The organism is Flavobacterium sp. (assembly GCF_027490375.1).
Lineage (GTDB): Bacteria > Bacteroidota > Bacteroidia > Flavobacteriales > Flavobacteriaceae > Flavobacterium.
In genome coordinates this window covers 1-57,671 of record NZ_JAIXYH010000008.1, presented here as the reverse complement: position 1 = coordinate 57,671, position 57,671 = coordinate 1, and the positions used below count along the sequence as shown (strand labels likewise).

The following is a 57,671-nucleotide window of genomic DNA, read 5'->3' as shown; positions in this document are numbered from 1 at the left end:
AAGTAACTAGCACCTATGCTCGATAATTCTATCAATTTTCCAGATTCGCTGCCATTAAAGCTTAGTGGTTTAGAGCCGTTTGTGATTTCCGATACTACCAATTTCGTAAATATCGGAGAGCGTACAAACGTAGCTGGTTCCAAAAAGTTTTTAAATCTGATAAAAAACGGCGATTATGCTGAAGCTGTTGAAATTGCACGTAAACAAGTACTCGAAGGAGCGCAGATTTTAGATATCAATATGGACGAGGCTTTGCTCGATGGGGTAGAAGCTATGGTTACGTTTATCAACCTAATTGCCTCCGAACCCGATATTGCACGAGTTCCGATAATGGTCGACAGTTCCGACTGGGATGTTCTTGAAGCCGGATTAAAATGCTTGCAAGGAAAAGGAATCGTGAATTCGATATCCTTAAAGGAAGGTGCAGAAAAGTTTATCGAGCAAGCCAAAATCATCAGAAAGTACGGAGCCGCGGTTTTAGTTATGGCTTTTGATGAAAAAGGTCAGGCCGACACGCTCGAACGCCGCATCGAAATTTGCAGTCGGTCGTATCAGATTTTGACTGAAATCGTTCGTTTTCCGCCGCAAGACATCATATTCGATCCGAACATTTTCCCTGTCGCAACAGGAATGGAAGAGCATCGGAACAATGCAACTGATTTCTTCAAAGCCACACTTTGGATTCGTCAGAACCTGCCACACGCTAAAGTTAGTGGAGGAGTAAGTAACGTTTCTTTTTCGTTTCGAGGAAACAATACCGTTCGTGAAGCCATGCACGCAGTTTTTCTCTATCACGCCATCAAACACGGTTTAACGATGGGAATTGTGAATCCGGAAATGCTGGTAATTTACGAAGATATCGAAGCCGAACTCAAGGAAGCTGTGGAAGATGTTATCTTGAACAGACGTGCCGATGCGACCGAACGCTTACTCGATATTGCACCCAATTATGCCGCGTCTAAAAAGCAAGAAACCAAAACTGCCGATTGGAGAAATTCAGACCTTCAAAGTCGGATTACTTACAGCTTGGTGCACGGTGTCGATGCATTTATCGAAGAAGATACCGAAGAAGCCCGCAAATTAGCCGAATTACCTTTACAAGTCATCGAGAATCAGTTGATGAATGGCATGGGTGAGGTAGGTGAACTCTTTGGAGCTGGAAAAATGTTTCTTCCACAAGTTGTTAAATCGGCTCGTGTTATGAAGAAGGCGGTTGCTTATTTGTTGCCCTATATCGAAGCATCTAAAAGCGGAAAAAGCTCCAGTGCAGGAAAAATTGTCATGGCAACGGTTAAAGGGGATGTGCACGATATTGGGAAGAACATTGTGGGCGTTGTGCTGGCATGCAATAATTTTGAGATTGTCGATTTAGGTGTGATGGTACCCACGCACCAGATTATCGATACAGCAATCGCTCAAAATGCCGACGCCATTGGCTTAAGCGGATTAATTACGCCTTCGCTGGAAGAAATGGTGCAAGTTGCAAAAGAACTTCAACGACGTAAACTTAAAATTCCTTTGATTATTGGTGGGGCAACAACTTCGCGCGTGCACACAGCCGTTAAAATTGATCCGGAGTACGACGGTTTAGTGATTCATGTGAACGACGCATCGAAAGCCGTACACGTTTGCGCTCAAAGTATAGGAAAAGATGCTGAAACGTATCAAAGCGACATCAAATCGGAATACAAACAGTTGCGCGAAGGCTATTTGAGTAGACAATCGGAAAAGAAGCTACTTTCTTTAGAAGACGCACGTAAAAATGCCTTGCAGCTGAATTTTACGAACGAAACCGTTGTTCAGCCCAAGTTTTTAGGAACGAAGCAAATTGATTTTAACGTAGAAACCTTACTCGATTATATTGACTGGACGCCCTTTTTCCGTTCATGGCAGTTGTTCGGAAAGTTTCCGGAAATACTCGAAGATCCGATTGTTGGTAAAGAAGCAACTGCCTTGTTTAATGACGCTAAAGCAACGATAAATCGGTTGATCGATGAAAAGCAAATTACAGGAAAAGGTATTTTTGGATTGTTTGAAGCCAATCGAATTGACGACGATATAGAAATTACCACAACGGAAAAACAGAAGTTTAAGTTGCTCACTTTGCGTCAACAATCTCAAAAAACGGCCACAGCACCCAATTTAGCCTTGGCCGATTTTATTGCACCAAAATCAGCGAACATTACCGACTACATAGGCTTATTTGCAGTGTGTACCGGTTACAATGTAGAAGAAAAAGCAGCGGCATTGCGTGCCTCGAATAACGACTACGAAGCGATTATGCTGCAAGCGTTAGCCGATCGTTTGGCTGAAGCCGCTGCCGAGTATTTACATCAACTGGTTCGAAAGGAATTTTGGGGATATGTGGAAACAGAAGCACTAAGTAACGACGATTTAATCGCAGAACGATACGTGGGTATACGACCTGCTCCCGGTTATCCCGCTTGTCCGGATCATCTTGAAAAGCAAACCATTTGGGAAGTTCTAAATGTGGAACATGAAATTGGTGTGTCTTTAACTGAAAGCATGGCCATGTTTCCAACGGCTGCCGTTTCCGGCTATTATTTCGCACATCCGAATAGCCGTTATTTTGGTTTGGGAAAAATTGGAAAAGACCAACTGGCAGATTATGCCAACCGAAGAAATATTAGTATCAATGAAGCCGAAAAATGGCTTGCTCCCATCTTAACATCATTATGAAAATAACTGAGCACATACAAAACGCACAAGCAACTTTATTCTCATTCGAGATTTTGCCGCCGCTTAAAGGCGAAAACATCGATTCGATTTTTCAAAGTATCGAACCTTTGATAGAATTTAAACCGCCGTTTATCGACGTAACGTACCATCGGGAAGAAGTGGCCTATACCGAATTACCCGGCGGCTTGTTGAAGAAGCGCATTGTAAAAAAGCGACCCGGAACCGTGGGTATTTGTGCGGCAATTCAGAATAAATACGGTGTCGATGCTGTTCCGCACATTCTTTGTGGCGGATTTTCGAAGGAAGATACCGAGAACTTTTTGATTGATATCGATTTTTTGGGAATTGAAAATGTAGTTGCCTTACGCGGCGATGCAGTAAAGAACGAAATTTATTTTAGGCCAGAACCTGATGGGCACAAATACGCATCGGAATTGGTAACTCAGATTGTAGCATTAAACAACGGTATTTATCTCGACGAAGAGTTGGAGAACAAAAGCAAAACCAACTTTTGTATTGGTGTTGCTGGCTATCCGGAAAAACACATGGAAGCTCCTAATTTGGATACCGATATTGCATTTTTAAAGCAGAAAATCGATGCCGGTGCGCATTATGTAGTCACACAAATGTTTTTTGACAACCAGAAGTTTTTTGCTTTTGTGGAAAAATGTCGTGCCGCAGGAATTACGGTTCCGATTATTCCTGGATTGAAGCCGCTAACGTCGTTAAAACAGTTAAGCATGATTCCGCAGCGTTTTCGTGTTGATTTGCCCGACGAGCTCATTTCGGAACTGTACAAAACAAAATCGGCCGATGCAGCCAAACAAGCCGGAATCGAATGGTGTATCAGCCAAAGCTTAGAACTCAAAAAAGCAGGTGTGGAAGTCTTGCACTACTATTCGATGGGTAAATCTGAATCGATCTCAAAGATTGCCAAGGCGGTGTTTTAGGGGGATTGCGAGATTTAAAGATTTCGAGATTTAAAGATTTCGAGATTTCGAGATTAAAAGATTAAAAGATTAAAAGATTAAAAGATTGAAAGATTGAAAGATTGAAAGATTTTAGATTGAATGGTTTCGAGAATGTATAATTTTTTGTATTTCGGGGTGCCGGCGCTTCTTCTATCGTGCACGGCTACGCCAAACGGTCGCTGAGCTTGTCGAAGCGCCGTCGCGCTATCCGCTATATCTTTTTGGCATCACAATGGTGGAAAATCATAACGCCAAAAAGGATGTCGCTTCTATCGCTCACCCGGCAATCGTAGCAATAATAATGAAAGATTAAAAGATTGAAAGATTTCGAGATTGAAAGATTTTTTAAAAGTTATATAAACGTTATTTTTTAAACTTAATCTCTTTAAATGTTAAATCTCATTTAATCAATGAATTGTATTGGGTAATATTGCAATATTACGTATGTTAAAAAATTGTCTTGAATATACTGTTTTAACAACGATTGTTCGGTAACGATTTTGCGGCCCGGATGGCAGCGGAAAGCCTTGCCTAAACTGGGGCGTACAAAAGCAAAAAGCGCACAGCGACCAAAGGAAGCTCGTGCGCTTTTTAGCTTTTGCCGACCTGAGTAGGCAAGCTTGTAGCGAACAGCCGGAACTGCCGCCCAAAAAATTATGAATTCGGATTCGAAGTTAGTTCGCGGAAAATCTTTTCCAGATTCTTGTTTTGCTGTGCTAATTGCAGTGTTTTCAATCCGTTATCGTGAGCAAAATCGAAAACCGTTGGGCGCATATCTTTCGTAGCTTCGAAAGTAAGCTCCCATTCGAAACCGTTGTAGGTGCGGTACGACTTAAGATGCGGCATTTGCGAAACGGCTTCTTCCTCGATTTTATAATCGAATTCCACAAAAATAATCTGCGTACCGCCATTTTCAGTTAATTCGCGCAGTTTTTGATCGGCGACGATACTGCCTTTATTGATGATGATAACTCGATCGCACATCGATTCGACCTCCTGCATGATGTGCGTGCTCAAGAAAACCGTTTTGTTTTTGCCAACTTCCTTGATCAGATTGCGGATTTCGACCAACTGATTCGGATCCAGACCCGTGGTAGGTTCGTCTAAAATAAGCACTTCAGGGTCGTGCAACAGCGCATTTGCCAAGCCCACGCGTTGGCGGTATCCTTTTGAAAGTTGCGAAATTTTCTTGTGTGATTCTGATTGCAAACCGGTAAGATCGATAACTTCTTGAATGCGATTTTTAGCAACGCGAAATACTTCGGCGCTAAACTCCAAGAACTCGCGCACGTATAAATCGGTGTACAGCGGGTTGTGTTCGGGCAAATACCCAACCGATTTACGCACATCTTGAACTTGAGTTTTAATGTCGAAACCGTTTAAGGTGGCCTCGCCGCCATCGGGATGCACATAAGTTGTTAGAATTTTCATCAAAGTTGATTTTCCAGCGCCGTTTGGTCCTAAAAAACCGACAATTTCTCCTTTACGCACTTCAAAACTTACGCCTTTAAGCGCCTGTTCTGTTCCGTACGACTTTGTAATTCCTGTTACTTGTAACGACATGACTCAAAAGATTTGCCTGCAAAAGTAACCACTTTCTAAACGATTCTTTATCTCTTGTTAACATCGAATTAGCGATTTGTGTAATTAGAGTACTTTTGTATCCAATTTATTCGGCATGTCACAATCAGATTGGTTTCAAGCATACAAATCGGCAGCACAATTTTTAATCGCGGGTCCGTGTAGTGCCGAAACTTTTGAACAAGTATTGGAAACCGGTTTGGCATTGCGCCAACAATCGGTTGATTTTTTTAGAGCAGGAGTTTGGAAACCTAGAACGCGGCCCGGAGGTTTTGAAGGTGTAGGCGAGGTAGCCTTACCTTGGTTGGCTGAGGTTAAGAAGCAAACCGGTTTAAAAATTGCCATTGAAGTGGCTTCGCCGGCACATGTAGAGGCTGCGGAAAAATTCGACATTGATATGTATTGGATTGGTGCACGAACTACTGCAAATCCGTTTGCCGTGCAAGAATTAGCTAATGCTTTACAAGGAAGCAATAAGATTGTTTTGTTGAAGAATCCGGTGAATCCCGATTTGTCGTTATGGATTGGAGGCTACGAGCGTTTGCAGAATGCAGCTATTCAAAGTTTAGGTGTTATTCATCGCGGCTTTTCTACGTATCCGAAATCAAAATATCGAAACAGTCCGGAATGGCAAATTGCAATTGATTTTCGTCGAGAATTGCCGGATGTTCCGATGATTTGTGATCCGTCGCACATGGCTGGGAAACGCGAGTATTTGGCAGAACTCACCGATATTGCGCTGAATTTGCATTACGATGGTTTTATGATTGAATCGCATCCAAATCCTGATGCTGCTTGGTCGGATGCGGCACAACAACTAACGCCCGCCGCTCTGGAAGCTTTTATGCGAAACCGAAAGAAAGCAGTTGCCGAAACGACAAATACCGAGTATTTAGAAGCGATTCGCTTGTGGCGAAGTCAGATCGATGTTACCGACGCACTCTTACTGGAATTACTCGGTAAGCGTATGGCGATTAGCGAAAAAATTGGCATTCTGAAAAAGAATTACGGTATTTCGGTATTGCAAAACGATCGTTGGATGAAGGTTTTGGAACACATGCAAAGCCAAGGACAGCAAAACAACTTAAGCGATTCGTTTATTCGTATTTTCTTTAAAGCCATTCACGAAGAGAGTATTCGCAAGCAAGTAAACGCGAAGTCGGAAGACTAATAGTAAACATTTACATTTTTACATCTAAAAACTTAGCTGATTTATATCGACGCATCCTTTCATTTCTGCTAATTTTGAGCCGATGATTGGACGTGTATATAAATCGACCGGCAGTTGGTATTCGGTAAAAACCGAAGACGGTACTCTTGTTGAATGCCGAATCAAAGGGAAATTCCGAATTAAAGGAATAAAAAGTACTAATCCGGTTGCGGTTGGCGACGAAGTGACTTTGGAAATCGATTCCGACGGACTCGGAGTAATCACCGCTATCGCGCCACGACGTAATTACATTATTCGGAAGTCGGTTAATCTCTCCAAACAAGTTCACATTATTGCCTCGAACATCGATCAGGTTTTTTTATTGGTTACGATTGGAAATCCGCCTACAACTACAACGTTTATAGACCGTTTTTTGGTGACCGCTGAAGCTTACGACATTCGTGCTGCTTTGCTTTTTAATAAAATAGATGCGCTGTCGGAAGAAGAGCTCGACGAGCAGTTGTACTTGCAACATATTTATCAAGAAATTGGTTATCCGTGTTATCGAATTGCGGCTTTGGCAGGAAAAGGAACCGATGTATTGAAGGAGCTCATGATTGGCAAAACAGTAATGATCAGCGGGCATTCGGGTGTTGGGAAGTCGACTTTGGTAAACGCGCTTGAACCAGGTTTGAATTTGCGAACAAAAGAAGTGTCGGAGCAAAGTAAACAAGGTCAGCATACCACCACTTTTGCTGAAATGTACGATTTGAGTTTTGGCGCAACCATCATTGATACGCCGGGAATTAAAGGTTTTGGTGTTGTGGAGATTGAACCTAACGAATTGAGCGACTACTTTCCCGAATTTTTCAAGTTGAAAGATCAGTGTAAGTTTAATAATTGCTTACACAAAGACGAACCCGGTTGTGCAGTAAAAGCGGCTTTAGATGCCGATGAAATAGCATGGTCGCGGTACAAGAGTTATTTGCAGATTTTAGAAGGCGACGAAGACGGTTATCGAGCGGATGTGCACCAAGCTGATCGGATAAATAGCGATAAAACCAGACAATAATGCGTGCGGTTCTACAACGGGTTAGCGAAGCATCGGTAACCATAAACGGTAAACTACATTCGGAAATACAAGATGGTTTGTTGGTGCTTTTAGGAATTACGCACAACGATACCGATGAAGATATCGAGTATCTCGTCGGAAAGATTACGAATATGCGAATTTTTAGCGACGAAGCCGGATTGATGAATAAGTCGGTTGTAGATGTTCAAGGTAGCATTTTAGTTGTTAGTCAGTTTACCCTTCACGCAGCTACAAGAAAGGGAAACCGACCGTCGTTTATAGCAGCTGCGAGGCCGGAGCAAGCGATTACGTTATACGACAAGTTTCTTTCTAGGTTGGAAAGTACATCAACTGTAGCGGTAAAAGCGGGCGTTTTTGGTGCCGATATGAAAGTTCGGTTGTTGAACGATGGCCCGGTAACTATCGTGGTGGATTCGAAAGAAAAAATTTAACATTTAGTAAAATAGAATCTTAAAATTTTCTAAAAAAATATACTATATTCGCCTTTATTTTAAAGGCTTTTTTGTGCGATTAAATGTATTGTTGTTGTTCTGGTGCTGTTTAGCATTCGGACAAAAGTCAAGACCCGATTTGGCGGTCTCAAAAATTGATAGTTTACTAGTTAAAGGTGTTGATGCAGTAGTCCGTCATTCGAATGTGACTTATTCTGTTTTAGATCAAGATAAAATGGTTGTCAATACCGAACGAACGGTAACTGCTTTCAACAACACGGGTATGGGGTTTGTAGATTTGATGGAAGGCTACGGGAAGCATTCTAAGGTTCTTGAAATAGAGCTACAAGTTTATGATGCTGCTGGAAATTTGCAAAAAGTATATCGAAAACGGGATTTTAAAGACGAAGCAGCATTTGACGGATTTAGCGTTTTTAGTGATGATAGGGTCTTGAATCTAGATCTAAACCCTCCAACATTTCCCGTTACGTGTAGGTTCACCAGTAAAGTTGAGAATGAATCGACCGCATTTGTTCAAGCTTTTATGCCCCTCGTTGGTACAAGATGTAGTGTAGAGTATGCAGTTGTTTCATTTGAGCTCGCGCCGGGTTTGCAGTTGCGGCATCATGCTAACGAAACGGCAAAGTCTCTGGTTGCTATTTCTTCAGATGGTCTTACTTTTAATTGTAGCAAATTAAAGCCAGTTGTCTACGAATACCTCAGTGAATCGTTTTTAAATAACGTGCCCTTTGTCCGGTTTTCATTTAATAAATTTGCTTTAGAAGGCGTAAAAGGGGAGGCGTCTGATTGGAATTCTTGGGGGAAATGGTATTATAACGCACTTCTAAAGGGAACAGATGAACTACCAACAGCAACAAGAGAGGCCATTGTTCAATTAACAAAAGACGCTAAAACCAAAACCGAAAAAGCAGCTTTGGTTTATGATTATGTAAAGAAAAAAGTTCGCTACATCAGTGTTCAAGATGGAATTGGCGGGTTTAAACCCATGCTCGCATCCGACGTCGACCGGCTTTCGTATGGCGATTGCAAAGCGCTCACTAATTACACACGTGCATTGCTAAAAGCTGCCGGAGTCCCATCTTTTTTTACAATCGTTTATGGAGATGACGACAAACGCAGTATTGATAAAAACTTTGTTTCACTACAAGGGAATCATGCCATATTGGCGATACCTGAAAACAACGACTACATCTGGGTCGAATGTACAAGCCAAGATTTACCATTCGGTTTTGCAGGTGCCTTTACCGCCGATCGAGATGTTTTAGTGATTAAAGACGAATTAGGTGGTGAAATTGCACATACTAAAACTTTTAAGCCAGAAGATAATACTAAGAAGATTGTAGGTTTAGTGAATATAAATAGCACTGGAGGAATGAAATCGGCTGTAAAGATTGAAAGCTTTGGCATTCATTTCGATAACAACTACAGAATCCTAAACTACGATGCAAAAAAAAGAGACGAACGGTACAAGGAAATGTTCTCAAGTATTCACGATGCGTCAATTCAGAATATCAAACTAAGTCGCGAAGATACCGATCCAAAGTTTGTGGAAGAACTTGAGGTGGTTTCTGAGAATTTTATTGAAAAAGCTGGCGAATATCACTTGATCCGCCCAACTGCAATTATTGAGCCGGTGTATATTCCCAAGAGAATACGCAATCGTAAAACTTCCTTCATAATCGACGAGCCAGAAGTTGAAACTGCTTCGATAACTGTGGTTCTAGCCGATAATCAAAAATGGGATATCCTACCCGAAAACATTAATATAAACTCCGAATTTGGAACCTACAGTATTTCTTTCCAAAAAGTAGATGAAAAATCCTGTAAAGTGCTTCGAACACTCTCCCTTAAGAAAGGTGTCTTCAGTGCCTCAGATTTTGACAAATACCGTAAATTTTTAGAACAAGTAAATAGATCTGATCAAAGCAAATTGATCGTTAAAATTTAAGAATATGAGAAAATTCTTCCTACTTACACTAGGATTGCTAACTACTAGTGTATTCTGCCAAAAATATAGTCTGGGTGATGTTACACTAGAAGAACTTAGAGAGAAAGTTTGTCCAATTGATACGGCTGCAGCAGCAAGTTTTTACTTTAAAAGTACAACAGTGTTCTTTCCACTTGATGTAGAGAATAGCTTTAAATGTGAGATTAAGGTCAAACAGAAAATTAAAATATACAAAAAAGACGGCTATGAACTAGCTACAGTAGTAATTCCGTTCTATAACTCTTCTGATACACGTGAAAAAGTACAACTGATATCCGGAATAACCTATAACGAAGAGGGCGGCAAGATTGTTAAAAGCAAAATTAAGGACGATGGCGTTTTTGTAACGGAAAGAAATAAGTATTGGTCAACTAAATCTTTTGTTTTTCCCAATGTAAAAGAAGGCTCCATTCTTGAATTAGAATATTATATCGATTCTCCGCGCTTTTGGGGAATTCCAGACTTTGAATTTCAAGAAGATGTACCTGTTCTTGCTGCCAAAATGGTTACTGTGATACCTGAGTACTACGATTTCAGAGTAAGCTCGCGCGGAAATTACGCTCCCACCACATCTAAATCAAAAAAATCGCGAATTGAAGTTCAAGGAAAATGGAATTTCGAAGAGTACGTCAGTACTTATGAGATGAAGAATGTACCTGCACTTCCAGACGAACCTTTTGTATCGAATATCGACAACTACAGATCTTCCCTCACATTTGAGTTAGCATCTTTAAGAAACGCAGATGGTCAGGTGAAGAACTTTTCAACAGATTGGGCATCAGTAGCTCAAGGTATTTATAAAAACGACTTTACCGAACAATTAGCTGCTAAGAATTTTTACGAAGAGGAGCTCGATGCGGCCGTAAAAGATGCTGCCACTGATTACGATCGCTTGCTCGCTACAATCAAATTTCTAAAGTCTAAAGTAGCTTGGAATGAAATGAACGGTGTTTATTCTGATGATGGAATAAAATCTGCATACAAGAAGAAAGCTGGAAATTTCGCACAGCTTAATTTGCTTCTAATTAATATGTTACAACACTTAAAGATCAAGGCCGATCCCGTGTTAATAAGTACCAGAGCAAACGGAATTCCACTGTTCCCAAGTACAGAGGCTTTTAACGGAGTTATTTGTATTGCAAGAATTAATAATGTAAAATACCTTATTGATGCAACCGACAAAAATCCAATTCCAAACCTGCTGCCTACTAGAGATTTAAACTGGATTGGAAGATATATATCTAAAGATGGCTATACCGAAGAAATTAATCTCATGCCAACTACGCCTTCAATAAATGCCGTTACCATGATGGGAAGCCTGTCTGCAAATGGCAATTTGAAAGGAAATATGAGAAAACAATATACCGACCATATGGCCAAAAGGTACAAGCTAGATGAGAGCGCGGAAGCGACCGACGCGTATCTCGAAACCTTGGAAAAAGAATTATCTGGAGCCGTTATCGAGAACTATAAAAAGACATTCCAAAATGATAATTCGTTTTCGTTTATCGAAAGTTTCGCATTTGAAAGCGAAGGAGTTTGCGATATCATAGCGGGAAAACTACAACTAAAACCGCTGCTTTTCTATACAACTACCGAGAATCCGTTTAAACAAGATTACAGAGAATCTCCAATCGATTTTAGCTTTCCTAGCCAACATAAAGTTACATACATACTAACAATTCCAGATGGATACGTCGTCGAATCGCTACCAACTCCAATATCAGTCTCTCTTGAAGATAAATCGCTAACATACCGATTTAACTGTTCCAATGAAAATAACACCATTAGAGTAACAGCAACAACCGATATCAACCAAGCTATTCTTCCCGCTGAAGCGTACCCAGCAATAAAAGCTATCTTTGCAAAAATGGTGGAAGCCGAAAAACAACGAATTGTTCTTGCAAAGAAATCATAATGGAAATCACAAACCTGCAAAAAATTGTCGACGATTGGATTCAAAACCACGGCGTTAGATACTTTAACGAACTCACAAACATGGCGCAACTTACCGAAGAAGTCGGTGAAGTAGCCCGAATCATCGCACGCCGATATGGTGAACAATCCGAAAAAGAATCCGACAAACAAAAAGATCTCGGCGAAGAACTTGCCGACGTCCTCTTCGTAGTCCTTTGTCTCGCCAATCAAACCAACACCGATTTGCAAGCTGCCTTTTCCAAGAAAATGGAGCTGAAAACAAAACGCGATCACGACCGACACCAGTCTAACGAGAAATTAAAATAATGACGCTACGGTTGCAGGCAAACAATTTGAAGTCGGGCGTTACCCTAAACTTGCCCGGCTCCAAATCTATTGCCAATCGATTACTGATCCTGCAACAGCATCACCCAGAGCTCGTTCTTGCAGCATTACCCAAGGCCGACGATGTCCGGGTTTTACAACAAGCTCTCGACACCAATTCTCAACACATCGACGTGGGTCATGCCGGAACCGCCATGCGATTTCTTACCGCATTCTTAGCAGTTACAACTACGCAAAAACGAACCATTACCGGTTCCGAGCGCATGCAAAATCGACCCATAGGGCCGCTCGTCGATGCCTTGAATAACTTAGGGGCAAAAATTAATTACCTCGGAAAACACGGATTTCCACCACTTGAAATTCTGCCGCCAACAGCATTGCACAATTCCGTACAAATCGATGCCAGCGTCTCGTCTCAGTTCATTTCGGCTATTTTGCTCAATGCCGCAGTTGTACCAAAGCCGTTTCAAATTAAATTGGCGAATTCAGCAGTTTCCCAAAGTTACCTCGATCTTACTGTCGATTTGCTGCTAAATCTTGGGTATGCCATCGAGCAAACGTCGACCGAAATCAACGTTCTACAAACACCAATGGCAACTAAGCGAACGTATGTCGTGGAAGCCGATTGGTCGGCCGCATCTTACTTTTACAGCATCGTTGCCTTGGCAGAAATCGGATTTGAATTGAATCTCGCACAGTTGCAGCAAAACTCCAAACAAGGCGACGCGCACACAGCACAGTACTACCGCCATTTCGGTGTTGAAACAACCCAAACAGCAACGGGTATTTTGATTCGCAAAGTGAGCAAAGCTGATGCTGCCATCGATTTCAATCTCGAAAATCAGCCGGATATTGCGCAAACCATCGCTGTTACCGCTGCAACGCTTGGCTGTAGTTGTAAACTTACGGGCTTAAAAACGCTGGCCATTAAAGAAACAAACCGACTCGCCGCGCTGCAAACCGAGTTGCAAAAGTGCGGAGTTACCGTATTACTAACATCCGACTCGTTAAGCTTTTCCGCAAGCCAATTCGTTCGGCCAACTGCACCCATCGAAACGTATCAAGATCATCGAATGGCCATGGCTTTTGCACCTATCGCCACGCGTACCGAACTGCAAATCAGCAATCCAGAAGTGGTTAGCAAATCGTTCCCAGATTTTTGGGACGAACTGGAGAAAGTAGGTTTTTCCACCACAATTGTTTGATTTTTTTGGGGGTGCCGGCGCTGTACGTGTAGTTTTCAACAAATCGTTCTCACTTTCACAAATCGTTTAAAAACTACTTTTTTGGCGCCGTCGCGTGCTCCATTGTATCTTTTTGCCAAAACTATCTTGGAAATTCCGTACGGCAAAAAGGATGTCATTGCGCCCGCTCACCCGGCAATCGTTTCCAAAAAATCGATACTTTGAAATTTTGAGTACAATATCTCGAATTTCGACTTTGTAAAAATTAAAACGTAATATTGTAATATTACCTTGTGTAAAATATTGAAATACAACTTTAGAATTAAAAAATAGTTTCGTTTAATTTCTTTGGTTTACGATTCGAAAAAGATAACTTTTTTCGGCAACGTTTTTCGTGGTAAGGACAGCAGCGGAAAGCTTGCGAACGGCTTTTGCGCACCGGAACCGAAGTGGCACAGCGACCGCAGAAGCTGCAAACACGAGTGTGAAGGGCGCAAAAACGAAGCAACTTGCAGCGAATGGCCTGACGGCGGCTAAGTACTTCCACCGTACGTATGCCGCCGGACCACCCAAAAACCCCTAACAATTCGCTTTACTTTGTTTTTGCGCAGCTCGCAAAGTGCCATAAATGCTAAGATTTTCAAAATAAGCCGTCTTTTACTTGACAACGCCTATTTCGCGATAGTATATTTGCAGCCGCTTTGAAAACAGCTTTGCAAAAAGCACTAAATCAAATAAATGAAACTATCACACTTTAATTTTAATCTTCCAAAAGAACTTTTGGCGGAATTTCCTGCTGAAAATCGCGACGAATCGCGCCTTATGGTCGTAAATCGCGCCACAAAAACCATCGAACACAGAATGTTTAAAGACATTATCGAGTATTTCGATGAAGGCGATGTGATGATTATTAATAATACTAAAGTTTTTCCTGCACGTTTATACGGAAACAAGGAAAAAACAGGTGCTCGTATCGAAGTTTTCTTGCTGAGAGAACTTAATTCAGAACAACGCTTATGGGACGTTCTGGTTGATCCGGCGCGTAAAATACGTATCGGTAATAAATTGTACTTCGGCGACGACGATTCGTTAGTTGCTGAGGTTATCGACAACACGACATCGCGTGGGAGAACTTTACGCTTTTTATACGATGGTTCTTACGAAGAGTTCCGTGCGAAACTAAAAGAATTGGGCGAAACACCGATTCCAAAATACATTAACCGCGAAGTGCAACCTGAAGACGCCGATTGGTACCAAACCATTTATGCTAAAGAAGAAGGAGCTGTTGCGGCGCCAACTGCGGGCTTACACTTTTCTAAACACTTATTGAAGCGTTTGGAAATTAAAGGAATCGACTTTGCTGAGGTAACTTTACACGTTGGTTTGGGAACATTCAATCCAGTTGAGGTGGAAGACCTTTCGAAACACAAAATGGATTCGGAAGAATTGCGCATCACGCAAGAAGCCTGCGACATAGTAAATCGCGCAAAAGCAAATCGCAAGAAAGTGTGCGCTATCGGAACAACTTCGATGCGTGCCATCGAAAGTTCGGTTTCTTCGGCAAGAACATTAAATCCGTACGACGGCTGGACAAACAAGTTCATTTTTCCACCGTACGATTTCTCTATCGCCGATTGTATGGTAACCAATTTCCATACGCCAAAATCGACATTACTGATGATGATCTCGGCCTTTTGTGGTCACGATTTAATGAAAAAAGCATATGAAGAAGCCGTAAAAGAACAATACAAATTCTTCTCGTACGGCGATGCGATGTTGATTCTTTAAGAATTCGGCAATATACCATTTATGAAATCGAGGCAGTTTTGTCTCGATTTTTTTTTATGCTTTACTGAATACTTGTTTCAGTGACATTTTGTGCGATTTTCAAAAATCGATTGCGAGAAAATAGTTTTTTGAAATTCTTGCGCAGATTTCAGTTCAAAATCGTGCTTATCACTATTTTTACGCCACTTCAATCGAAAATTATGGTATTTGAAAATACGCTCGAATTCGCACAAAAACTCGATGCCCAAGATGCATTAGCACCGTATCGCCAGCAGTTTATCTTTCCGCAGCACAACGGTAAAAACGTAGTTTATTTTACGGGAAATTCGTTGGGTTTACAGCCAAAATCGGCACAGAAATTTGTTAACGATGTAATGAATGATTGGGCAAATCTGGCCGTTGAAGGTCATTTTTACGCCGAAAAACCGTGGTGGGATTATCACGAACGTTTTGCCGAGCCACTCTCGAAAATCGTTGGAGCAAAGCCGTCGGAAATAACAGTAATGAATACGCTCACCGTGAATTTACATTTGCTCATGGCGAGTTTTTACCGACCTAATGCGACGCGCTTTAAAATTATTTGTGAAGAGAAGGCGTTTCCTTCCGATCAGTACATGATTCAATCGCAAATTCAATTCCACGGATTCACGACCAGCCAAGCACTCGTCGAAGTTAAAAAGCGCGAAAACGAACACCAGCTGCGTATCGAAGATATTTTTGCCACAATCGATGCACATGCCAACGACACTGCCTTGCTACTTATGGGCGGCGTAAACTACTACACAGGGCAAGTGTTCGATATGCAAGCCATAACCAAATACGCGCAAGAACGCGGAATTATTGTGGGCTGGGATTTAGCACACGCCGCCGGGAATATTGAAATGCAACTACACGACTGGAATGTTGATTTTGCCGCATGGTGTTCGTATAAATACATGAATTCCGGGCCAGGAAATGCATCGGGCTGCTTTGTTCACGAACGCCATCACAAAAGTAATTTACCACGCTTAGCCGGTTGGTGGGGACATAACAAAGAACGTCGATTTAAAATGGAACCCGAGTTCGATCCGGTTCATGGTGCCGACGGTTGGCAGGTAAGTAATTTACCCATCTTATCACTCGCTCCTTATCTCGCGTCGGTAGAGCTTTTCGCAGAAGTAGGAATGCCAGCGCTCGTTGCCAAACGCGATCAGATTACGGCATATCTCGAATTTATCCTAAACGACGTTGCCCAAAAAACAAACGGAAATTTCGAAATCATAACTCCCGCAGCACGCGCCTCGCAACTATCAGTTTTTCTGCACGGGCAAGGTCGAAAATTATTCGATTATTTAATGAAAAACGGAGTTATCACCGACTGGCGTGAGCCGAACGTAATCCGTTTAGCACCCGTTCCGCTGTATTGCAGCTACGAAGATATGTTTCGATTCGGAGAAATTTTAATGGCGGGAATCCAAGAAATCAATTAAACAAGCATGACAAAAGAACAAATTTTAGCCACATTCGATCCATCACAACCCGGAGCCGCACAGGGACAGTTATTCGGACTCCCGTTTTCGGCCGACCAGAGCGAAATCGTTGTTGTTCCCGCGCCTTGGGAAGCAACCGTAAGTTACGGGAGTGGTGCATCCGACGGACCTGAAGCAGTTTTGGAAGCCTCTTATCAGGTCGATTTACACCATCAAAAATTTCCCGATCTGTGGAAACTAGGCATACACTACGACAGTGAAAACGCAGCTAAATGGAAGTCGGATTCCGATAAAGCTAAAGAACTAGCCCAAAACGTAATCGAGGCTTTGGAATCGGGAAAAAATTTAGCGGATTTCCCCGAATTAGAATCGGATTTAGCCGCCGTTAATCAAGCTTCTGAAAAATTTAATCAAGAAGTTGAAAACCGCTGCGCTCATTGGTTAGGTCAGAATAAATTGGTTGGTTTTTTAGGAGGAGATCACGCTACGCCGTACGGCTATTACAAAGCTTTGGCTGCGAAATTCGGCAGTTTCGGAATTCTGCACCTCGATGCACACATGGATTTACGAATTGCCTACGAAGGCTTTACCTACAGTCATGCTTCGATTATGTACAACACCGTGCAACTTCCGCAAGTCGAAAAACTCGTGCAAGTCGGAATTCGCGATTTTTGCGAACAAGAAGTGCAAGTGGCTCGCGAACATCAAGTAGTGGTATTTACCGATACCGATATGAAGGAAGCAGCTTTCGCTGGAATGACTTGGCGTGAGCAATGCGACCAAATTATCGCTGAGCTTCCGCAACGTGTCGTAATTAGTTTCGATATCGATGGTATGTATCCGTGGTATTGTCCGAACACAGGAACACCCGTTCCAGGCGGCTTTTCGTTTGAACAAGCGGCGTATTTGTTGAGCGAAGTTGTAAATTCGGGCCGCGAACTAATTGGTTTCGATTTGGTTGAAGTAGCGCCTGGTGACGATGATTGGGATGGAAACGTAGGAGCGCGCATGTTGTTTAATATGTGCGGTCTTCTCGCGAAAGCGAACCGAAAAGCCGTTGGCGAACCTATTAATTTCCAGTAAAAATGAAAAAACTGTTGTATTTCCTCGGAGCAATTGTGGTGCTGGTTCTCATAGCCGCACTCGGCATTTACTTACATTTTAAACCCTCGTATTCGGGAACTGCCGAACTGCCCGGTTTAGAAAAGGAAACAACAGTATATTACGATACGTATGCCGTGCCGCATGTTTACGCGTCGGGTGAAAAAGACGCGTTATACGCACTTGGATTCTTACATGCAAAAGAGCGTTTGTGGCAAATGGAATTACTCCGACGTATCGGGAAAGGAGAATTAGCAGCTGTATTTGGTGCACCAGCTTTGAAAGCCGATCAGTTTTTTCTATCCATCGGATTGAACGCGAACAGCGAAACAATCGTAAAATCGCTCGATGTTAATGCGCCCGAATACCAATTAACTCAAGCGTATTTGCAAGGTGTAAATCACTATTTGGCAAACGAAACCTTACCGATAGAGTTTTCTCTTTTAGGCATTGAAGCGCGGCCGTTTAAAATGGTCGACGTTTACAATATTTTTGGATACATGTCTTTTAGTTTCGCGATGGCACAACGCACCGATCCGTTGATGACTAGTATTGGAAAAGATTTAGGCGCAGCGTATTTGAAAGATTTTGGTTTAGATGGCAAATGGAATCAGCTTTCTAACGAAAAACTAAAGACACTGCAATCCGATTTTTCAGAGATTTCTAAAGAAATTAACGAGGTGATGGAATCCATGCCCGTTGGTCCGTTTATTGGCAGTAATAGTTGGTTGATTGCGCCTGAAAAAACCGCTTCGGGAAAAGTAATTTTTGAAAATGATCCGCATATAAGTTTTTCGCAACCCGGAACGTGGTACGAAACCCATTTGCACACACCTGAGTATGAAATTTATGGGCATTATTTGCCGGGAATTCCTTTTCCATTGCTCGGTTTTAATCGTCAGATGGCTTACGGATTGACGATGTTTGAAAACGACGATATCGACTTTTTTACTGTTGAATCTGCTGATGTGAAGCTTGTAAAGTCGCACGAAATAGTTGTGAAAGATTCCACGAAAGTGAAACTCGATTTCAAAGCAACAAAGCTCGGCCCGATTGTTAATGAAACGGTGCAAAATCTGACTAAAGAAACGCCGGTTGTGATGCGTTGGGTTTATTTACAGAAACCGAATAAGTTATTGACGGCTTTGTACGACATGTCGCATGCGAAAAGTTACCGACAGTTCAATGCTGGAAAAGCGAATATTCACGCACCTGGACTTAACGTTATGTACGGCAGCGCCGGCGATACGATTGCGTGGACAGCCTCGGCATCTCTGTATAAATTACACGAATCGGTAAATCCGAATTTTATTTTAGACGGAACGAATCCAACCGATACCTTAACGATTCCGATACCATTTACAGAAAATCCGAGTGAGCTGAATCCGTCTTCGGGATTTATCGCTTCGGCAAATTACGCGCCTAAACCCGTTGGAACATATGCCATTCCCGGTTATTATTTGCCGCACAATCGCCAATCGCGAATTACCGATCTTTTAAAGTCGAAACAAAAATGGACAGCCGAAGATGTGCGCAAGATGGCGTTCGACGATGTTTCGACTGTGAGTAAATTCTGCGCACAGCAAATGGTTTCGCTGATCGATTACCAGAAATTGAATTCCGCAGAAAAAAGCGCATACGATTTGTTGAAGTCTTGGGATGGTGCGTATCGTTCCGATTCAAAAGCAGCTGGAATTTACACCTTGTGTTTGAGCTATATTTTCGAATACACGTTTCGAGACGAGTTGGGCAGCGAGCGTTTCGAACAGCTGATACCTACACATGCATTCAAGCAGAGTTTTGCTCCGCTATTAGCGAATCCGAATTCGGTTTGGTGGGACAACCGCAATACGCCACGTGTGGAATCGCGGGCATTTATTGTTGCTGCGGCATTTCAAAAAGCGGTCGCGGGCATTCCGGTGGGCACGGTTTGGAAAGACATTCATACGCTGGAAGTAGAGCATCCGATTGGAAAAGTTCAAGTATTGCGAAAGTTGTTTAACGTGGGTGGAGCGGGAATTTCGGGCGGAAATGAAGTTGTAAATAGCATGATGTTTGCGTACGGAACCACCCTGCCGTATCAGGTAAAAGCAGGTCCGTCTACACGTCGGGTGATCGATTTTTCCGAAATTGAAAACGCCATGGGTATTTTACCTACCGGACAATCGGGTAATCCGTTTAGCAAACATTACGACGATCAATACGATTTGTTCATCCACGGAAAATTCCGACCGATGTTGTTGAACAAAAGACAAATCGTTGATCACAGCACGCGTTTGGTTTTGAAACCAAACCGGTAGATGCGCGATTCATCGCGCCTCTATAGGCGCAAATAGGCGCGATAAATCGCGCATCAACAGGTAGGCGCGATTCATCGCGCATCAACCAGGTAATTAAAATCCAATATGAAAAAATACCGAAACAAATACCGCACAACAACGGTTCGGGCGCAATGGTGGGATTACGGTTGGAACGGTGCCTATTTCGTTACCCTTTGTACCCATAATAGACAACATTTTTTTGGTAACATCGAAAACGGCGAAATGATTTTATCGTCTGCTGGTAGCATTGCCTACAATCTGTGGAGTTTGATTCCAGATCATTTTGAATATGCCGAGTTAGGTGATTTTGTAATTATGCCCGATCATATGCATGGTATATTGATAATAGATAAACCAGCTCATGCAGAACAAACAACGGAACAGGACCAAAATCAATTAAAAACAGGTGGTATTACAGGAGCTAAAAACCCAATGATCAATGATAATATTTTTCGGATTATTCGCTGGTATAAAAGACGCTGTTCTTTCGAGATAAAAAAATATTACCCCATTTTGCGTGGCAATCTCGATTTCACGACCATATTATTAGAAATCATGCTGAATACCAACGCATTTCATACTACATCGTGAACAATCCTAAAAAATGGGAAGACGGTAAATCGTAAGCTGCCCCTAAAAACCGAACTGCTTAAGAGTGGAAAAATTCTTAACTTTGTATTGTTAGTTTAGACTTTTGCGCTACACAAATTTTTTGAAAAATCTAATTTCAGGAATTTATGAAAACCATGTACACCACATATCATTTAGCTTCTGCACAAGATCTAACTGTTGATATTTTAGAAGCGATCAAGGCTAACTTCAAATCGAAACCTATTGTTATTACTGTAGAAGAAGAAATGGATAATACGACCTATTTAAATTCTACCAAAGCGAATAAGAAAATGCTACATGATTCGATAGTTCAAGATGAAAACGGCGAATATATAGCAGTAAAGTTGTAGGTTCCGTGCGAGACATTTTATTTACACCGTTGGCATTCGAACAATACAACCAGTGGCAAGTTGAAGATAAAAAGGTTTTTAACAAACTCAAAAAGTTAATTAAAGAATGCACTCGAACACCTTTTGAAGGCATTGGAAAACCTGAAGCTTTGAAGCACGAATACACTGGTTATTGGTCCCGACGTATTACTGACGAACATCGTCTCGTTTATCGAGTAGAAGAATCGTGCATTAAAATAATTGCATGTAGATTTCATTATTGAGTTGCATCATTCATTCAAGAACACTAACATCAGTTGTAGCATGATGTACACTGCTGGTTTTTAAACTCACAAGGTCGTTTTTTTAGAACTGTTATTAATTAGGCCTCTTAAATATAGAAACCATTTTACCCACTCTTTCATTTCGGTAACGATTATCCGGGTGAGCGATAGCAGAGATATCCTTTTTGGCCTTTAAGAATTTCCACTAAACGAGGGCCAAAAAGATAAAGCGGATAGCGCGACGGCAGTTTCAATGCTTGTCTGCGAAGCGTTACGAAACAACTGCCGGCACCCCCTAAAAAAATTATCTATAGAAGCTAAAAGTTAGACTCGATGAATTCACCACTTCACGTATCGTTTTTTCTCCCAAACCCAAAATTCGTAGCTGCCTGAGCTTGTCGAAGGATGGCGCACATTTTGGTTAACTGGACGTTCTGTGTTTTCCTCAACGGTATATTATTCCACTAAATTCTGTGGTTTTCAGTGTGTTCTGTGAGCTAAAAAAGCTGCTAGTAGCGCTTGTCGAAACCAACATCGTGTACTTTGTGTAAAACTTCGTGGAACATTGTGCTCCATTTTTAGAAACTAGTCCCGATTGCTATCGGGATAGAGACGAGTTCCGATAGCTATCGGAATAGACTCGATGAATTCACCACTTCACGTGTCGTTTTTCCACCCAAACCCACAATTCGTAGCTGCCTGAGCTTGTCGAAGGATGGCGCACATTTTGGTTAACTGGACGTTCTGTGTTTTTCTCAACGGTATATTATTCGACAAAATTCTGTGGTTTTCAGTGTGTTCTGTGAGCTAATAAAAGCCACTGCTCGAGCTTGTCGAGAACAACATCGTGTACTTTGTGTAAAACTTCGTGGAACATTGTGCTCTTTTTAGAGGCTAGAGCCGAGAAGCTAGTCCCGATTGCTATCGGGATAGACTCGATGAATTCACCACTTCACGTGTCGTTTTTCCTCCCAAACCCAAAATTCGTAGCTGCCTGAGCCTGTCGAAGGATGGCGCACATTTTGGTTAACTGGACGTTCTGTGTTTTCCTCAACGGTATATTATTCCACCAAATTCTGTGGTTTTCAGTGTGTTCTGTGAGCTAAAAAAGCTGCTAGTAGCGCTTGTCGAAACCAATATTGTGCCCATCGTGCAAAACTTCGTGAAACATTGTGCTCCATTTTCAGAAACTAGTCCCGATTGCTATCGGGATAGAGACGAGTTCCGATAGCTATCGGAATAGACTCGATGAATTCACCACTTCACGTGTCGTTTTTCCTCTCAAACCCACAACTCGTAGCTGCCTGAGCCTGTCGAACACCAATCTTTGAATCTTTCAATCTTTGAATTTTTCAATCTTTCAATCTTTGAATCTTTCAATCTTTGAATCTTTCAATCTCGAAATCTTTGAATCTCCTCTAAAATCTATCCGGATTTTCAATCACAGCTGCGGCACGCAATTTTATCTCGGCTAGTTCTGCTGCAGGAATTTTCTTTAACAAAGCCAACATCATGCTCATGCGTTGGTTGTCTTTAAAAAATGCTTGTTTTTCAACGAGGAAATTCCAATACAAGGCGTTAAACGGACACGCATTTTCGCCCACGCGCTCCTTAACGTTGTACGCGCACTTGCCGCAGTAATCCGACATTTTATTGATGTAACTGCCCGAAGAAACATAAGGTTTAGTAGCAATTATTCCGCCGTCGGCCCATTGCGACATGCCGCGGGTGTTCGGTAGTTCGACCCATTCAATAGCATCGATGTAAATGCCCAAGTACCAAGCGTCGACCGCGTCGGGATGCAGTTGTGTTAACAACGAAAAGTTGCCAATAACCATTAAACGCTGGATGTGGTGCGCGTACGCCAAATCCAAACTTTGAGAAATCGATTTTCGCAGACAATTCATTTTCGTATCGCCCGTCCAATAAAATTCCGGCAGCGGATTCGTATTATACAAATGATTCAACTGCGCGTAATTCGGCATTTCTTTCCAATACAAACCGCGCACATATTCGCGCCAGCCCGCAATTTGTCTGACAAAGCCTTCTATTTGGGCAATGCTTATCTTATCATTCGAACGATAGGCGCTGATCGATGCCTCGATAACTTCTGTCGGACTCAAAAATTTGGCATTCATCGCAAAGGAGAGTCGCGAGTGAAACAAAAACGGATCATCGCCGTACATCGCGTCTTCGTACGTTCCGAAAAAGGGAAGCAGCGCCTCACAAAAATGCTTCAAAACGCCGAGTGCTTGATGGCGCGTTATGGGCCAAATCAGATTTTTAGGATCAATGGCACCAAAGTGCGGCAGTTTCGCTTGCAAAATTTCATTGTAAATCGCCGTCACATCATTGTGGAAAACGGGCGGCTTCGGGATCGGAACTTCATTTTTGTACTTCTTCCGATTGTCGTGATCGAAATTCCATTTTCCGCCTTCGGGCGCGCTTCCGTCCATTAAAAATCGATGCTTTTCGCGCATGTTTCTATAAAAACGCTCCATTAAAAACTGCTTCTTTCCCGCGAAAAAGTTTTTAAAATCGGTTCGATTCGTAAGAAAGTGTTCGGTATCGTCGGCGATAATTTTGAAGGGCGACTGTGCACTCAACCCAGCCAGTTCAGCATCCAAACGGTATTCGTCGGGAAGTTGGTAGCGAATTACCGGTGCCGATTTTTCTTTTGCGACATTCAAAAGTAGCTCGGCAAACGAATTTTCGGCAAGTGTATCGTTAATTTTTATGTAGAAAACAGCGTGTCCGTGCGCTTGTAAATCGGCTGCAAATGCGCGCATTCCTGCAAAAAAAGCGGCTATTTTTTGAATGTGGTGTTTTACGTACGCACTCTCTTGCTTGAGCTCGGCCATGACGTACAAAACATCATTTGAAACTTCCGTAAACCAACTGTGATTGCTGTTGAGTTGATCGCCGAGAATGAGTCGGATTTCGCGATACTGTGCTTTTATTTCCGCCATAAATTTCTGAATTCGTATTGCGCGTCGTACATCTCGGCTTGTCGTTGCGTGTTGAATTTTCGATCACGCGGATCGTTTCCTACACCGCTCGTGTACATCCAATTGCCGTAATTCGAATGTACATCGTAATCAATGAGTTGCATTTCAAAGTATTTGGCGCCTAAAAGCCAGTTGAATTCAATGTTCTTAGCCAGAAAACTCGCTACATTTTGCCGACCGCGATTGCTCATCCAGCCGGTTGCTGCCAGTTCGCGCATGTTGGCATCTACAAAATTGTCGTTTGTTTTTCCGGAAATCCATCGGTTCAAGGTTTTTTCGTCGTCTTTCCAAATGTAATTCCGATTGGTAATGCCACCTATGTGGAAAATATTTGAACCGTGTTTTAAGCTGATGTATTTGAAATAGTCGCGCCAAATGAGTTCGAAAATCAGCCAGTACGTGTCTTCGTTAGCACCGAATTTCTGCTCGTATTTCTTGATTTCCCAATAAATGTATCGGGCAGATAATGAGCCATTTGCCAGCCAAGCCGAAAATTTGCTGCTGTAATCTAAACCAACTAAGCCGTTTCGGGTTTGCTTGTAGCTGGAAAGGGCTTGGGTGCCTTCGAAATAATGCTGTAATCGTGCGATGCCGCTGCTGCTTCCGCCAGAGAACGGAAATGCCGAACGCGGGTCGGTTTCAAATGTATCGAATCCTAAATCGCTTAGACTCGGAATTGAGGTAGCGAAATTTGAAATTCGAGCCTCTTTTTTAGAAGCAGCAACCGTCTTGCGAACGCTCGAACGCACTTCAACCACTTTTCGGAAAGCGGTAAAAACCTCCGGAATTTCGCGGTACGACTTAAACGGAATGTCTTTTGGATGAAACAAAAACTGATCGTAAAACGTGTGGTGCTGCACTTTCGGATGATTTTTTGCTATTTGCGTAGACACCAATCGTTCGTCGCGCGTCCATTCTTCCTGATAGAACAAGTGCGAAATGCCGTTGGCTTCGATAAAAGAATCCAGTACGGCAACGCTCGAACCGCGAAAAACTTCTAACGCAATTCCAAAGTCGGCTAGTTGATTGCGCAAATCGACCAGCGTTTCCAACAAGAACTTAGCACGGAATTTCCCCAAAGATTGCAATCCGTACGCGTCTTTTTCAAACCACAAATCGTCGATGATGTACAGGGCAAATGTGGGTTTTCCGTTTGCCAAAGCTGCTGTTAAACCGCTGTGATCGAAGGTGCGTAAATCGTTTCTAAACCAAAGTAAATTAGCCATTTTTTGTTTTATTTCTGCTGCAGCGCTCACTGCAATATTTTACATTTTCCCAATTTTTTTCCCACTTCTTGCGCCAACTGAAAGACTTCTGACAGGTAACGCAGATTTTCTCCGGTAGAAAAGGTTTCTTATGCATGCTGTTATTTTGTTTAACGAAAATATAAAAACATTAAACAAAAGTAGCTTTTTTCACGATATTTGTACGCAGAAAATTATCGGGAAAGATTCTATATAGTTACCTTTGAATTTCATTTCATTTTAATGCAAAAGCCTTTAGATATTGCAGTAGTAGGCAGCGGTTTGGTTGGCTCTTTACTGTCGTTATACTTGCAGCGAGCCGGACATCGCGTTACGGTTTACGATCGGAGTCAGGATATTAGAACGGTCAATTTTTCGGGTCGGTCGATCAATTTGGTAATGTCCGACCGCGGATGGAAAGCCGTTGCTGGCGCCGGAATCACAGACGAAATCAAGAAAATTGGTATTGCTGTCGACAAGCGTGCCATTCACAAGCTCGATTCGTCGGTTGTTTTTCAGCCGTATGGAAAGGAGGGGCAAACGATATATTCGTTGTCGCGCGGTATTTTGAATCGGAAGATGATCGATTTGGCCGAGGCTGCCGGCGTAACGTTTAAGTTTGAAGAGAAAGTTTGGGATATCGATTTAGCGCAGGCGAGCATTCAAACCGGTGAAACGGAACGCGGCGAATGGACGTCGCACCAACACGATTTGGTTTTTGGTTCCGACGGTGCTTTTTCGCGCGTGCGCCACAAAATGCAGCGGCAAAGTATGTTTAACTACTCGCAGGAGTTTCTAAATATAGGCTATAAGGAGTTGCATATTCCGGCAAATCCGGATGGTACGCATCAGCTCGATCCGCATTCGTTGCACATTTGGCCGCGCGGAAATTTCATGCTCATGGCGTTGGCAAACCTCGACGGCAGTTTTACCTGTACGTTGTTTATGCCGCATGAGGGCGATTTTTCCTTTGCATCGCTTACCGACAAGGCGCTACTGGAAGCATTTTTCGCAACGCATTTTCCCGATACCGAAAAGGTAATTCCCGATTTGGTGGAAGATTTCTTTAAAAATCCGACCAGTTTCTTGGTCACCATGAAGTGTTTCCCGTGGACGTACCAAAATAAAGTAGCGCTCATTGGTGACGCTTGCCATGCGATTGTGCCCTTTTACGGACACGGAATGAACGCCGGTTTCGAAGACATCACGGTGTTATTTGAGTTGATGGACGCGCACGGCAACGATTGGAATGCCATTTTCCGTGCCTACGAGAACAGTCGTAAACCCAATGCCGATGCGATTGCCGAGCTGTCGTATCGTAATTTTATGGAAATGAGTTCCAAAACAGCCGACGAGAATTTCTTGTTACAAAAAGAAATCGAGCGTTGGTTTTCCGATTTGCATCCCGATTTGTGGGTGCCTTTGTATTCTCGCGTTACTTTTAGCACCGAGCCTTACCAACAAGCGCTCGAAATGGGCGATTTCCAAAACGCCATCATGGAAAAAGTCTTGGCATTGCCGGGCATCAAAACCAACTGGAAAACGGCCGAGGTTGAAGCCTTTATTTTAAAAGAACTGTTGACGGAAAATCGTTCCTAGTAGATTTAGAAATGGTACGGTTTTTTAGATTGGTTTTTTCATGCTGATTTGCAGTTTTTACAGCTTTACTGTTGACTGAATCCACTGAATTTGGAGCCGATTTCGGTGTAATTTTTTGCGCACAGAATTCACGGAAATCGCAGAATTTGATACAGCTTTTAAGTTTTACTGTTGATCGAATCCACAGAATTTGGAGCCGATTTTCAATCAGCTTTTTTATTTGATACGTATAATTTTCAGTAGCTATTCCGGCTGTTCGCTATAGTCCGCAAAAAATACGGTACGTTCACACGTTTTGCTTCTGGCTTCTTAGGTCGCCATCGCAACACGGTTCACGTAGCCGTATTTTTCTTACGGGCTGCCGCTACCATCCGGGCTAGGGCATACGTTAGTGATGTTTGGTGGAAATGTGTGTATTCCTGTTTGATGGTAGATGGAAAATGTTCATTAATTTACATTCATAATAGCTTTTTTTATGAATCATTAATTAGAAGTTTTTTGAATTGATTTTTTTCTATTTCAGTTTTTTTTGTTCGATTGTAGGGCGATTATTAATGTGAAAAGCAGTGTTTTGGATATAAGAAACGCGCAAGAAAATTTATAATGTAAGTAACATATGTTGTTTTGTATTACATATCTTCCTTTCATTTAAGAACGCTATGCTAATCATGCTTTTTTAATGTATGAAAGAAAACACCGCTTAATTTGTAGAGCTTCTACTTAAATATTTTTCTTAAAAAGGCGCGTTCTTTAAAAACTATATGTATTTTTGTAGAATTATTACAAAGAAATAAAATTTGAAAATACAAATTAAAGATATAACACATATCCAAACTGGAGTCTTTGCTAAGCCTGCAGGTATTGGTGAATTAGTGTATCTACAAGCTAAACATTTCGATGAATACGGGCAGTTGCATACTGTTTTACATCCCGATTTGGCAGCCGACGGCATTTCCGAAAAACATTTACTGAAAGGAGGTGACGTGCTTTTTGCTGCTAAAGGAACTAAAAATTTTGCAGCTGTGTTTGAAAACCACAACGAGCCTGCCGTTGCTTCTACTTCATTTTTTGTTATCAGACCAACTAGCAAAAAATTATTACCTCAATTTTTGGCTTGGGTACTTAACAGCCATGCTACACAAACTTTATTGAAATGCCAAGCTATTGGAACTTCTATTCAATCTATTTCAAAACAAGTTTTGGGAAATTTGGAAATAGCTGTACCAAGCATTGAAACTCAAAAAGCTATTTTGCAAATCACGGAGCTCCGCCACAAAGAAAAATCTTTGAAACAACAAATAGAATCACTAAAAGAGAAACAAATACAACAAATAATTTTAAATGCAATAAAGTTTTAAAAAATGATAAATATACCTTGTCCTAGTTGCGGCTGCCAATATTGTGAAGCAGAAACTTTGTCTGGCGAAAAAGTAAGAATTGAAATTTGCAGATGTAATGACGGTAGCAACGAATTTGATGTTACTATTACCAATGATAATGAATTGGAAACTCAATATGAGAAGCATCAATGTGCTAAAGAGGAATTAGAATCTTGTCTAATTTCTAGATTTAACATAAATATAAAAAGTATTGATCATAAATGTTCAAATTAAAAAGTATGGCTAAAATAACACAGAAAGAAATTAACGATGCCGTTTGGAAAGCGTGCGACACCTTTAGAGGAAGTATTGATCCCAGTGTGTACAAAGACTATGTGCTGACTATGCTATTTTTAAAATATCTCAGCGATGTGCATGATGATATACGAGATGGCTATTTGGCTAAATACAATGGAGATGAGGAGCGCGCAAAACGCGCTATGCAACACGAACGTTTTGTGGTGCCAGAACAAAGTCATTTCAAGTACTTATATAACCATCGAAATGAAGCCAATGTTGGTGAACTTATCAATATCGCATTAACGGATTTAGAAGAAGCTAACCGTGAAAAATTATACAGTGAAGATGGCGCAGGGATCTTCCAAAATATTGACTTTAATACCAGTAAACTTGGCGAACCAAAAGATAAAAATACACGTCTTAAAAACTTACTTCTTGATTTCAATAAGGATGCGCTCAACTTACGGCCTTCACATTTAGAGGGCAATGACATTATTGGAGGAGCTTACGAATATTTGATTTCTAATTTTGCCAGTGATGCCGGAAAAAAAGCGGGAGAATTCTATACTCCAGGTGAGGTTTCTACATTATTGGCCAGGTTGACACAATCTAAACCCGGTTCCCGAATTTGTGACCCAACTTGTGGATCAGGCTCTTTATTAATTAAAGCTGGACAAGAAGTTGGTTCGGATAATTTTTCACTTTATGGACAAGAAGCCAACGGAAGTACTTGGGCTTTGGCAGTGATGAATATGTTCTTGCATGGCTTTGACAATGCTACAATACGCTGGGGCGATACTATACGCAATCCGAAATTGAAAGAAGGTGATAACCTTATGAAGTTTGATACTGTAGTAGCTAACCCACCTTTTTCATTAGATAAATGGGGTAAAGTGGAAGATAAAGATGGCGAGAAAACAACTGTGAGCTATGACCCTGAAACCGATAAATACAACCGTTTTTGGAGAGGTGTACCACCTAAGAGCAAAGGCGACTGGGCATTTATCAGCCATATGATAGAAACACTGAACGAACATGGCAAAGCAGGTGTGGTAGTGCCGCATGGAGTTTTATTTCGTGGCAGCAGTGAAGGCCGCATACGCCAACGCACCATTGAAGAAAATCTGTTGGAAGCCGTTATTGGTTTACCTGCCAACCTGTTTTTTGGCACCGGCATACCAGCAGCTATATTGGTGTTTAATAAACAAAAAACGAGCAATAACTTTTTATTCATTGATGCCAGCAAGCATTACGAAAGTGCCAAGAACCAAAATAAACTTCGCGATAGTGATATTGATCACATCGTAACCACATACCGTGATTTTACTGCCGGAAAATTACAGCCCGGTGTGGTGGAAGACAAGTACAGTTATATAGCTACCGCCGAGGAAATACAAGAAAACGATTTTAATCTGAACATCCCCCGCTATGTGGATACTTTTGAAGAAGAAGATGAAGTAGACATTGCTGCGGTGCAAACTGAAATTGAGGGTCTGGAAAAAGAATTGGTAAAAGTACAGGCAGAAATTAATGAATACCTAACTCAATTAACAAAATGAGTGAAGCACTAAAAAATCGAAAAGCTTTTTATAATACGACTATACCAGTTGACTGGGATGCTTATGAGTTAACCCGAGTATCAGAAAAAATTATGGTTGGCATAGCTAGTGCAGCTACTCATGCTTATCGAAATGAAGGGATTATACTTTTCAGAAACCAAAATATTAAAGAAGGTTATCTTGATGACTCTGATATTTTATATATCGATGAAACTTATGAAAAGGCGCACAAGAACAAGCGTCTTAAAGGTGGCGATATTTTAATTGCAAGAACTGGATATCCAGGAACAGCTTGTTTAGTGCCTGACAAATATATTGGTGCTCAAAGTTTTACAACGCTTATTGTACGACCAAAGCATGAATTAATTGACAAGGAATTTCTTTGTCTCTATGTGAACTCAGAATTTGGACAAGGGTATTTTGAAACTAATCAAATTGGGGGTGGACAGAAAAATGTTAATGCGGGAACTTTAGAAACAATGCCTATTCCAGTCCCCCCACTACCTGAGCAAAAAGCCATAGCCCAAGTGCTCAGCACAGCAGATGCTGCCATCCACACCACCGAAAAACTCATTGCCCAAAAAGAACTCCACAAAAAATGGCTCATGCAGCAATTGCTTACGGGGAAGAAAAGGTTGAAGGGGTTTGGTGGGGAGTGGAAGGAACATTCTTATGAGAAAATACTTAAAGTGGTAAAGAGAAATTTTGATTGGGATGAAAACGAATTGTATAAACTGATTAGTGTTAGACGAAGGTCAGGCGGTATATTCTACCGTGAAGCTTTATATGGTCATCAAATACTAGTCAAAACTTTACGTACAGCAAACGAGGGAGATTTTTTGTTTTCGAAAATGCAAATCCTACACGGAGCATCCGCTTTAGTGACAAAGGAATTCGATGGGGCTAAGATTTCAGGCTCATACATAGCTGTAGTTCCGAAAGATAAAAAGCAATTGAATATGGAATTCTTTCAATGGTATTCACAAACACCCTATTTCTATCATCAAACTTATATCTCAAGTTATGGTGTGCATATTGAGAAAATGACATTTGACTTTGATACGTTTCTTCAACTCGAAATGAAACTTCCATCCATCGAAGAACAAACCGCTATTGCTCAAGTCCTGCTAGCAGCAGATAAAGAAATTAGCCTGCTCAAAGCCAAAGCAGATAAGTTACGGGAGCAGAAAAAGGGGTTGATGCAACAGTTGTTGACGGGGAAGGTGAGGTTGGAAATTGATAAAGTAAAAACTGCATAATAAAGTGAATCGCTTTATTGTGCAAAAACAGATAATAAAATGCTTATGACAATAGCAGAACTAAAAAATATACTCGACTCACTCCGCAATCTCTCAGCAGAAAATGAAGTTGTGGAATTTAAAGAAGCCAAAATAGGCTATGACTTTAATAAGTTAGGTAAGTATTTTTCTGCCCTAAGTAATGAAGCCAACTTAAAAGGTAAGCCTTATGCCTGGTTGGTTTTTGGTGTGGAGAATAAGAAACACAACATTGTTGGTAGTCAGTTTCGGCCGCAACGTAAAGACTTGGACAGTCTTAAAAGTGAGATTGCCAATAAAACTACAAACCGCATCACGTTCATAGAGATTTATGAATTAAATGAGCCCGAAGGCCGTGTGGTAATGTTTCAAATACCTGCTGCTCCCAAAGGTTTCCCTATTGCATTTGATGGGCATTATTACGGCAGGGATGATGAAGAACTGTCTCCATTAAACCTTGAGGAGATTGAACGTATTCGTGCTCAAGCAACAACAGAAGACTGGAGTGCTGCTATTGTTCCAGATGCATCTTTGGAAGATTTAGATGAAGAAGCGATTGCATTAGCAAGAAAGAATTTTAAAAATAAATTTCCTGAAAAAGCCTCTGAAGTTGATGCTTGGGATGATGCTACATTTTTGAATAAAGCTAAAATCACCATTAAAGGAAAGATTACTCGTACTGCCATTATTCTTCTAGGAAAAGAAGAATCCGAGCATTTTATCAATCCGGCAGAAGCGAAAATACGTTGGCTCTTAAAAGACGCCAAGGGTAACGATAAAGATTATGCAATCATTGGTTGCCCTATGATTTTGGCGGTTGATAAAGTGTATGCTAAAATCCGTAACCTGAAATATCGCTACATCAAAGACGGAACGTTGTTCCCGGATGAAGTAAATCAATACGAACCATATTCCATTCGTGAGGCATTAAATAACTGCATTGCCCATCAGGATTATACCAAGCATGGTCGAATCAATGTGGTGGAAATGGATGACCAATTGATTTTTACCAACCTAGGTTCTTTCATTCCAGGCAGTGTAGAAAAAGTAGTAAAAGAAGATGCTCCTGAAGAACATTACCGAAATCGTTTTTTAGCTTCTGCGATGTTTAACCTTAAAATGGTTGATACAGCAGGTGGTGGAATTAAAAAGATATTCAACTTTCAACGTGAACGTTTTTTTCCCATGCCAGACTATGATTTCACAGGTGGTAAGGTTAAAGTCGTCATTTCAGGAAAAATACTTGATATAGAGTATGCACGGTTATTGGCAAGAAATAGAGATCTGACATTGGAAGAGATTATGATGTTGGACAAGGTGCAAAAGAAATTAGAACTAACAGAATTTGAAGAAAAATACTTAAAGGGCAAGAAACTAATCGAAGGCAGGAAGCCAAATTACTACATAGGAATAAAAGTGGCTCAAAAAACAGGTCAGAAAGCTGCGTATTCAAAAAATAAAGCTTTTGACAAGAGCTATTATCTTGATTTAATAGAAAAAGCTATTAGAGAACATAAGAGTTTAGAAAGAAATGAAATAGATGAATTGTTATGGAAAAAGTTACCTGATTGGATGGATGACAAGCAGAGGAAGATTAAGATAAACAACTTGTTATCGGAAATGAGAAAGAAGAACAGAATTGTAAATGAAGGAACAGATACTAAATCTAAATGGGTTCTTGTTGCTTCTAAAAATGATAAAGTCAATTAGAGAGCTATTAGAGATTTAATTAGAGGTGCTATTAGAAGAATTATTAGAAAAACTATTAGAGAAAATGAATAAGCTGCTAATTATCTATATGCCGTTAATGATTCTCTGTATGCTAAAGTTAAAACAGCTAAAGAAGATGTTGAAACAGATGCTGCTATTCTTTGTATTGCAGATACAAGAGATTGAGTTTGTATTCAAGATTGCAGAAAAAGCATTGAAATACAGCAATTTGCAATTTTTAGTACTTGAGATTCAATTCTTTGTATCGGGATCCGGATTCTCTGTATTGGTTCCGGCTCCGGACAAATTCAATTCTCTGTATTCGGCTCTGGATTCTCTAAAAATTAAACAGTAATGGACACACCCAGTTTCAAAGAAGACCATATCAGCCAGATTCCGGCAATACAAATGCTCGTGAATTTGGGCTATACCTATCTAAGTCCGGCGGAAGCCGACAGATTAAGAGGAGGTAAAACTACCAATGTACTATTGGAAGATGTATTGCGGAAACAATTAAAGGAAATCAATAGCATACGAGTAAGTGCCACCAAAACCAGCATCTTCACTGATGAAAATATTGAAAGAGGTATTTTGGCATTAAAAAACTTGCCCATGAACGATGGGTACATTGCCGCTAGTGAAAAGGCCTACAACCTGCTCACGTTAGGTCAGGCTCTGGAGCAAAGCGTGGATGGCGATAAAAAGAGTTTCACCTTACAATACATTGACTGGAAAAACATAGGTAATAATGTGTTTCATGTGACCGAAGAATTCAGCGTCATGCGAAGTACAAGCAAAGAGCATTACCGCCCCGATTTGGTGTTGTTTATCAATGGTATTCCGCTTTGTATTATTGAGTGTAAACGACCCGATATGAAAGAGCCATTGAAACAGGCTATCAGTCAGCATTTACGAAACCAGCAAGAAGATGGTATCAGAAGCTTGTATGTATATTCGCAACTCACATTAAGCATAGCGGCACAAGAGGCGGCTTATGCCACCAATGCTACACCTGAGAAGTTTTGGGCAAAATGGCAAGAGAAGTTCAGTACTAATGAAGAAGAACGCAACTACAAGAATAAATTACAGGAATTCAAAAATAAACCGCTTCCAATTTTTAGCAAAGAGCAGTTGTTTTCTGACCGTTTCAAATATGTTCGCCAATATTTTGAGGCCTTAGAAAAAGAGGAAATTTTGCCAACGGAACAAGATAATTATTTGTTTGGGTTGTGTCGTCCTGAGCGATTGATGGATATTATCTTCAATTTTGTATTGTTTGATAATGGTGAAAAGAAAGTAGCGCGCTATCAGCAGTTCTTCGCAATTAAAAAATCTATGCAACGCATTCGTCATATTGAGAATGGCAAACGAAAAGGCGGTGTGATATGGCATACACAAGGAAGTGGAAAATCACTCACGATGGTTATGTTAGCGCAAGCTATAGCTATGGAACCGAGTATTCGTAATCCCAAAATAGTATTGGTTACCGACCGTACCGACTTGGATGATCAAATTACTAAAACATTTCGCAAGTGTGGTAAGTTTGTTGAAAATGCAACGACAGGCCAACGTCTGGTAGAATTACTGGAAAGTAAAAGTGATGCAGTAGTTACCACTATTATCAACAAATTTGTTGCAGCAGTAAAAAAAATTAACAAACCTCTAGAGAGCCATGACATTTTTGTGTTAGTAGATGAAGGACACCGAACACAGCACGGTACTTTTAATGTTGACATGCAGAAAACACTTCCTAATGCCTGTTTTATAGCTATGACAGGTACCCCGCTTTTTAAGAAAGACAAAAGTACCGCAGCCAAATTTGGGGGTGTGATTGACGCTTACACTGTTGATCAAGCTGTAAAAGATCAGGCTGTAGTTCCACTGCTTTATGAGGGTCGCTTGGCTTTACAAGAAGTCAATGCAAGTCCCATAGATACATTTTTTGGGATGGTTACAGAGCCTATGACCGAATACCAAAAAACGGATATAAAAAAGAAGTTTGCACGACAAGATCATTTAAATTCAGCTGAGCAAAAAATGCGGATGATTGCTTGGAATATAAGCTATCATTTTCGCGATAATTGGCAAGGAAAAACACCCTTTAAAGGCCAATTGGTGTGTGATAAAAAAGTGAACGCGATCAAATACAAGGAGTATCTCGATGAAATAGGCATTGTAAGTAGTGAAGTATTGATTTCATCGATTGATGAAAGAGAAGGCGAAGAAAGCGCTTACGAAAAGTCAACCGAAAAGGAGAAACAGTTTTGGAAAAAAATGATGGACGAACATGGGAATTCAAAAAGCTATGAAAAGAACATCATCAACCGTTTCAAAAATCAAAAAGATCCAGAAATCATTATTGTAGTTGACAAATTACTTACGGGTTTTGATGAACCAAAGAATACAGTATTGTATCTCACTAGAAATTTACGAAGCCACAAACTACTACAAGCCATTGCAAGGGTAAACAGAATTTATCCTGACAAGGAATTTGGCTATATCATTGACTACTATGGTGTAATTGAAAACTTAGATGATGCTTTGCAGATGTACTCTTCCTTAGAAGATTTTGACGAAGAAGATTTGGCGGGCACACTCGCCAGTATTTCGGAAGAAATCCAAAAGTTGCCTCAAAAGCATTCTGATGTTTGGGACATATTCAAAACCATTACGAACAAGCGTGATGCAGAAGCCTACCAGCAAGTATTAAAAGATGAAGCTGTGCGCGTTTTGTTTTACGATAGATTAGCGGCGTTTGCCAAGGGTTTGAAGTTAGCTCTATCTTCCATTCAATTTCATAAAGAAGTTGAAGAAAAGGTAGTTAATCGTTACAAAGAAGATTTAACTATGTTTTTAAAACTGCGATTGGCAGTGGTAGAACGATATAGTGATCAAATTGACTACAAACAATATGAAGGTCAGATTCAAAAACTTATCGATACACATATTACCACTGAGAGAATAGAAACCATTACCGAGCTGGTAAACATTTTTGACAAAGATAAATTTCAGCTAGAAGTAGAAAATACAATTGGGAAAGTTGCTAAAGCAGACAAGATTGCGAGCAGAACTGCAAAGCATATCTCAGAAAAAATGGATGAAGATCCTGCTTTTTACAAAAAGTTTTCGCAATTGCTAAAAGAGACGATTGCCGACTATGAAGCTAAGCGAATCAATGAAGCACAATACCTAAGTAGCGTTCAAGAAATTATGAATAATGTATTAGCTCATACCGATAATGACATTCCTGAGCAATTAAAAGAAAGAGATGTTGCGAAAGCCTTTTATGGATTAACTATTGAGGCACTTACAGAAAAGATTCAGGACAATGTTGTGCGAAAAGAAATTGCTATACATACAGCTTTGAATATAGATAGTTTAATTCTTGAAGCTGTTTTAGAGAACGGAAAACCTATTATTGACTGGCAATACAAAACAAATATTACAGGTAAATTACTTATTGATATTGGAGACTTTTTAATTGACGAAGTTCGAGATAAATATAATCTTGAGTTATCTTTTAAAGAGATGGATAAAATAGCTGAGGATTGTATTGAAGTTGCTAAAATTCGTTACAAGTAATGACAGAAGCAATACAATTTGGTAGCAGAACTATAGATTTTCGTTTGGAGTATTCAGACAGAAAATCACTTGGTATTACTGTAACTCCCGAAATGGAAGTGTTGGTAAAAGCACCGACAGACACTACCATGGAAAAAGTAAAAGAGAAAATAAGAAAAAAAGCACCTTGGATAATTAAACAACAAAGCTTCTTTCTTTCTTTTCAGCCAAAGACACCTAAACGAAGGTTTATTGGTGGAGAAACACATTTGTATTTAGGAAGACAGTATAGATTGCAAATAACCATCGCGAATGACGAATCTGTTAAGTTAAAAGGTAAATTTATTGAAGTTACAGCTCTGGAAAAGTCCCGAGTAAAAGAGTTATTAAACACTTGGTATTTACAACATGCGCAAACAAAGTTTCGTGTTATTGCAGCACCACTTATTGACAAATTCAAAAAATACAAGGTAAGTCCCAACTCAATTGTATTGCGTGAAATGCCAACACGATGGGGAAGCTGTACCCCGAAAGGGAAAATTATATTAAATCCAGAATTAATTAAAGCACCTAAAGGCTGTATTGAATATGTTATTATACATGAACTTTGCCATTTAATACATCACGACCACACACAGAAATTTTTAGATTTACAATCAAGAGAAATGAAAGATTGGGAAAAGTGGAAGATGAAATTAGAAAAATTGTTAGCTTGAGAATATTGCACAAAATATAAATCCCGCTAGCGCGGATTTGCAATCCGTGCCCCATTCCAACCTGCTTAAGATTTTGCCCCATCGAAAAAACCCCTTGGTGTGCATTCTACAATAAAAAACAACAAAAATGGTATGAATTTTAGAATGCAAATTTATACCTATCGACATAGGCAGTTTCACGATTAATCAGTGCAAAAACACGATTGCTAAGTTTGCATCGTGCATTGTTTAAGATATGCGTAGGGTTCTTACCATCCCGCACCTCTGCGCAACCAGCTATATGCTCCCCTTCATAACAGCACACAACTGGCCGTAAAAAATCTCTGATCTATCATTTTGCGGGTGAATAACGAGAGCTTAGTAAGGCGGCGGGGCGGTTAAAGCCAATGGAATCGAGAACATTCAAAAAAAAAGACAAGAAAAAAATAATATTTGAATATGTAATACAAAATCAAAAAGATTTATCTTTGCAACAACAGTACTCGCCACGCTTAATTCTCAAAAAGAATGCGTACCAGGGCGAGTCTTTTGCGTTTTATAGCCCTTGCTGCGCAAATTCTCCCGACTTTGAGCCTTACTATCCCGCTAGCTCTGATTTACTTCGTCTCTTTGGCTTGAGCGTCGGTTGCGATCCGTGTTCTGCTCCATAATCGTTCCCCAACTTCAAGCGCACTTTTCTTTTATAATCATTTCCCATAATCACGAATGTTTTTGCGCACTTTCCCCGCGCGACTGATTGCAGCGGCAGCCCGCAGTGAAGAGGGGCAATAGCCCTCTGAAACGAGGACTACAGCGGAAAGCAGGACGGCAAAAGCTCACGGAATTTCCACTTAGTACTTTTGCCGGCGCGCCCAAATATTAATTTGAATATCCAGTAAACTTTTTGCAGAATTCGTGTTGATGTGCGCTAAATTTCGAAACCGTATCTAAGAGAACGCTTTGTATAAAATTCCGTAATTTCTTTGCTTTTGTTATCTTTTGAGATAACTTTGCGTGATGGCTAGGGAGATCATTTTTTATCAAAACCATTTTATAGAATTTTACCAAAAGCAGGATGAAAAGGTAAAACAGAAGATACAATATGTATTGGAACTGATCAAACAAGTTGATAAAGTACCTGAAAAATTTCTAAAACATTTAACGGGAACAGAAGGGCTGTATGAAATAAGAATTGATTATCAATCAAATATTTACAGGATTTTTTGTTGCTTTGATCGCGGTAAATTAGTTGTTTTATTTAACGGATTTCAGAAAAAAACGCAAAAGACTCCAAACGATGAGTTACAGAAAGCAACAAAATTAAAACAGGATTACTTTAAAAGTAAAAAATTAGAATTATGAAAAAGTACACTGATATTAGAACTTTTGATCAACTAATAGAGGTTGAACATGGAAAAATTGGTACTGCAAGCAGAAATGCTTACGAAGAAAATTCGCAAATGTTTATTGTCAGTGAAATGTTGAAAGCTGCTAGAAAAGAAGCTAAAATTACTCAAGAAGAATTGGCCCAAAAAACAGGTACCAAAAAAAGTTATATCTCAAAAATTGAAAACGGAAAAGGAAATATTCAACTTTCTACGTTAATCAGAATTTTTGAATTGGGATTTAACAAGAGAATTGGAATTACGTTTTTATAAATAAGGACCGCTTTTTGCCCATTAGCCTCAAACCCAAATCGTAACTGATTTAACAATAGCAAAACGAATTACAACACGACTTAAAGCGCACTTTCCCCGCGCGACTGATTGCAGCGGCAGCCCGCAGTGAGGAGGGCGATAGCCCTCTGAAACGAGGACTACAGCGGAAAGCAGGACGGCAAAAGCTCACGGAATTTCCACTAAATACTTTTGCCGGCGCGCCCAAATATTAAATCTCCACCAGTTATGAGCAATCGCTTTGTGGGAGAAGGGTTTTCAAACAGGATTTTGAACCAAACAAGCGAACGCTTAAAATCCGTATTTTTGGTACTGATTAGGCTAAAATGAAAAGTAAGCAAAGAATTTATATTGATACATCGGTTTTCGGTGGATATTTTGACGAAGAGTTTAAAGAATACACTATTGCTCTTTTTGAAAGAATAAAAGATTCTGAGTTCACGATTCTTTATTCAACAGTTACTCAAGATGAACTCGAAAATGCACCTGAAAAAGTTAAAGAATTGGTGAAAAGCTTACGTGTCGAATTAACCGAATTTATTGATTTAACAGTGGAAGCAGTTGATTTAGCGACAGTCTATATCTCTGAGAAAGTAGTTGGACAAACAAGTTTTGCAGATTGTTTACACATTGCTTTAGCAACAATAAACAATGCCGACTTTTTAGTAAGCTGGAATTTTAAACATATCGTGAACATCGAAAGAATAAGGGGATATAACTCAATTAACATAAGAAACGGTTACAAGCAATTGGAAATACGTTCGCCGAGAGAATTTGAAAAATATGAAGACAACTGAAAAATCATTTGACGCAGTTAAATTTATGCGTCATGAGCGAGATAAATTGAGCGAGAAGTTATCTAAAATGACAAAGCAAGAATTATTAGAGTACTTCAAAAAACGTTCAGCACAAGGAACTATAAAGCCGTGTTCGTAAAAAAACAGCTGACTTTTTTTAATTGTAGCAAATAGTGGTAAACGATTAAAGCAAGCTACCCTTTTTATGCCGAACGCACTTTAACTCGCTTTTCCTTCTAAATGCACGGGTTTTACTTTGCTGGCCGGACGTAATAAAACGCGTAAAGTGCTGTCGTTACTGAAATAACTGAACGCCCAATTGACAAAAATAGAGAGTTTGTTTTTGACCGATAAAATGAGCATGAGGTGAATAAACATCCAGGCGAGCCACGCTAAGCGACCTTGAAAACTGAAATTCGGCAAATCGACTACCGCCTTGCGTTTTCCAATCGTTGCCATCGAACCTTTATCAAAATACTCAAACGCTACTTTCGGCTTGTTTTTAAGCTGATTTTTCAAATTATCGGCCAAAACTTTTGCCTGCTGAATGGCCACACTTGCCACCTGCGGATGCGTATTCGGATATTTTGGTGTAGTCATTGCCGCAATATCGCCCAAGGCATAAATGTTGTCGAAATTGGGCAAGGCATTGTATTGATCGACCACAAAACGGTTGCCGCGCGTGCGTTCGGCGTTTTCCAATCCGCTAATTTGATTCCTTGCTGCGCAAAGTCTCCCGACTTTGAGCCTTGCTATCCCGCTAGCTCTGATTTACTTCGTTCGTTCGGCTGGAGCCTCGGGTGTAATCCGTGTTCTGTCCCGAATTTCCCTTCTACTCACTCCCCAATAATCAGGAATGTCCTTGCGCACTTTCTCCGCGCGACTGATTGCAGCGGCAGCCAGCAGTGAGGAGGGGCGATAGCTATCCGAAACGAGGACTACAGCGGAAATCAGGACGGCAAAAGCACACGCTATTTCCACGACATACTTTTGCCGGCGCGCCCGAAAAATTAACTAACTTTCCCTTCTAAATGAGCGGGTTTTACCTTGCTTGCGGGTCGCAATAAAACCCGTAGCGTACTGTCGTTGTTGAAATAGCTAAATGCCCAGTTGACAAAAATAGAGAGCTTGTTTTTGACCGATAAAATGAGCATGAGGTGAATAAACATCCATGCGAGCCACGCCAAGCGACCTTGAAAACTGAAATTCGGCAAATCGACTACCGCCTTGCGTTTTCCAATCGTAGCCATCGAACCTTTGTCGAAATACTCAAACTCAACTTTTTGCTTGCCTTGCAATTGGTTTTTAAGATTTTGGGCTAAGGCTTTGGCTTGCTGAATGGCTACACTTGCCACTTGCGGATGCGTGTTCGGATATTTTGGCGTAGTCATTCCCGCAATATCGCCCAAGGCGTAGATATTGTCGTAGTTCGGCAGTGCGTTGTAGCGGTTTACTACAAATCGGTTGCCGCGTGTACGCTCGGCGTTTTCCAATCCGCTGATCTGATTTGCCGTAATTCCGGCGGCCCAAATCACGTTTTTAGCAGCAATCGTTTCGCCCGATTTTAAGGTCACCATTTCGCCGTCGTAGTTCGTTACAAAACTCGACGTTTTCACGATAACACCTAAGTCTTCGAGATATTTCCTCGAAACCCGCTGACTATCAGCACTCATTACATCCAAGACATTAGCCGAACTTTCCAAAAGATAAACGGCCAATTTCGAAAAATCTTTATCCGGATAATCTTTCGGAAGTACGTTTTGCTTCATTTCTGCTAAAGCGCCAGCCAGCTCAACGCCGGTGGGTCCGCCGCCTACAATCACAAAGTTTAGCAAAGCTTGTAATTCCTCGGGTTTGGCAACGAGTGCATCTTCAAACGTTTGTAAAATGCGGTTGCGCAATTGTATGGCCTCAGGAACCGATTTCATGGGAAATGCATGCGATTCTAATTCCTTATTTCCGAAATAGTTCGTGGTACAACCGAGTGCCACAACGAGAATGTCGTACGGGAAGTCGGAAATAGACGTCTTTACCGTTTTGTTTTCGGTATCGATATGTCGGATTTCCGCAATGCGAATGCGCACGTTTTTTGAATGTTGAAAAACTTTGCGAAGCGGAAAAGATATTGACGCCGGCTCCAGTCGCGCCGATGCCACTTGATACATCAACGGTTGAAACTGGTGGTAGTTATTTTTGTCGATTAAAAGAACATCGTAATCAGTATTTTCGAGCTTTTGCGCAAGTTCTAAACCGGCGAAGCCTGCTCCGAGGATAACGACTCTTTGTTTCATGTCGAATAGTTTTCACAAAGATAAAACAGCCTGAAAAACTAATCTTCTCTGTTAACGTTTTGTATGGAAAAAGGCGGTGTACATACCGAGACGTATTCGCAAGGCTCGTCGAACGGATTGGAGTAGCGAATCCGATTTCCTTTTGGAATGAAAACCGATTCGTTGGCAGCTAATACGATTACGCCGGTTTCGGTTTCAATTTGTTTGCGTCCGGAAATGACTAAAGTATATTCGTCGAATTCGGGCGTTTGATGCGGTTCCGACCAGCCCGGCGGAGCCACCATGCGCGCCAGCGAGAGATTTCCAACGGCAAACGTAGCTAAACCAAAATGCTCGTCGATTATTTTACCGTCGGTCATCGGAACGCGAAACGGTTGTTTTTGTACGGTAATTTCACTCATTTCTTAAAGATAAAATAGACGGCTAAGATAATGCAAGCAAAGGCTGCAAGATGATTCCATTTTAAAGTTTCGTTTTTGAAAAAAAGCGTGGAGAAAACCACGAAAACCACTACTGTGATGACTTCTTGAATGACTTTTAACTGCATGAGACTAAACGGACCGCCGTTTTCTTGGTATCCAATTCGATTCGCAGGAACCTGAAAACAATACTCGAACAGGGCAAATCCCCATGAAATGAGTACGATGCTCATTAATCCGGGCGATTCGAGCCATTTCCATTCCTTGAATTTTAAATGACCGTACCAGGCAAACGTCATGAATACGTTCGCTACGAGTAGAAGTAAAACGGTGTAAACTGCTTTCATAAGATTACTTCAGGATTTTTGAAAGTATGCTAAAAGCACCGCGAATGAAAGTAGCGCTTGTTAAAACTTTAATGACTGATTTTGTGGTCTGACTCATCGGTTCGTCGGCTGATTCAGTATTTCTAGATTGCGGTTCTTCCACAGTTTCTTGCACTTGCTGCAAACGCTTTTCGAGAATTTCGTAGGCGCTTTCCGATTCGATGCGATCGCGGTATTTGGCGATGAGTTTTGATTGTGAAGCTAAAGAAACCAATTCACTGTCGGTTAAAACATTCATGCGGCTTTCGGGGGCACGTAACATTGTTGCAACGAGCGGTGTTGGAATACCTTTTTCGTTCAAGGCGGTCACAAACGCTTCGCCAATACCGAGTTGTGTGAGCATTTCAGCGGTATCGTAAAAACGGGTTTCGGGATAGTTTTCTGCGGTTGATTTTATAGCTTTCCGATCGTTGGCCGTGAAGGCACGTAAGGCGTGTTGAATCTTTAATCCCAATTGTGCGAGTACGGCCGCGGGAATGTCGGTCGGATTTTGTGTGATAAAGAAAATCCCGACGCCTTTCGATCGAATGAGCTTAATAATGGTTTCAATTTGATCCAAAAGTGTTTTGGAAGCTTCATTAAAAATGAGATGCGCTTCGTCGATAAACAAAACTAATTCGGGTTGGTCGAGGTCGCCGCGTTCGGGCAAATTTTGGTAGAGCTCGGCCAACAAACTCAACATAAATGTGGAGAAGAGCTTGGGTTTATCTTGTATGTCTTGAAGTCGTAAGATGTTGATGATCCCGCGTCCGGTTTCGTCGTGTCGCATGAGGTCGTTAACGTCGAAAGAAACTTCTCCGAAGAAAGAAGTCCCGCCTTGCTGTTCGAGTTCGATGATTTTTCGAAGAATAGTTCCTGTTGTTGAAGCAGCGATTTTTCCGTAAGAAGCTTCGATTTCTTCTTTTCCCTCTTCGGTAATGAATTGCAATACTTTTTTGAAATCTTGCAAATCGATGAGTCCCCATTTTTGGTCGTCGCAGTATTTGAAAATTACCGAAACCACTCCCGATTGGGTGTCGTTTAGCCCCAAAATCCGACTAAAAAGTACGGGTCCGAATTCGGAAACGGTTGCCCGAAGCGGAATGCCGGTATTTTCGGAGAGGGTGAGAAACTCTACAGGAAAACCGTTTGGATGGAAAGGAATTCCCAATTTGTTGTGACGCTCGGTGATAAAATCTTTGACTTCACCGGGCACAGCGATACCGCTGAAGTCGCCTTTGATGTCCATCATTAAAACGGGAACACTTTGTGCGCTTAGTTGTTCGCAAAGCACTTGTATGGTTTTTGTTTTTCCGGTTCCGGTAGCTCCTGCGATGAGTCCGTGGCGGTTAAACGTCTTTAATGGAATTTGAACTCCGGCTTCGGAAAGCACTTCACCTTGGAAAATTCCGGCGCCAATTTGGATGGCAGCACCTTTGAAAGTGTATCCGGTCTGTATTGTTTGTATAAAGTCTTGATTACTCATAATTTAGTTTTGTACAATAGATTTATTGGAATGGCGTTATAAAGGTGTAGGGTTTTTGTTGCAATTACAACGCAATGTTATATTATCATTAAATTAAGTCGTTTGTAGTTATTAAAATGAATGTTATTCTTGCAACTGACTTGCTAAAAAACAGCCATAAATGCAAAAATATCGGTTAAAATCCGAAAAAGTTTTGGTTCCTGTCGTCAAACTTTGATAATTTTTGCTGTTTAAAAAAATGCATTTTTGTTTTTTTATCTAAGCTAAAAATATAAATTTGTCGCTTTCATATATTGAAAAATTAACCTTTTTACTCAATAGTTACATAAGTACAAAAATTAAAAACTAAATTATTTTAAGATGGCAAATGCAACAAACGCTGGTGCAGCGAAGAAAGAATCAGGATCAAACGGTGGAAACCTCTTTTCCGCAATTGTAATTGTAGCCTGTATTGTAATTGGTACAATTATTTGGAAGTTTATCATGGGTAATCCAGATAACTTTGAAGGAGGCGACCCAGAAGGGCACCCGCTACCAGGAAACTACCTAGCAATGGTATACAAAGGAGGTAAAATTGTACCGGTTTTGATGGGATTATTGTTGATGGTACTTGTGTTCTCTATCGAGCGTTTCTTCGTGATTTCTAAGGCAGCTGGTACAGGAAACTTAGATAAGTTTATGAAGTCGGTTCAAACAAACATCAGCTCTGGAAACATTGATGGTGCTATTGCAGATTGCGACAAGCAGAAAGGTTCTGTAGCTAATGCAATTAAAGCAGCTCTTATCAAATACAACGAGGTGAAGAAAGAAGGTTTCGACAGCGAAGCAGCTACTGAGACCATTCAGAAAGAAATCGAAGAAGCTACTTCATTGGAAATGCCAATGTTGGAGAAAAACCTAACTATCTTGTCGACTTTGGTATCGTTAGGTACGCTTGCGGGTCTTCTTGGAACGGTAATGGGTATGATCACGGCGTTTGGTGCGTTAGCAACTTCAGGTACTCCAGACCAAGCAGCTCTTGCAAACGGTATCTCTGAAGCACTTATCAACACAGCAACAGGTATCTCTACATCTGCTCTTGCAATCATCACTTACAACTTCTTCACATCTAAAATCGATACATTAACGTATTCAATTGACGAAGCAGGTTCTACAATCGTAGCAACTTACAGAAGATTTAAAGGAAGCTTAAGAGGTTAATTTTTATAATATAATCTCAAAAAGATAAAAAATGGCTAAAGTTAAAATGTCAAAAAAGGTAACGGCAATCGACATGACTGCGATGTGCGACGTTGCGTTTTTATTGCTGACATTCTTTATCTTAACCGCAACGGCAAAACAACCCGAACCGCTACCGGTGGAAACACCAAACTCAACGGTTCAAGTAAAATTGCCTGATACAGATCTGGCTATCATCACAATTGGTGATAGTGGTAAGGTGTTCTTTGGTGTGAAAGCGCCAGACGTTCGAATTAAAACCTTAGAAGCGATCGCGGAAAAGTATAGACTGTCTTTTACTGAAGAAGAGAAAAAACGCTTCAGTTTGATGGAAGAGTTCGGAGTTCCTGCCAACCAGTTGAAAGTCTTGATTAACCTGACTTCATCGGAGCGCAACCAAAAAGGTTTGCAAAAAGGTATTCCGCACGATTCTCTAGATAACCAGTTGGCTGATTGGGTTCGTGCTGCGCGTAACGCAAATGCAGAAGTAAATCAGAAGCAACTAAACTTCGCTATCAAAGGCGATGCGAAAGAACAATATCCACAAATCAAAGAAGTGATGGATATTCTACAAAAGCAAGAAGTGAACAAGTTTAACTTGGTAACTGGCTTGAGAAGCGATAACTTTTAATAAGAAACTAAAATGGCTGAATTAAATACCGGCGGCGACGACGGCGGCAAAGGCAAAAAGAAAGTTCGCAGTAAGAAACAAAACTCGAAGGTTGACTTAACCGCGATGGTGGATTTAGCGTTCTTGTTGATCACCTTCTTCATGCTTACAACCTCTTTATCAAAACCTCAATCGATGGATTTAGGTATGCCTGATAAGGATGATAAGAATCAAGAGGAAATTAAAATTGCGCAAGAGCGTACCATGAACATCGTGATCGGTCCGGATGGAAAATTAAAAAGCTACATGGGGCAGTTAGATGAGCCTATCGAAGCTGTAAAAGATTTCACTTACGGTAAAGAAGGTATTCGCAAACAAATTCTTGAGAAGATGGTTTCCGTGCCGCAATTTATGGGTGATCCTAAAAAAGGATTGATCGTATTAATCAAAGCGGATAAGAAATCTACCTACAAGAATTTAGTCGATATCCTTGATGAAATGGCAATTTGTAAAGTACCAACTTATGCAATTGTCGATATCACCAAAGAAGAATCCGCTCTATTTAAATAATCTGTCTTACAGGCAAAATTGAAGTAGTTATGAAATTAGATATCTATAGACAGAAATGGCTCGACCTAGTTTTTGAAGGTCGAAACAAAGAATACGGAGCATACGAATTGCGCAAAAAGAATCCAAAAGTAACGATGCTTGCGCTACTTATCGGTGGCGTAGGTTTTATGGTTGCAGTTGGACTTCCCGGTTGGTTACCCGACGGAAAAGATGAGGAGGAAGAAGAGAAAGTAACTATGGTCGACATGGCTAAACTTGCTCCACCGCCGCCAGATAAACCTTTGGTTCCACCACCGCCACCGCCACCACCTGCTCCGAAAATCGATGAGGTGAAATTCGTTAAACCTAAAGTCGTTAAGAAGGAAGAAGTAGTTGAAGAAATTAAAACTATTGAAGAACTTAAAGACAAGAACGTTGGTGCAAAAGACGTTAAAGGTCAAGACGACGGACGTATCGTTATCGAAGAACCAAGTGGAGACGGCCCAGCCGATTCTAAAGTGGTTGAAGATAATACCGTATATAATGCCGTGGAGGTAAAACCGGAATTTCCAGGTGGACCAGCAAAATTCATGGAGTACATCAGAAAGAACTTCCGCGTACCGGAAGATCTTGAAAATGGCGGAAAAATTATCGTGCAGTTCGTTGTTGAAAAAGACGGATCGTTAACCGACATCAAAGTACTTCGTGACATTGGTAGCGGGACAAAAAATGAAGCCATGCGCGTAATCAAAAATTCTCCGAAATGGAAACCAGGTGTCCAAAATGGTAAAAACGTTCGTGTACTATATTCACAACCAATTACAATACAGGCGCCAGAATAGTGAACGCACTTAAAAATTCAAATGGTAAACCACAGAAATCGCTACATCAGCGATTTCTGTTATTTATAGGTGTTTTGTTTTTCGCAGCCTATCTCGTTTTAGGACTCATGATCATCTTCCTGAAATCGATTCCGTTTAACATTTCCGATAATTACCGAATCCTACTAGGTTCGGTGCTTATCATCTACGCCTTTTTCAGATTCATCAGATTGTTTCAACAATATAAGTAACACCATGAAGTCATTTTTCTATATCGCAATCCTTGCACTGACAATTGCTTGTGGTAATTCTAAAGAACCAACAACAGACACCATCCTTACTGGTAAGGCTAGTATTTTGGTAGAAAATTCTATGTTGCCTATTGTTGAAGAACAAGAACAAGTTTTTGAAAGCCAATATCAAGCTAATATTACGCTAATTCCCGCAACCGAATCGCAAATCAGCGCTAACATGTCGGCCGATAAAAATCGAATCGCATTTCTGCCACGCCGACTAACAGCTGCCGAAGAGCAGGCATTCAAGAAGAAAAACATCAACGGAAAAATCACTTTTTTTGCATTCGATGCCTTAGTCTTCTTCCAAGCAAGAACGGTTGCAGATACACTCCTAAAGGAAGAAGAAGTATACAATCTTGTAAAGTCGCAAACACAAACTGATAAGCGTTTGGTTTTTTGCAATGGCGATTTAAGTCTTTTGGAAAACATCAAACGCAAAGCAAACATCTCCAAACTGGAATCACCAAACGTTTCAGGTTTTGATACAGAAATGGATGTCGCTAATTATCTCCTAAAAAATGAGAATGCTATTGGTGTATTACCCTTAAATCGCGTACTTTCGCCATCTTTCGAGTTTGAGCAAATTTTGCCGAAACTTCGAGCCATGGCGGTAAAAAGTGTTAAAAAAACAGATAATCTTAAAAACTATTTTAAACCCAATCAGGCCAATATCGCCGAGGGTTTATATCCGTTTTCGAGAACGCTCTATCTGTTAAATTATCAAGGTCGCCCGGGTTTAGGTATGGGTTTTGCCTCATTTATCGCAGGAGACATCGGTCAGCGAATCGTTCTGAAATCAGGTTTGGTGCCAGTAACGATTCCTCCAAGAATAATTGCAACGAGAAAGAAAATTATCAAAAATTCAAATTAATTAGGTATGAACAAGATGAGATTATTTAGCATCGGATTAATCGCTCTAGCTAGCGGTGCCTTTGCACAAGATATCGAACAAGCTAAAAAAGCCATCGAAGCTGAACAGTTCGAAAAAGCTAAAAAGATGCTTAAAGCCGCTATTGCCGCTAAGCCAGATCAGGGTAAAGCATACCTAATTTTAGGAAACGTGTACCTGATGCAAAAAATTCAGGACTCTGCCGTAGCGACATTCAAAACAGGTATCACAGTTAAAACAAACCCAAATTTTAACTACATCGGTTTAGGTCAAGTCGACCTCGACAACAGCAACACATCTGGTGCGCTTGCTAACTTTAACAAAGCACTTGAAGTTGCCCGTAAAAAAGATTACGAAGAGTTGATGTACATCGGAAAAGCGTACACCCATTCAACCAATCCGGATTACAAAAAAGCCTTGGAGTACCTGAACAAAGCCAAAGAAATCGCTCCAACAAATCCGCAAGTACAATTAGCACTAGGCGACGCACTGCTTGGAGATAAAAACGTAAACGAAGCGTTTTCTGCTTACAGAAATGCCGCTGATACCGATCCAACGCTCCTTCGTGCCAAATTGCAGTTAGGTGTGCTTAAGAAAGGTTCTCGCGCATTCAATGAAGCAAAAGCCGATTTCGACAACATTCTCGCAGCTAACCCAAATTACGGGCCAGCTTACCGCGAACTTGCCGAAACCTACTACGTGTGGGCGCTAAACGATAAACCAAAGTACGCGGAATACAACAAGAAAGCGATCGAATACTACGAGAAGTATATGAGTATGACCGACTATTCCTTGGATTCAAGAATGCGTCATGCCGACTTCCTAGTACTTACCAAAGATTACAAAGGCCTCGAAGCTGAAGCATCTGCAATGCAAAAACTCGATAAAGTAAATCCAAGAATATTGCGCTACTTGGGTTACTCTGCTTACCAAAACGGAAATGTAGATGCTGCTATAACCGCATTAAACGACTTTTTCTCGAAAGATAAAGCCAAAATTATTGGTCGCGATTACCTGTACTTAGGTTTGGCTAAAACGCAAAAATCCTTAAAAACTACGCCAGGTGCAGATGGTAAAGATACCCACACCATCGAAGAACCGCTCTTTAATGCCGGTATCGCCGATATCCGCAAAGGTGTGGAAATGGACCCAGCAATGGCAAACGAACTGAACGATTTTGGTAAGAAATTCTTCGATCTTAAATTGTATAGAGAAGCAGCTGCGATCTATGAAATTGCAACAACCAACCCAAAATCGCGTAACTTCTTGTACGACAATTTCTACCTAGGATATGCTTTGTACTTCTCGAACGCTAATAAAGAAGAAGGTCAAATGGATATTCCAGCGCTTAAAAAAGCCGATACCGCTTTCGCAAACGTAATTGCCGAAAGTCCAAATACACAAGATGCTTACATCTACAAAGCACGCGTTAATTCTTTGATCCCGAACGATCCAGCTGCCGAAGCCGAAATGGTTAAAAACTACGAAGAGTACGTAAAAGTAGTTACCGCTAAAGGAGCTGCAGAAGTAGCCAAAGAATCAAACAAAAAGAAATTTATCGAGGCATACAACAACATCGGTATTGTTTACGCTAAAACCGATAAAGTGAAAGCTAAAGAATACTTCGAAAAAGTACTCGCACTCGATCCAGCCGACGAAACAGCACTCAATACCATTAAATTGCTGAAATAGTCTGAACGATTTTCACTGAAAAGCCGGTCGCAACGATCGGCTTTTTTTATGGATCGAAGTTTCTCATAAATACGCTCGTTCAAAGGATTAAAACCAAAGAATTGACCTATATTTGCAGGCTTTTTTACAACTATGGCACTACCTTCTGAAATACAAGAACAAGTGAATCTCGGTTTGCAATTACCGCTTATGGAGGCGTTTTATACCGTCCAAGGCGAAGGCTATCACACCGGAACTCCCGCGTATTTCATCCGTGTCGGTGGTTGCGATGTGGGTTGCCATTGGTGCGACGTTAAGGAAAGTTGGAACGCCGATTTACATCCGCCCACTTCCGTAGAAAATATCGTGGGCGAAGCCGCTCGATTCTCTAAAACCATTGTCGTTACGGGAGGTGAGCCGCTAATGTGGGACATGAATCCGCTTACCCATGCACTCAAAAACGCCGGCATGCAAATTCACATTGAAACCAGCGGCGCCTATGCACTTACTGGAAACTGGGACTGGATTTGCCTCTCGCCCAAGAAAACAAAACTGCCCGTTAATGAGGTGTATCAAAAAGCAAACGAATTAAAAGTTATCGTTTACAATAAAAACGATTTCAAATTTGCCGAAGAACAGGCCGCAAAAACCAATCCAAATGCGATACTCTTCTTGCAGCCCGAGTGGAGTAAACGCGATGAAATGACACCGCAAATCGTCGATTACGTGATGCAAAATCCCAAATGGCGCATCTCTTTGCAAACGCACAAATTCCTGAATATCCCTTAACGTACATTTCTAATTTGTTGGGCGGCATTTCGCGCTTTACACTACAAGTACGCAGTGCTCAAACCGCATTTCATCAAAATTGCGATGGCTTCTTAGGTCGCCCCGCATTTTTGTAAACTGCTGGTTTTCGCACTTTGCGCGCTATCCGTTGCAATCGCGGCCGCGGCAATCGTTACCCACAAATCGTTTCCTTACTCCAATTCCTTGAGCAATGCCGATACCGATGCCTCCGTTTCGGTTAACTTCGCCTTGCAGATTTTTATCAATAAGCCGGCGCGCGCCACTTTTTCCGACAGCACGTCAACGGCAATTTCCCCGCGTTCCATCTCCAAAACCAAGCGATTTAACTCTTCGAATGCTTCCGTATAGGTAATTTCAACTTGCTTCGTTTTCATTTTTTTCAATCAATTTCGTTTGTACTGTGCCGTCATAAAGTTCGATTTCCAATTCCTGACCGGATTTCAACTTCTTAGCCGACGTAATTATTTTTCCGTTTCCACGAATCAAAGCAAAACCGCGTTGCAACACCGACCGCGGATGCAAAACTGCAACTGTTCGCTCCAAATGCGTTAACTCCTGCTGCTGCATTTCGAGTTTTCGAACCGATTTCTCGGCAACTTGCCCAGCAAATTGAGTCAACTTCCCGCGATGGTTTCCCACCATTCTTTCGGTCGAGAGAGTAATGCGGTACTGCTGTTCGCGCAGCGCCAACGAACTGCGTTGAAGCTGTTTTCCAGTATTGGCTTTAAAGGTTTCCGACTGCCGTTGCAAATGCACCAACAACCGTGCAGTAAACAGTTTCGTTGCCGCAACTAGTGATCTTTGGTTCGCATCGATTTTTTGTTTGTTTTCGCGCACGATTTTTTCCGTTAACACGCGAATTTTCTCTTTAGCTCGTGCAATCTCGTCATCAAAACGCCTGTACTGCTGTAATAGTAACTCGGCAAGTTTAGTGGGCGTAATGGCGTTGGTATGTGCAACCAGTTCGGTTACGGTTAAGTTAGTCGCATGTCCAATTCCGGTTAAAACAGGCAGCGGAAAAGTAGCTACCGCCCGCGAAAGTTCGTAATTGTTGTAACAACTTAAACCTACATCGCCGCCACCACCGCGAATAATGGCCACCGCATCGAACTCCTGTGGCGTTTTTGCAATCTCTCGCAATTGCTGCTGTATGCCCGTTACCGCCTGCTCGCCTTGTAAAATCGATGGGAACAAGCGTAAATCAAAATAATATTTTTCGCTCGATTTCGCTAAAATTTGCAGAAAATCGGCGTATCCTTTCGAACTTTCTACCGAAATTATAGCTAATCGTTTCGGCACCAAAGGCAGTGTTTTTCTTTTGTTCGATTCATAAATACCTTCCTTTTTAAGTTTGGCAAGTGTCAGGTTTTTCTCTGCTTCTAAATCGCCTAAACTGTATTTCGGATCGATTGCTTTGATTTGCAAACTCAAACCGTACATGCCGTCGAAAACAACTTTTACCAGCATAAGTACTTTAATGCCGTCTCGAATGGGTTCGTTTAGTAATTCTAGAAACGTACTGTTGGCTGTGTCAAAATCGCTTTTCCACATTTGCCCGCGAAACTGCGCGACGACTTTTCCGTCTTTCTTTTCTACTAATTCTGGATACGCATGTCCGGAATGCGGGTAATAATTGAGTTTGTTTATTTCTGCTACCACCCAATAGCGTCCGGTATATTTTTTTTCAATGACCGATTTTAGGCTGTTGCCCAAATCGGTGAGTGTATATGTTTTTGCAGCTGTTTCCATCAGCAAATAGCCCAATTAATTTTTGCCAAATAATCGTGGTGTTTTCCTTCAAAAACGCGTTCGGCAAGTAGCCCAACCGATTCGGCTTTTTCGCGTAAGGTTTCAAAATCAACGTACAGCCATTTAAACGATTCCCGATTTCCGCGGTAACTCAAATGATAGTCGAGTTCTCCGTAGTAAGACTCTCCGTTTAATATCGATTCCGCATCCTCTTCGTCTGCAAACATGTAGGCTAAGTCGCTACTGTCGAGCAAAATTTGGCCGCCAGGCGTTAGTTTTTGGGCAATTTGCTGTAAGAAAAGAGACAAATTGTCTAAGGTTCCGGCCAAACCGCTGCCGTTCATCAGTATTAAAACCGTATCAAAACTAGAGTCGGGAAAGTCGGTTATTGTACCCAAATGTGTTTGCAGTACGCCTCGTGCTGTTGCTATTCGAATCATGTGCTCGGACCGGTCGCAAGCCACAACGTTTTCGCCTTTTTCTTGTAAATACAAGCTATGCGAACCGCCGCCACAGCCTAAGTCGAGTATGCGTCCGCAGCATCGTGCCAAAGCATCGCGTTCTAATGCGGGCATTTGCAAGCTATCGCGCAGCAAATATTTCATAGAAATGCGATCGGCAGCCGAAATAGATGTCGACGCGTACAAAGGAAATTTCTTTTTGTGGAAAAAGAAATCCGACAAAGCTGAACCAAATAAATCTGTCAATGGATGAGAATTTGCTGGCGCCGTCTTAAATTAGCGCAAAAATTAACCTTGGAGTCATTCGAAAAAACGGCCCGCGAAAGATTTAGTGAAAATAAAAAATATCTTTCAAAGTTAAAAAAGAAAGCACCGGCAAAATTAGATTCGGTGATGCAGCAATTGCACGATGCCGAATTTAAACGCACCGATTGCTTGACCTGCGCCAATTGTTGTAAAACAACCGGGCCGCTTTTTACCAAATCGGATGTGGAGCGGATTGCAAAAGTACTTCGTTTGAAACCAGCTGCATTTGAGCAACAGTATTTACGCACCGATGAAGATGGCGATTTGGTTTTGCAACAAGTGCCTTGCGTGTTTTTGGATGCCGAAAATTATTGTACCATTTACGAACACCGCCCGAAAGCGTGTCGCGAATATCCGCATACCGATCGGCCGAAGTTTCATCAAATTACCGAACTCACGGCACAAAATACCTTGGTTTGTCCGGCCACGTTGCGTATCGTCGAGGCATTAAAACAAAAGTTACCGCTGTAAGTTTTATACAAACAAATCCTCTTCGTGGAATTGCAAGTAATCTTCGGTTGCTTGTCGGCCACCAATGAAATCGACTAGTTTGTCGATAGCGGTTTGCAAATACGCCAATATTTGTTGTACCCACGATTTAGCGATTTCGAAATACGTGAGACCAATTTCAATGTAGTAATTAATTTGGTCGACAAACGCATGGAGTTTATCCATAAGATTGAGTAGGAAATCTGCTTTTTTCATAGCTGTAACGGTTTGATATGTTAGCAAATTACTCATTCGTTTTTAGGCATCCTATTAGATTAGTGATACTTTAACACGGAACGTTCTCTGTGCACGATTTCGCACAAGGGATGGCAACGAAAATAAAACCGATTAGGCGCTATTGAAGCCCGAATTTGGGTGGCGACCAGCGGAAGCCGACCGAATGCGTTGGCTGAAACAGCGCCCAAGCGGTTTTATTGCAGTGTACAGCCCGACCTGCCGCATGCGCTTCGATGAGTTTTCATGCGGCAGGATGTGCCCAAAAAAAACTACAGCGAAGCCGATTGATAAATGAGGTATTTCTGGCGCTGATTCTTGAATTCGATTAAGCCGCTTTCCCAGGTCGCGCGAATTTCGGACGCCGACATGCCGCTCTCGATTTGTTGCTGCAATTTGGCAGTTCCGGCCAGACGCTCGAAATACGACGTAAAGAATTTCGATTTGTCGGGCGTGTCTTTGTAGGCCTGAATGAGCCATTTCAGCTCCAAACGATCGATAAACGGATGTTCGGTTAAATCTTCACCATAACAATCTTTTCCATTGTACGGCGGATTTTTACTTCCCAAATTCGGCTCGGGCGTGAAGCAAAACGTGTAATTTGTGAGGTACGGCGAGCCAAAAATTTGAAACTGCTTGTTGGTACCGCGACCCACGCTTACATTGGTGCCTTCGAACAAGCAAAGCGAAGCATATAAGTTGATAGACAAATCGTTAGGTAGGTTAGGCGAGGGGCGAACCGGCAACGAATACGGCATGTCGCGCAGGTAACCCGAACACGCAATTACATACAGCATGCATTTCTTTCCGTTTGCCAACCAGCCTTCGCCGTTGATCATGCGGGCGTATTCGCCGATGGTCATTCCGTGCAAAACCGGCACCGGATGCATGCCTACAAACGATTTTTTTTCGGGCTCGAGTATGGGTCCGTCGACAATCTTCCCGTTCGGATTCGGACGGTCAAGAACCACTACGGCGATGCCTTTTTCGGCACAGGCTTCCATTAAATAGTGCAAGCTACTGATGTACGTGTAAAAGCGCACGCCAACGTCTTGCAGATCGAAAACCATAATGTCGATGCCATCGAGTTGCTCCGGAGTAGGTTTCTTTTTGTCGCCGTACAGCGAGATGATCGGTAGATTTGTTTTGGAGTCTTTGCCGTCGGAGATGAGTTCGCCGTTGTCGGCTGTACCTCTAAAACCGTGTTCGGGCGCGTAAATTTTCGTGAGATTTACGTTTTTTTCAATGAGGAAATCAACCAAGTTTTTGCCTTCCACCACAGCCGATTGGTTGGTGAGTACGCCCACGCGCTTGCCTTCGAGTAGTTTGCTGTAGCCATTGAAATTGAGTGCACCTACACCAAATATTTCGGTTGGAGGTTCCTGCGTAACGATACTTTCAATGATTTCGGGTTCTTTAACAACAGTATTTACGTGCAGCGGTTTTGCTGCAAGGGTAGTTTTTGCGGTTGTGCATGAATAGTTTAGCATCAGCAATAGCAGGGCCGAAGCTAGAGTCTTGGCGTTTTTGTGTACTTTCGGGAAAATCGATCTCGTGTTCAAGGCAGTTTTGGCTAATTTTATCGCGAATTTAAATAGTGCTTCTAGTGAATACGCCATTGTTTATCGCATCTAGACTCGTCAAATCAAAAGGGCGTAAAAATAGTATATCTGGTCCTATAATTAAAATTGCAATTTCAGCAATTGCGATTAGCATGCTGATGATGGTAGTTTCGATTGCCAGCGGCATTGGTTTGCAACGTAAAATCAGAGAGAAAATTGCGGCGTTTAATGGGCATATCTCGATTTCAAATTTTGATGAGAACGAGAGTAAGGTGTCGGTAAATCCGATATCTACCAAGCAAACGTTTTATCCAAAGTTCACTGCCATACCCGAAGTCACGCATATTCAGGGTGTAGCTACCAAAGCGGGAATAATACGTACACCGAAAGCTTTCGAGGGCATTGTGTTTAAAGGCGTTGGTGCTGATTTTAAGTGGGATAATTTTGATGAGTACCTTGTTGCCGGTAGGTTGCCGAAGTACATCAGTGCAATGAGCAACGAAGTTTTGTTGTCGGAATATCTCGCAAACCGATTGGGATTAAAAGTGGGTTCAAAGTTTGTGACTTTTTTCATGCGCGATTCGGCAGCTACACAACCATTTCGGCGCAGCTTCAATGTCGTAGGAATTTACAATAGCGGATTCAAAGATTTTGATCAATCGTATGTCATTGGCGATTTGAAGCACATTCAGCGCATGAATAAATGGAGTGCCGATCAAGTAGGCAATTTTGAGTTGTTTGTTTCCGACTTTGATCGTTTAAAGGAAATAGGCGAATCGGTGTACGAGGAAATTCCGTCGACACTCAATGCGGTTACGATTTTAAAGAGCCACAGTTTTTTATTCGAATGGATGGCTTTATTCGACTTTAATATTATGCTGATTATTGGCTTTATGGTTGTCGTGTGTAGCATTAATATGAGTGTAGCTTTATTGGTGCTCATTTTAGAAAAAACGAAATTAGTGGGCATGCTAAAAGCTTTAGGTGCGGGCAATTGGTTTATTCGAAAAGTTTTTATTTACCAAGCCTTTTTCTTGATTGGTCGCGGTTTGCTCATTGGCAATGCTCTTGGTTTATTGGCGGTTGGTTTGCAATATTATTTTGGACTTGTGGAGTTAAATCCCGACAGTTACTACGTTAAAGTGGCGCCGGTCTTTTTAAATGTACCGCTTATTTTACTGGTTAATCTGCTTACAATTGGCGTTTGTTTGTTGGTTTTAGTGGTTCCGTCTTATTTAATTACCAAGATTTCACCGGTTAAGGCCATTACTTATTCCTAGTTTTTCTTCTTTTTTTAGGGCAGCCCCTCGCCAGTTTAGTGGAAATAATGGAGAGGCTTCGGGCCGGGCCTTTCACTTCAAGCGCGTTTGTTTCAAACCGTTCGGCATCGCTGCGGCGGGGCTTCTGAGGTCGCCG

General features: G+C 41.3%; 54 protein-coding genes (1 of these 54 running past the window's edge). 40 read left to right on the top strand and 14 right to left on the bottom strand.

Features of this window, described 5'->3' with window-relative positions; genetic code table 11:
* The 3 genes in view from Q0064_RS01255 to metF are tightly spaced (each overlapping or abutting the next) and all read left to right on the top strand, a layout consistent with a single transcriptional unit that may run on beyond the window.
* Positions 1-26, top strand: partial view of a homocysteine S-methyltransferase family protein gene (locus tag Q0064_RS01255; protein WP_298143086.1) — the 3' portion only. 982 nt of this gene lie to the left of the window's left edge; only the last 26 of its 1,008 coding nucleotides appear in the window; its start codon lies off the left edge, out of view; its stop codon occupies positions 24-26.
* A complete protein-coding gene (gene metH / locus Q0064_RS01250) occupies positions 16-2,700 on the top strand; it encodes a methionine synthase (protein WP_298143084.1) in 2,685 nt (894 codons plus the stop codon). The genes Q0064_RS01255 and metH overlap by 11 nt, the downstream gene beginning before the upstream one ends.
* A complete protein-coding gene (gene metF, locus Q0064_RS01245; protein WP_298143081.1) occupies positions 2,697-3,650 on the top strand; it encodes a methylenetetrahydrofolate reductase [NAD(P)H] in 954 nt (317 codons plus the stop codon). Before metH ends, metF begins: the two co-directional genes overlap by 4 nt.
* A 675-nt stretch (positions 3,651-4,325) precedes the next feature.
* Here metF and gldA read toward each other — a convergent pair.
* On the bottom strand, positions 4,326-5,234 hold the full coding sequence (gene gldA / locus Q0064_RS01240) for a gliding motility-associated ABC transporter ATP-binding subunit GldA (RefSeq protein ID WP_298143078.1): 909 nt from the start codon (positions 5,232-5,234) through the stop codon (positions 4,326-4,328).
* A 115-nt stretch (positions 5,235-5,349) separates the two neighbouring features.
* Here gldA and Q0064_RS01235 point away from each other — a divergent pair, with 115 nt between their 5' ends.
* The 14 genes from Q0064_RS01235 (at position 5,350) to Q0064_RS01170 (ending at position 21,284) form a co-directional block, all read left to right on the top strand.
* Entirely contained in the window at positions 5,350-6,423 is a 1,074-nt protein-coding gene (locus Q0064_RS01235; RefSeq protein WP_298143076.1) for a chorismate mutase, read from the top strand.
* Between the two features lie 82 nt (positions 6,424-6,505).
* Complete coding sequence (rsgA, locus tag Q0064_RS01230) at positions 6,506-7,474, top strand: ribosome small subunit-dependent GTPase A (protein WP_094486045.1); 969 nt, start codon at positions 6,506-6,508, stop codon at positions 7,472-7,474.
* Positions 7,474-7,926, top strand: coding sequence for a D-aminoacyl-tRNA deacylase (gene dtd / locus Q0064_RS01225; RefSeq protein WP_298143071.1), 453 nt, complete (start codon positions 7,474-7,476; stop codon positions 7,924-7,926). Before rsgA ends, dtd begins: the two co-directional genes overlap by 1 nt.
* Positions 7,927-7,999: 73 nt before the next feature.
* On the top strand, positions 8,000-9,895 hold the full coding sequence (locus Q0064_RS01220; protein WP_298143068.1) for a DUF3858 domain-containing protein: 1,896 nt from the start codon (positions 8,000-8,002) through the stop codon (positions 9,893-9,895).
* Positions 9,896-9,899: 4 nt separating this feature from the next.
* A complete protein-coding gene (locus Q0064_RS01215) occupies positions 9,900-11,852 on the top strand; it encodes a DUF3857 domain-containing protein (protein WP_298143065.1) in 1,953 nt (650 codons plus the stop codon).
* Positions 11,852-12,178 (top strand): nucleotide pyrophosphohydrolase, encoded by a 327-nt coding sequence (locus Q0064_RS01210; protein WP_094486039.1) that lies wholly within the window; start codon positions 11,852-11,854, stop codon positions 12,176-12,178. The genes Q0064_RS01215 and Q0064_RS01210 overlap by 1 nt, the downstream gene beginning before the upstream one ends.
* The gene (locus tag Q0064_RS01205) at positions 12,178-13,401 is read left to right on the top strand and encodes a 3-phosphoshikimate 1-carboxyvinyltransferase (RefSeq protein ID WP_298143060.1); all 1,224 of its coding nucleotides are present in this window, start codon (positions 12,178-12,180) and stop codon (positions 13,399-13,401) included. Before Q0064_RS01210 ends, Q0064_RS01205 begins: the two co-directional genes overlap by 1 nt.
* A gap of 717 nt (positions 13,402-14,118) precedes the next feature.
* On the top strand, positions 14,119-15,168 hold the full coding sequence (gene queA, locus Q0064_RS01200; protein WP_298143057.1) for a tRNA preQ1(34) S-adenosylmethionine ribosyltransferase-isomerase QueA: 1,050 nt from the start codon (positions 14,119-14,121) through the stop codon (positions 15,166-15,168).
* Positions 15,169-15,368: 200 nt separating this feature from the next.
* Positions 15,369-16,637 (top strand): kynureninase, encoded by a 1,269-nt coding sequence (kynU, locus tag Q0064_RS01195; RefSeq protein WP_298143119.1) that lies wholly within the window; start codon positions 15,369-15,371, stop codon positions 16,635-16,637.
* Between the two features lie 6 nt (positions 16,638-16,643).
* The gene (locus tag Q0064_RS01190; protein ID WP_298143053.1) at positions 16,644-17,720 is read left to right on the top strand and encodes an agmatinase family protein; all 1,077 of its coding nucleotides are present in this window, start codon (positions 16,644-16,646) and stop codon (positions 17,718-17,720) included.
* 2 nt (positions 17,721-17,722) lie between these two features.
* Positions 17,723-20,038 carry a penicillin acylase family protein gene (locus Q0064_RS01185; RefSeq protein ID WP_298143050.1) on the top strand — a complete coding sequence of 772 codons (2,316 nt, stop codon included), beginning with the start codon at positions 17,723-17,725 and terminating at the stop codon, positions 20,036-20,038.
* Positions 20,039-20,143: 105 nt separating this feature from the next.
* Positions 20,144-20,650, top strand: a complete 507-nt coding sequence (locus tag Q0064_RS01180; protein WP_298143046.1) for a transposase — start codon at positions 20,144-20,146, stop codon at positions 20,648-20,650.
* A gap of 155 nt (positions 20,651-20,805) precedes the next feature.
* Positions 20,806-21,021 (top strand): hypothetical protein, encoded by a 216-nt coding sequence (locus tag Q0064_RS01175; protein WP_298143043.1) that lies wholly within the window; start codon positions 20,806-20,808, stop codon positions 21,019-21,021.
* A 5-nt stretch (positions 21,022-21,026) separates the two neighbouring features.
* Positions 21,027-21,284, top strand: coding sequence for a Txe/YoeB family addiction module toxin (locus tag Q0064_RS01170; protein ID WP_298143040.1), 258 nt, complete (start codon positions 21,027-21,029; stop codon positions 21,282-21,284).
* Between the two features lie 1,418 nt (positions 21,285-22,702).
* On the opposite strand, the gene Q0064_RS01165 is transcribed toward Q0064_RS01170, so the two are convergent.
* Genes Q0064_RS01165 through Q0064_RS01155 form a run of 3 tightly spaced genes read right to left on the bottom strand, consistent with a single transcriptional unit; the run spans position 22,703 to position 25,654 of the window.
* A complete protein-coding gene (locus Q0064_RS01165; RefSeq protein WP_298143037.1) occupies positions 22,703-24,253 on the bottom strand; it encodes a cryptochrome/photolyase family protein in 1,551 nt (516 codons plus the stop codon).
* Positions 24,241-25,518 (bottom strand): DASH family cryptochrome, encoded by a 1,278-nt coding sequence (locus Q0064_RS01160; RefSeq protein ID WP_298143034.1) that lies wholly within the window; start codon positions 25,516-25,518, stop codon positions 24,241-24,243. Before Q0064_RS01160 ends, Q0064_RS01165 begins: the two co-directional genes overlap by 13 nt.
* A complete protein-coding gene (locus Q0064_RS01155) occupies positions 25,511-25,654 on the bottom strand; it encodes a DUF2256 domain-containing protein (protein ID WP_298143032.1) in 144 nt (47 codons plus the stop codon). The genes Q0064_RS01160 and Q0064_RS01155 overlap by 8 nt, the downstream gene beginning before the upstream one ends.
* A gap of 125 nt (positions 25,655-25,779) precedes the next feature.
* On the opposite strand from Q0064_RS01155, the gene Q0064_RS01150 reads away from it, so the two are divergent.
* The 13 genes from Q0064_RS01150 to Q0064_RS01090 all read left to right on the top strand — a co-directional run bounded on the left by Q0064_RS01150 (position 25,780) and on the right by Q0064_RS01090 (position 40,168).
* Positions 25,780-27,135 carry an NAD(P)/FAD-dependent oxidoreductase gene (locus tag Q0064_RS01150; RefSeq protein WP_298143029.1) on the top strand — a complete coding sequence of 452 codons (1,356 nt, stop codon included), beginning with the start codon at positions 25,780-25,782 and terminating at the stop codon, positions 27,133-27,135.
* Between the two features lie 797 nt (positions 27,136-27,932).
* Positions 27,933-28,493 carry a restriction endonuclease subunit S gene (locus Q0064_RS01145; protein WP_298143026.1) on the top strand — a complete coding sequence of 187 codons (561 nt, stop codon included), beginning with the start codon at positions 27,933-27,935 and terminating at the stop codon, positions 28,491-28,493.
* Positions 28,494-28,496: 3 nt separating this feature from the next.
* Complete coding sequence (locus Q0064_RS01140; protein WP_298143022.1) at positions 28,497-28,748, top strand: hypothetical protein; 252 nt, start codon at positions 28,497-28,499, stop codon at positions 28,746-28,748.
* 5 nt (positions 28,749-28,753) lie between these two features.
* Positions 28,754-30,313, top strand: a complete 1,560-nt coding sequence (locus Q0064_RS01135; protein WP_298143019.1) for a type I restriction-modification system subunit M — start codon at positions 28,754-28,756, stop codon at positions 30,311-30,313.
* Positions 30,310-31,572 carry a restriction endonuclease subunit S gene (locus tag Q0064_RS01130; protein ID WP_298143016.1) on the top strand — a complete coding sequence of 421 codons (1,263 nt, stop codon included), beginning with the start codon at positions 30,310-30,312 and terminating at the stop codon, positions 31,570-31,572. Before Q0064_RS01135 ends, Q0064_RS01130 begins: the two co-directional genes overlap by 4 nt.
* Positions 31,573-31,617: 45 nt before the next feature.
* Positions 31,618-33,300 carry an RNA-binding domain-containing protein gene (locus tag Q0064_RS01125; RefSeq protein WP_298143013.1) on the top strand — a complete coding sequence of 561 codons (1,683 nt, stop codon included), beginning with the start codon at positions 31,618-31,620 and terminating at the stop codon, positions 33,298-33,300.
* A 64-nt stretch (positions 33,301-33,364) separates the two neighbouring features.
* Positions 33,365-33,655, top strand: coding sequence for a hypothetical protein (locus Q0064_RS01120; RefSeq protein ID WP_298143010.1), 291 nt, complete (start codon positions 33,365-33,367; stop codon positions 33,653-33,655).
* On the top strand, positions 33,655-36,882 hold the full coding sequence (locus Q0064_RS01115; RefSeq protein ID WP_298143007.1) for an HsdR family type I site-specific deoxyribonuclease: 3,228 nt from the start codon (positions 33,655-33,657) through the stop codon (positions 36,880-36,882). Before Q0064_RS01120 ends, Q0064_RS01115 begins: the two co-directional genes overlap by 1 nt.
* Positions 36,882-37,577 carry a SprT family zinc-dependent metalloprotease gene (locus Q0064_RS01110; protein WP_298143004.1) on the top strand — a complete coding sequence of 232 codons (696 nt, stop codon included), beginning with the start codon at positions 36,882-36,884 and terminating at the stop codon, positions 37,575-37,577. The genes Q0064_RS01115 and Q0064_RS01110 overlap by 1 nt, the downstream gene beginning before the upstream one ends.
* 996 nt (positions 37,578-38,573) lie before the next feature.
* Complete coding sequence (locus Q0064_RS01105) at positions 38,574-38,918, top strand: type II toxin-antitoxin system RelE/ParE family toxin (RefSeq protein ID WP_298143001.1); 345 nt, start codon at positions 38,574-38,576, stop codon at positions 38,916-38,918.
* A complete protein-coding gene (locus Q0064_RS01100; protein WP_298142997.1) occupies positions 38,915-39,214 on the top strand; it encodes a helix-turn-helix transcriptional regulator in 300 nt (99 codons plus the stop codon). Before Q0064_RS01105 ends, Q0064_RS01100 begins: the two co-directional genes overlap by 4 nt.
* A gap of 344 nt (positions 39,215-39,558) precedes the next feature.
* Positions 39,559-40,029: a type II toxin-antitoxin system VapC family toxin gene (locus Q0064_RS01095; protein ID WP_298142994.1), complete on the top strand. Its 471-nt coding sequence runs from the start codon at positions 39,559-39,561 to the stop codon at positions 40,027-40,029.
* Positions 40,016-40,168 (top strand): hypothetical protein, encoded by a 153-nt coding sequence (locus Q0064_RS01090; RefSeq protein ID WP_298142992.1) that lies wholly within the window; start codon positions 40,016-40,018, stop codon positions 40,166-40,168. Before Q0064_RS01095 ends, Q0064_RS01090 begins: the two co-directional genes overlap by 14 nt.
* 80 nt (positions 40,169-40,248) lie before the next feature.
* Here the strand turns inward: Q0064_RS01090 and Q0064_RS01085 are convergent, their stop codons facing one another.
* The 5 genes from Q0064_RS01085 to Q0064_RS01065 all read right to left on the bottom strand — a co-directional run bounded on the left by Q0064_RS01085 (position 40,249) and on the right by Q0064_RS01065 (position 44,590).
* A complete protein-coding gene (locus Q0064_RS01085; RefSeq protein ID WP_298142990.1) occupies positions 40,249-40,731 on the bottom strand; it encodes a hypothetical protein in 483 nt (160 codons plus the stop codon).
* A 308-nt stretch (positions 40,732-41,039) separates the two neighbouring features.
* Positions 41,040-42,320 (bottom strand): NAD(P)/FAD-dependent oxidoreductase, encoded by a 1,281-nt coding sequence (locus Q0064_RS01080; protein ID WP_298142988.1) that lies wholly within the window; start codon positions 42,318-42,320, stop codon positions 41,040-41,042.
* Positions 42,321-42,358: 38 nt separating this feature from the next.
* Positions 42,359-42,721 carry a cupin domain-containing protein gene (locus Q0064_RS01075; RefSeq protein WP_298142986.1) on the bottom strand — a complete coding sequence of 121 codons (363 nt, stop codon included), beginning with the start codon at positions 42,719-42,721 and terminating at the stop codon, positions 42,359-42,361.
* Positions 42,718-43,086, bottom strand: coding sequence for a DMT family protein (locus Q0064_RS01070; protein ID WP_298142983.1), 369 nt, complete (start codon positions 43,084-43,086; stop codon positions 42,718-42,720). The genes Q0064_RS01075 and Q0064_RS01070 overlap by 4 nt, the downstream gene beginning before the upstream one ends.
* 4 nt (positions 43,087-43,090) lie before the next feature.
* Positions 43,091-44,590 (bottom strand): helicase HerA-like domain-containing protein, encoded by a 1,500-nt coding sequence (locus Q0064_RS01065; protein WP_298142980.1) that lies wholly within the window; start codon positions 44,588-44,590, stop codon positions 43,091-43,093.
* A gap of 360 nt (positions 44,591-44,950) precedes the next feature.
* Between Q0064_RS01065 and Q0064_RS01060 the strand changes: the two genes are divergently transcribed.
* The 8 genes from Q0064_RS01060 to Q0064_RS01025 all read left to right on the top strand — a co-directional run bounded on the left by Q0064_RS01060 (position 44,951) and on the right by Q0064_RS01025 (position 51,433).
* Complete coding sequence (locus Q0064_RS01060; protein ID WP_298142977.1) at positions 44,951-45,790, top strand: MotA/TolQ/ExbB proton channel family protein; 840 nt, start codon at positions 44,951-44,953, stop codon at positions 45,788-45,790.
* Between the two features lie 31 nt (positions 45,791-45,821).
* Positions 45,822-46,439 carry a biopolymer transporter ExbD gene (locus Q0064_RS01055; protein WP_298142975.1) on the top strand — a complete coding sequence of 206 codons (618 nt, stop codon included), beginning with the start codon at positions 45,822-45,824 and terminating at the stop codon, positions 46,437-46,439.
* Positions 46,440-46,451: 12 nt separating this feature from the next.
* Complete coding sequence (locus tag Q0064_RS01050) at positions 46,452-46,988, top strand: biopolymer transporter ExbD (RefSeq protein ID WP_298142973.1); 537 nt, start codon at positions 46,452-46,454, stop codon at positions 46,986-46,988.
* A 29-nt stretch (positions 46,989-47,017) separates the two neighbouring features.
* Positions 47,018-47,809, top strand: coding sequence for an energy transducer TonB (locus tag Q0064_RS01045; protein WP_298142970.1), 792 nt, complete (start codon positions 47,018-47,020; stop codon positions 47,807-47,809).
* Positions 47,809-48,039: a hypothetical protein gene (locus Q0064_RS01040; protein ID WP_298142967.1), complete on the top strand. Its 231-nt coding sequence runs from the start codon at positions 47,809-47,811 to the stop codon at positions 48,037-48,039. The genes Q0064_RS01045 and Q0064_RS01040 overlap by 1 nt, the downstream gene beginning before the upstream one ends.
* A gap of 4 nt (positions 48,040-48,043) precedes the next feature.
* Positions 48,044-48,955 (top strand): substrate-binding domain-containing protein, encoded by a 912-nt coding sequence (locus Q0064_RS01035; RefSeq protein ID WP_298142963.1) that lies wholly within the window; start codon positions 48,044-48,046, stop codon positions 48,953-48,955.
* Positions 48,956-48,961: 6 nt separating this feature from the next.
* On the top strand, positions 48,962-50,665 hold the full coding sequence (locus Q0064_RS01030; protein ID WP_298142960.1) for a tetratricopeptide repeat protein: 1,704 nt from the start codon (positions 48,962-48,964) through the stop codon (positions 50,663-50,665).
* A 132-nt stretch (positions 50,666-50,797) separates the two neighbouring features.
* Positions 50,798-51,433: a 7-carboxy-7-deazaguanine synthase QueE gene (locus Q0064_RS01025; RefSeq protein WP_298142958.1), complete on the top strand. Its 636-nt coding sequence runs from the start codon at positions 50,798-50,800 to the stop codon at positions 51,431-51,433.
* 191 nt (positions 51,434-51,624) lie between these two features.
* Here Q0064_RS01025 and xseB read toward each other — a convergent pair whose 3' ends face one another.
* Genes xseB through Q0064_RS01010 form a run of 3 tightly spaced genes read right to left on the bottom strand, consistent with a single transcriptional unit; the run spans position 51,625 to position 53,910 of the window.
* Positions 51,625-51,828 (bottom strand): exodeoxyribonuclease VII small subunit, encoded by a 204-nt coding sequence (xseB, locus tag Q0064_RS01020; RefSeq protein ID WP_298142956.1) that lies wholly within the window; start codon positions 51,826-51,828, stop codon positions 51,625-51,627.
* Complete coding sequence (xseA, locus tag Q0064_RS01015; protein WP_298142953.1) at positions 51,809-53,203, bottom strand: exodeoxyribonuclease VII large subunit; 1,395 nt, start codon at positions 53,201-53,203, stop codon at positions 51,809-51,811. Before xseA ends, xseB begins: the two co-directional genes overlap by 20 nt.
* The gene (locus tag Q0064_RS01010; protein WP_298142951.1) at positions 53,203-53,910 is read right to left on the bottom strand and encodes a class I SAM-dependent methyltransferase; all 708 of its coding nucleotides are present in this window, start codon (positions 53,908-53,910) and stop codon (positions 53,203-53,205) included. Before Q0064_RS01010 ends, xseA begins: the two co-directional genes overlap by 1 nt.
* A 3-nt stretch (positions 53,911-53,913) precedes the next feature.
* Here Q0064_RS01010 and Q0064_RS01005 point away from each other — a divergent pair, with 3 nt between their 5' ends.
* Entirely contained in the window at positions 53,914-54,441 is a 528-nt protein-coding gene (locus tag Q0064_RS01005) for a YkgJ family cysteine cluster protein (protein ID WP_298142948.1), read from the top strand.
* Positions 54,442-54,444: 3 nt separating this feature from the next.
* Here Q0064_RS01005 and Q0064_RS01000 read toward each other — a convergent pair whose 3' ends face one another.
* Both Q0064_RS01000 and Q0064_RS00995 read right to left on the bottom strand, forming a co-directional pair.
* Positions 54,445-54,675 (bottom strand): hypothetical protein, encoded by a 231-nt coding sequence (locus Q0064_RS01000; RefSeq protein ID WP_094486009.1) that lies wholly within the window; start codon positions 54,673-54,675, stop codon positions 54,445-54,447.
* Positions 54,676-54,965: 290 nt separating this feature from the next.
* On the bottom strand, positions 54,966-56,312 hold the full coding sequence (locus Q0064_RS00995; RefSeq protein ID WP_298142941.1) for a DUF1343 domain-containing protein: 1,347 nt from the start codon (positions 56,310-56,312) through the stop codon (positions 54,966-54,968).
* Here Q0064_RS00995 and Q0064_RS00990 point away from each other — a divergent pair.
* Complete coding sequence (locus Q0064_RS00990; RefSeq protein WP_298142938.1) at positions 56,300-57,535, top strand: FtsX-like permease family protein; 1,236 nt, start codon at positions 56,300-56,302, stop codon at positions 57,533-57,535. The genes Q0064_RS00995 and Q0064_RS00990 overlap by 13 nt on opposite strands.
* Positions 57,536-57,671 lie beyond the last annotated feature (136 nt).

Coding starts and splice junctions, on each gene's coding strand:
- Q0064_RS01190 (WP_298143053.1), top strand. CDS start 16,644: ATGACAAAAGAACAAATTTTAGCCACATTCGATCCATCACAACCCGGA.
- Q0064_RS01030 (WP_298142960.1), top strand. CDS start 48,962: ATGAACAAGATGAGATTATTTAGCATCGGATTAATCGCTCTAGCTAGC.
- rsgA (WP_094486045.1), top strand. CDS start 6,506: ATGATTGGACGTGTATATAAATCGACCGGCAGTTGGTATTCGGTAAAA.
- Q0064_RS01035 (WP_298142963.1), top strand. CDS start 48,044: ATGAAGTCATTTTTCTATATCGCAATCCTTGCACTGACAATTGCTTGT.
- Q0064_RS01045 (WP_298142970.1), top strand. CDS start 47,018: ATGAAATTAGATATCTATAGACAGAAATGGCTCGACCTAGTTTTTGAA.
- Q0064_RS01160 (WP_298143034.1), bottom strand. CDS start 25,518: ATGGCTAATTTACTTTGGTTTAGAAACGATTTACGCACCTTCGATCAC.
- metF (WP_298143081.1), top strand. CDS start 2,697: ATGAAAATAACTGAGCACATACAAAACGCACAAGCAACTTTATTCTCA.
- Q0064_RS01210 (WP_094486039.1), top strand. CDS start 11,852: ATGGAAATCACAAACCTGCAAAAAATTGTCGACGATTGGATTCAAAAC.
- Q0064_RS01185 (WP_298143050.1), top strand. CDS start 17,723: ATGAAAAAACTGTTGTATTTCCTCGGAGCAATTGTGGTGCTGGTTCTC.
- Q0064_RS01105 (WP_298143001.1), top strand. CDS start 38,574: ATGGCTAGGGAGATCATTTTTTATCAAAACCATTTTATAGAATTTTAC.
- kynU (WP_298143119.1), top strand. CDS start 15,369: ATGGTATTTGAAAATACGCTCGAATTCGCACAAAAACTCGATGCCCAA.
- Q0064_RS01025 (WP_298142958.1), top strand. CDS start 50,798: ATGGCACTACCTTCTGAAATACAAGAACAAGTGAATCTCGGTTTGCAA.
- Q0064_RS01235 (WP_298143076.1), top strand. CDS start 5,350: ATGTCACAATCAGATTGGTTTCAAGCATACAAATCGGCAGCACAATTT.
- xseB (WP_298142956.1), bottom strand. CDS start 51,828: ATGAAAACGAAGCAAGTTGAAATTACCTATACGGAAGCATTCGAAGAG.
- dtd (WP_298143071.1), top strand. CDS start 7,474: ATGCGTGCGGTTCTACAACGGGTTAGCGAAGCATCGGTAACCATAAAC.
- Q0064_RS01130 (WP_298143016.1), top strand. CDS start 30,310: ATGAGTGAAGCACTAAAAAATCGAAAAGCTTTTTATAATACGACTATA.
- Q0064_RS01215 (WP_298143065.1), top strand. CDS start 9,900: ATGAGAAAATTCTTCCTACTTACACTAGGATTGCTAACTACTAGTGTA.
- Q0064_RS01055 (WP_298142975.1), top strand. CDS start 45,822: ATGGCTAAAGTTAAAATGTCAAAAAAGGTAACGGCAATCGACATGACT.
- Q0064_RS01000 (WP_094486009.1), bottom strand. CDS start 54,675: ATGAAAAAAGCAGATTTCCTACTCAATCTTATGGATAAACTCCATGCG.
- Q0064_RS01175 (WP_298143043.1), top strand. CDS start 20,806: ATGTACACCACATATCATTTAGCTTCTGCACAAGATCTAACTGTTGAT.
- Q0064_RS01075 (WP_298142986.1), bottom strand. CDS start 42,721: ATGAGTGAAATTACCGTACAAAAACAACCGTTTCGCGTTCCGATGACC.
- Q0064_RS01165 (WP_298143037.1), bottom strand. CDS start 24,253: ATGGCGGAAATAAAAGCACAGTATCGCGAAATCCGACTCATTCTCGGC.
- Q0064_RS01060 (WP_298142977.1), top strand. CDS start 44,951: ATGGCAAATGCAACAAACGCTGGTGCAGCGAAGAAAGAATCAGGATCA.
- Q0064_RS01140 (WP_298143022.1), top strand. CDS start 28,497: ATGATAAATATACCTTGTCCTAGTTGCGGCTGCCAATATTGTGAAGCA.
- Q0064_RS01080 (WP_298142988.1), bottom strand. CDS start 42,320: ATGAAACAAAGAGTCGTTATCCTCGGAGCAGGCTTCGCCGGTTTAGAA.
- Q0064_RS01110 (WP_298143004.1), top strand. CDS start 36,882: ATGACAGAAGCAATACAATTTGGTAGCAGAACTATAGATTTTCGTTTG.
- Q0064_RS01095 (WP_298142994.1), top strand. CDS start 39,559: ATGAAAAGTAAGCAAAGAATTTATATTGATACATCGGTTTTCGGTGGA.
- Q0064_RS01005 (WP_298142948.1), top strand. CDS start 53,914: ATGAGAATTTGCTGGCGCCGTCTTAAATTAGCGCAAAAATTAACCTTG.
- Q0064_RS01120 (WP_298143010.1), top strand. CDS start 33,365: ATGAATAAGCTGCTAATTATCTATATGCCGTTAATGATTCTCTGTATG.
- xseA (WP_298142953.1), bottom strand. CDS start 53,203: ATGGAAACAGCTGCAAAAACATATACACTCACCGATTTGGGCAACAGC.
- Q0064_RS01050 (WP_298142973.1), top strand. CDS start 46,452: ATGGCTGAATTAAATACCGGCGGCGACGACGGCGGCAAAGGCAAAAAG.
- Q0064_RS01150 (WP_298143029.1), top strand. CDS start 25,780: ATGCAAAAGCCTTTAGATATTGCAGTAGTAGGCAGCGGTTTGGTTGGC.
- Q0064_RS01090 (WP_298142992.1), top strand. CDS start 40,016: ATGAAGACAACTGAAAAATCATTTGACGCAGTTAAATTTATGCGTCAT.
- metH (WP_298143084.1), top strand. CDS start 16: ATGCTCGATAATTCTATCAATTTTCCAGATTCGCTGCCATTAAAGCTT.
- Q0064_RS01100 (WP_298142997.1), top strand. CDS start 38,915: ATGAAAAAGTACACTGATATTAGAACTTTTGATCAACTAATAGAGGTT.
- gldA (WP_298143078.1), bottom strand. CDS start 5,234: ATGTCGTTACAAGTAACAGGAATTACAAAGTCGTACGGAACAGAACAG.
- Q0064_RS01205 (WP_298143060.1), top strand. CDS start 12,178: ATGACGCTACGGTTGCAGGCAAACAATTTGAAGTCGGGCGTTACCCTA.
- Q0064_RS01155 (WP_298143032.1), bottom strand. CDS start 25,654: ATGCATAAGAAACCTTTTCTACCGGAGAAAATCTGCGTTACCTGTCAG.
- queA (WP_298143057.1), top strand. CDS start 14,119: ATGAAACTATCACACTTTAATTTTAATCTTCCAAAAGAACTTTTGGCG.
- Q0064_RS01180 (WP_298143046.1), top strand. CDS start 20,144: ATGAAAAAATACCGAAACAAATACCGCACAACAACGGTTCGGGCGCAA.
- Q0064_RS00995 (WP_298142941.1), bottom strand. CDS start 56,312: ATGGCGTATTCACTAGAAGCACTATTTAAATTCGCGATAAAATTAGCC.
- Q0064_RS01125 (WP_298143013.1), top strand. CDS start 31,618: ATGACAATAGCAGAACTAAAAAATATACTCGACTCACTCCGCAATCTC.
- Q0064_RS01070 (WP_298142983.1), bottom strand. CDS start 43,086: ATGAAAGCAGTTTACACCGTTTTACTTCTACTCGTAGCGAACGTATTC.
- Q0064_RS01135 (WP_298143019.1), top strand. CDS start 28,754: ATGGCTAAAATAACACAGAAAGAAATTAACGATGCCGTTTGGAAAGCG.
- Q0064_RS01115 (WP_298143007.1), top strand. CDS start 33,655: ATGGACACACCCAGTTTCAAAGAAGACCATATCAGCCAGATTCCGGCA.
- Q0064_RS01065 (WP_298142980.1), bottom strand. CDS start 44,590: ATGAGTAATCAAGACTTTATACAAACAATACAGACCGGATACACTTTC.